The sequence below is a fragment of the Marinobacter persicus genome, assembly GCF_900114155.1.
GTDB lineage: Bacteria > Pseudomonadota > Gammaproteobacteria > Pseudomonadales > Oleiphilaceae > Marinobacter > Marinobacter persicus.
This window is the reverse complement of sequence record NZ_FOSC01000006.1, coordinates 56594-103982: the sequence shown is the minus strand read 5'-3', so window position 1 is coordinate 103982 and position 47389 is coordinate 56594. Positions and strand designations below refer to the sequence as shown.

Genomic DNA, 47389 nt, shown 5'->3' with positions numbered 1-47389 from the left:
CCTGTTCCCCGCGTTCGCGGGGATGAACCGTGAGGATCTTCCGGTCCAGTGCTTCCTCGAGGCTGTTCCCCGCGTTCGCGGGGATGAACCGAAGCAAAAGCCCATTGCCGGATTGAGCACAGCCTGTTCCCCGCGTTCGCGGGGATGAACCGGGCCAATACCACCTTTCAGACCTACGGAAGAACTGTTCCCCGCGTTCGCGGGGATGAACCGCGCTCGCTGGTCGGTGCGTATCCGTTGCTGTACTGTTCCCCGCGTTCGCGGGGATGAACCGTCCTCCTTAAACGTCTCCCAGTCCTCCATACCCTGTTCCCCGCGTTCGCGGGGATGAACTGTTTATCTGAGCGGCTTGCTCTGCGTAGCCTTTCCTTGAGGCACACGCCGCTCTAACCACTGCTTTCGTAAGCCCAACAGCCGTGAGGGTATTAGCGACCTGTATCGGAGCTGTATGTAATGCGTGCGTTCTGATAACTTTTATAGCATCCCTCCTTCAAACCATGGAATGCCATAAAAATAGGGGACACCATGAACTGTCTCTTCTGTAGTCACGGCCAGATGTATCCGGATACAACCACTGTCACCCTGACCCGTGGAGACTATACTGTTAGCATTAATGGCATTCCTGCGCATATCTGTGAGCAGTGCCATGAGTATTATCTCTCCGAAGATGTGGCCGGTAAGGTTTTGGCTATGGCTGATAAAGCATCGAGTAGCATTACTAAACCTGACAGCTCCACCACTAACCAAAATTTCAGTCAGCAATACCTGTGTCACTACCTCTACCCAAATTCCTCTTGGAATGGGTGAGCTTCCACCCAAAATCCCCCTCGCTTCCTTGCCCGCTCAAAAGTAAGTAACTGTTCTGTCAGTAGTTCCCGAAGCTGGCCCGCTCCTTGCTGATATTGGTGCAAGCCGTCTCAAGGCGGTTGCGTTGAGCACCCGACAACCAAAATCACATGGGAGCACACTTCTATGACACTCAAAACCATTGTGGCAGCGGCCGTTGCCTCTACTGTTATCGCCAGCCCGGTGATGGCGCAGGACCGGTCTGACTGGCCGGGCAACTTTACCGTGGGCACTGCCAGCCAGGGCGGTACTTATTTCGCTTACGGTTCCGGCTGGGCCAACTTCATGGCTGAGAACCTGGACATTTCCGGCGGTGCCGAAATCACTGGCGGTCCAATGCAGAATATGGCACTGGTACACACCGGTGACCTCAAGTTTGGTCTGACCACCATGGGCCCGGCCCGTGAGTCGCGCGAGGGCAATAGCCCGCTGGCACCGGGTATGAAGATGGACAATGTGTGTGCCATGTTCCCCATGTACCAGACACCGTTCTCCATTACCGCCCTGAGCAGCTCTGGCATTGAGTCCATTTCCGACATTCCGGATGGCGCCACCATCGGCTTCGGTCCGGCTGGTTCCACCTCCGATACTTACTTCCCGCGCATGATGGAAACCCTGGGTGTGGACTTCGAGCGCCGCAACGGCAGCTGGTCTGATCTGGGTGGTCAGTTGCAGGATGGTCTGATTGATGTGGTGGCCTTCGCTGCCGGTATCCCCATTCCCGCGGTGAGCCAGCTGGAAGTCCAGACCGATGTGAACATCATCGGCATGAACGATGAAGAGGCCGAGAAGGTGATCAATAACTTCCCGGTATCTGAGTTCATTATTCCGGCCAGCACTTACCAGTCACTGGAAGAGCCGTCGCGTGTGGTGTCCATGTGGAACTTCGCCATGGCCAATTGCGACGTCTCTGAAAGTCTGGTTTATGAGATGGTCAAGCTGACCATGGAGAACAACGACAAGATGGTCTCCATTCACAAAGCGGCGACCACGTCTGTTCCGGAAAACTACGACAAGAACACCGTTCTGCCCTGGCATCCGGGCGCAGCGCGCTGGTTCAACGAAAACGGTTACGAAATTCCGGAAGACCAGATCCACAACTGATCATTGTGTGATCGCGTAAAGGAGGCCGCCTGCGGGCGGCCTCTGCACTCCGCCGGTCTGTGCCGGCAGGGCTTTTCCGCTAGCAGGTTGCAACATGTCTACTGAACACGAAATCCAACACGAGCCCCGGGTAACCGAGGACGAAAACCACATCCTGGCCCATGACGTGGATGAAGAGCCGGTCGAGGCCAATCGCCGGTTGTTTGAGGGCTGGCTGTTGAAGCTGGTCACGCTTCTGACCATTGGCTATTCCGTTTTCCACCTTTACACGCTGAACATTGCGCCCCTGGAAACCTGGTCTTTCCGCATTGTGCACGTGGCCGGCGCCTTGATTCTCGGCTTTACGCTGTACGCCGGCGCCCGGTTTGCAACCGCCGAGGAAGGATGGGTGCGGCACCGTTGGACAACCTGGCTCGCGGGCGTTGCGCTTTTTCCAGCCCTTTATGCGCTGTACCAGGGGTTCGCGTTTCTGCAGATGGTCAATGGCGGTGCCATGCGCATTGCCCCGGAGCTGGAAACCTGGCACTACGGCTGGCCGCTGTTGGCTGCCACTACCCTGGGTATTGTGCTGTCCTGGTTCCATCAGCGCGACCGCGCCCGTTTTAGCGTGCCGGATCTGGTGTTGATGGTGTGTTCTGCCGCTGTCGCTTTTTACTTGTTGGTGATTTTTAACACGCCGGTGCGCATGTCTACCGGTACCTCTTTTGCGCCTGTGGGCATTTCCTTTGCGGCCGTGGCCGGCAGCGCGCTGATTCTCGAGATGACTCGCCGGGTGGCGGGCATGTCGCTGGTGGTCATTGCCGTTATCTTTCTGGTGTATGTGTTTGCCGGCCCCTACCTGCCGGGCTTCCTGGGCTATCCGGGGCTGTCGGTGCAGCGTTTCTTCAGCCAGGTGTATACCGATGCCGGTATCCTGGGGCCAACCACGGCGGTGTCCTCTACCTATATTATCCTGTTCATCATTTTTGCGGCTTTCCTGCAGGCCTCGAAGGTGGGTGACTATTTTGTGAACTTCGCCTTTGCCGCCGCCGGTCGTTCCCGTGGTGGTCCGGCCAAGGTGTCGATTTTCGCCTCCGGCCTGATGGGCATGATCAACGGCACCAGTGCCGGTAACGTGGTGTCCACCGGTTCTCTGACCATCCCGCTGATGAAGAAAGTGGGTTACAAGAAAACCTCCGCCGGTGCGGTAGAAGCGGCCGCCTCCACCGGTGGGCAGATTATGCCGCCGATCATGGGTGCCGGCGCCTTCATCATGGCGGAAATCACCGGTATTCCCTATACCGAGATTGCCATTGCCGCGATTATTCCGGCCATCCTGTACTTCGCCTCTGTCTACTTCATGGTGGATTTCGAGGCGGCGAAAACCGGCATGCGCGGTATGCGTGATGACGAGCTGCCCAAGCTCAAGGTTCTGATTAAGCAGGTGTACCTGTTCATTCCCATCATTATCCTGATTGTGGCACTGTTCCAGGGCTATTCAGTGATCCGCGCCGGTACCCTGGCCACCGTGTCTGCCGCTGTGGTGAGCTGGCTGTCGCCCAACAAGATGGGCATTCGTCAGATTTTGCAGGCGTTGGATATTGCCGCCATCATGGCTATCCAGATCATCGTGGTGTGTGCCGCCGCTGGTATCATCGTGGGTGTGATCTCACTCACGGGCGTGGGAGCGCGCTTCTCCGTGCTGCTGCTGGATGTGGCCCAGGCCAGTCATCTGCTGGCGCTGGTGTTCGCCATGTTTATTTCCATTCTGCTGGGCATGGGCATGCCGACAACCGCAGCCTACGCGGTGGCCGCCTCGGTCGTGGCGCCGGGTCTGGTGCAGCTGGGCATTGAGCCGTTGACCGCCCACTTCTTCGTGTTCTACTTTGCGGTGGTCTCTGCCATTACTCCGCCGGTGGCCTTGGCTTCCTATGCGGCGGCGGGTATTTCCGGTGCCAACGCCATGTCCACCTCGGTGGCCTCGTTCCGCATTGGTATCGCGGCGTTCATCGTGCCGTTCATGTTCTTCTACAACAGCGCGCTTTTGATGGAAGGCAGCTGGTTTGAGATTGCACGCGCGCTGGTTACCGCCACTTTCGGTGTCTACCTGCTGTCTGGCGGGGTGATGGGCTGGATGTTTAAGGTGCAGGCCGCCTGGCCGGTACGCATCCTGCTGATCGTTGCCGCGCTGCTGATGATTGAAGGTGGCTTGATCACCGATGGCGCCGGTATTGGCGCCGCTGTGCTGGCCTTCTTGCTCCAGCGTCAGCGCCGGGCAAGGCTGGCGCCCTCGCAAGCCTGATACCTAAGCCCGGGCAGGCCGGCTTGTGTCGGTTTGCCCGGAGCGCTAGGCTAGCGCATTTTCCGGGAACATGTGCGATGTCTTCGAGAATGGTTGCTGTCCTGCTGTTTGTCCTCACCCTGGCGCTGTCCTGGGTGCTGGGCGGTTGGGCAGGCTACTCGCAGGTAGAGCAGGAAACCCTGGAAGAATCCTTCCGGTACCGGCAGCTGGTGGCGAACGAGCTGAACCGGTACCTCCCCATCCCGGAATTGATGGCCGAGCACCCCGTTATGGAGCAGGTGCTGCTGAACCCTGACGATCCCGAGCTGATTCTGGCCGCCAATCAGGAAATGCAGCGAATGGCCACGATTGTCGGCAGTTCCGATGTTTACCTGATGAACGCCCGGGGCCTGACCATTGCCGCCAACAACTATCAGGAGCCGGACAGTTTTGTTGGCCGGCGCTTCGATTTCCGTCCCTATTTCTACGAGGCTATGGCCACCGGCGATTCGGCCCTCTATTTTGCCCTGGGGTTAATGTCGAATGAGCGTGGCCTGTATTTTTCCCACCCGGTGCGTGCCGGAAGCGGCGAACTGGTGGGAGTCATCTCGGTAAAGGTGCTGGTACACGAGCTGGAGTCCCAGTGGCACCGGCCGGCGGCGTTGAGTGACGCGGAAATGGTGGTGCTGGACAACGCCGGTATCAGCTTTCTGGCCAGCCGGGAAGACTGGCTGTACCGGGATTTTTCTGGCGGTCGCAATGGCGCGGTGCCGCTGGAGGCACGCCAGCGCTATCCGGACCGGGAATTGCGGCCCATGGATATTGTGCCTCAGGGCCGCCCCTGGGGGTTGTCCGAAAAATCGGAGAGGATGGCGATTCCCCAGAGCGAGGGGCGTCAACAGAATGATTACCTGAGCATCGAAACCCCGTTGCCAAGGCTGGACTGGACGCTGCGAGTGATGGTGTCCACCGCGCCGGTGCTGGTCTCGCGGGTGGGATTCATGCTGGGCGGCGCGGCGCTGTACGTGGCTGCCTTGCTGGCCTGGCTGTACCTGCGTGAACGTTATCGGCGTGAGGCCGAGCTGGCCTTCCGGGGCGAACAGCTCGAGCAGAGCGTGGCCGAACGTACCCGGGACCTGGAAAGCTCGAACCGCCAGCTGCTGGCGGAAATCGAGGAGAAGGAAAGAGCCCAGCGAGAGCTGAGGGACACCCAGCAGGAGCTGGTGCAGGCTGCCAAGCTGGCCGTGCTGGGACAGATGTCGGCGGGGCTGAACCATGAAATGAACCAGCCACTGACAGCCATTCAGACCTATGCCCGCAACAGCCGGAAATTCCTGGAAAAAGGCGCCACCGACATGGTGGATGCCAACCTGTCGGAAATCGTGCTGCTGTGCGACAAAATGGCTGAGCTGACCCGTCAGTTCAAGGTGTTTGCCCGAAAGTCCGAGGGGCCGCCCACGCTGGTGGACCTGCGTCAGTCCGTGGACGGGGCTCTGAAGATCATTACCGCCCAGAAGAGCAGTGAGGGCATTCGTATTGACTGGCAGCGGCCGGAACAGCCGGTGTGGTGCCACGGTGATCTGATTCGTGTGGAACAGGTGCTGATCAACCTGCTGGCCAATGCTGTGCATGCCCTGGAAGGCCAGCCGGAGCCGGCAATTACCCTGGATATCCGGGCCTGCGACGGCCATTGGCGCTGTTCGGTCCGGGACAATGGCCCGGGGCTGCCGGCTAACACGGAACAGCTGTTCGAGCCGTTTTTCACCACCAAGTCGGTGAAGCAGGGGCTGGGTCTGGGGCTGTCGATTTCCCGGCAGATTGTGGATGCCCTGGGCGGCACCCTGACCGGCCACAACCGTACAGACGGGCCCGGCGCGGAATTCGTACTGACTTTGCCCAAAAAGGAAGCCGAGCAATGACCCAGCCATCGGTAATTTTTGTCGACGACGATGCCCACATTTTGCAGGCGCTGTCCCAAAGCCTGACGCTCGAGGATCTGCCGGTTGCCTGCTATGAAAACGGCGCTTCGGCCCTTAAAGCCGTCACACCGGATTACCCCGGTATTGTGCTGTGCGATTACAACATGCCGGGCATGGATGGCCTGGAGTTGCTGGAGCGGGTTCAGGCGGTGGATGACAGCATTCCGGTGATCATCCTGACCGGGCAGGGCGATATCAGCACGGCGGTGTCGGCCATGCAGAAGGGCGCCTACGATTTCATCGAAAAGCCGTTTGATCATGACGAGCTGATCGAGCTGTTGCGCCACGCCCTGGAAAAGCGCCATCTGGCACTGGAAAACCGGAGGCTGAAAGCCCAATTGCGGCAAATGGCCCGTCCCGGCCCCCGCATTTTTGGGGAATCGCTGCCCATGCAGAAGATGATGGCCACGGTGCATTCGGTGCTGGATATTTCCGCCAACATCCTTCTGCATGGTGAAACCGGCTCGGGCAAGGACGCACTGGCCCGTTACATTCATGAAAGCAGCCCGCGCAGCGCGCACAATTTCGTGGCGATTAATTGCGGCGCGGTGCCGGAAAACCTGATCGAAAGCGAACTGTTCGGCCATGAGCCAGGCGCCTTTACCGGGGCCGAAAAGCGCCGCATCGGCAAAATCGAGCACGCCCACCAAGGCACTTTATTCCTGGACGAAGTGGAAAGCATGCCGCTGTCGTTGCAGATCAAACTGCTGCGGGTACTGGAAGAGCAGAAAGTGGAGCGCCTGGGCAGTAACGAGGTCCGTGAGGTGGACGTGCGCATTATCGCTGCCACCAAGGCCGACCTGAAAAAGCTCAGTGATGAGGGCGAGTTCCGGGCGGACCTGTATTACCGCCTGAACGTGGTAAAAGTGGATATTCCGCCACTTCGTGAACGCAAGGAAGACATTCCTCTGCTGTTCCATCACTTCGTGCTGGTGGCCGCCGCCCGCTATGACCGGGAAAGCGTGCCGCTGGACGCGGCCCAGGCCAGCCTGCTGATGGAGCGCCCCTGGCCGGGCAATGTGCGGGAGCTGCGTAACCTGGCCGAACGCTACGTGCTACTCGGCCCCGCCGCGCTGGAAGAAGGGGGAAGTACCGACTGCGAAAGCATCAACAGCCGCCAGACCCTTTCGGAAATGATGGACAGCTTCGAGCGCTCCGCCATCACCAGCGCCCTCAACGCCTGCCAGGGCAGCATCAAGGACACCATGGTGCAGCTGGGCATTGCCCGCAAGACACTGTACGACAAGATGAAAAAGCATGGGTTGGACAAGGCTCAGTTTAAGGACTGAGCCTGTCCGGAGACATTACCTTACAGGTTGGCTTCGGCATACTCCGCCAGAATCGACCTGGGCACACCCTGCAGGTGAATGTGACCACCGTGCTGGAAGCCTTTGAAGCGTTCGGTCATGTAGGTCAGCCCTGAGCTCAGCGGCCCCAGGTAGGGGGTGTCTATCTGTGCCAGGTTGCCCAGGCAGATCACCTTGGAGCCGGTGCCGGCGCGGGTGATGATGGTTTTCACCTGGTGCGGGGTCAGGTTCTGGCATTCGTCGATAATCAGCAGGGTGTGCTGGAAACTGCGCCCGCGCAGATAGTTCATGGATTTGAAGTGCAGCGGCACCTTGCTGAGGATGTAATCCACGCTGGCGGTCATGTTCTCGTCGTCTTCGTGCAGGGCCTCGAGGTTGTCGACGATGGCACCCAGCCAGGGCTCCATTTTCTCGGATTCGGTGCCCGGCAAAAAGCCGATGTCTTCGTCCAGACCCTGGGTTGAGCGGGTGGCGATGATGCGCTTGTAGGCCTTGCTGGCCACGGTCATTTCGATACAGGCCGCCAGTGCCAGGATGGTCTTGCCCGAGCCGGCGGAGCCGGTCAGGTTGATCAGGTGAATGTCCGGGTCCATCAGCAGGTGCAGAGCCATGGCCTGGTAGATGTCTCGCGGCATCAGGCCCCAGATTTCGGTGTTCATCAGATCGTGCTGGTGCAGGTCCTTGATCACCAGCTGGTCTTCGGATACATCGCTGACCTGGCCAATAAAGCCCTGCTCGTCCAGCACGAATTCGTTGATGTTCAGCTTGGCCAGTTCACCTTCGCGTTTGAGCAGGTGCTCGGTTACGCCCTCGCGCTGCAGGGTTTGCACTTTATCCATGCCGTCCCAGAAAGAGCCCGGGAACTCCTTGTAGCCCTTCGGCAGCAGGTCAATGTCATCCAGCAACTGGTCGTTGTGGTAATCCTGGGCTTCCACGCCAAAGCCACGGGCTTTCAGGCGCATGTTGATGTCTTTACTGACCAGGATGATATCCCGGGACTTGTGCCGGTTCTGCAGGGCCGCCAGGGTGTTGATGATCTTGTTGTCGTTCAGGTGCTCGGGCAGCGAGTGGTTGCCGGTGTGCTCGGTGCTCATGATGATCGACAAGGTGCCCAGCGGTTCGGCTTTCTGGCCCCGCAGAATGGGTACGCCCTTCTCGATTTCCCCCGGCGTGGCGTCACCCAGTAGCCGGTCGATGGTGCGGATGGCCTGGCGGCAGTCGGCGGCCACCGCCTGTTTGCCGGATTTCAGGCTATCGAGTTCTTCCAGTACCGTCATCGGGATGATGACTTCGTGTTCTTCAAAATTCAGGAGGGCGTTCGGGTCGTGGATCAGGACGTTGGTGTCGAGGACATACATCTTACGGCGAGCTTGCGGTGCTCTTGGCATTGGCGGCGCTACCTCTTTCCCTTCGGGCTGTTATTTGAAAGCTTAGCCATTCCCTGGCTCGCGGTCATCCCTGTGGTCACCTTACCGGGTTATTTTTCCGGGAGTGTGACATTCAGCTCCAGTACCGAGCAGTGGTCGTTACGGTCGACATCCACCTGCACCATGTCGTCGCTGATCTGCACGTATTTGCGGATCACCTCCACCAGTTCCTGTTGCAGCTGGGGCAGGTAATCGGGCTGCGCGCGCTGGCCGCGCTCGTGGGCCACGATAATCTGCAGGCGCTCCTTGGCCACGCTGGCGGATTTGGGCTTTTTACTCTTGAAGTAGTTGAGAAAACTCATGCCTCAGCCCCCTTTGAACATGCGGCTGAAGAAGCCTTTCTTCTGGGCAGTCAGGAAACGATGTTCGCGGTCCTCGCCCAGTAGGCGGGCGACCGCGTCTTCGTAAGCCTGGCCGGCGTCGCTGTCTTCCTCCAGAATCACCGGCAGGCCCTGGTTGGAGGCGTTCAGCACCACCTGGCTCTCCGGGATCACGCCCAGCAACGGGATGGCCAGAATTTCTTCCACATCCTGCACCGACAGCATCTCGCCCTTGTCGACCCGCTCCGGGTTGTAGCGGGTCAGCAGCAGGTGCTCTTTCACCGGGTCTTCGCCTTTTTCCGCCCGGCGGGATTTGCTCTGCATGATGCCCAGAATGCGGTCGGAGTCCCGTACCGAAGACACTTCCGGGTTGGTCACCACAATGGCCTCGTCCGCGTGGTACAGGGCCATGAGGGCACCGTGTTCAATGCCGGCCGGTGAGTCACAGACAATGTAATCGAAGGTTTCAGACAGCTCGTTGATCACACGCTCCACACCTTCTTTGGTGAGCGCTTCTTTCTCCCGGGTTTGCGAGGCCGGCAGGATGTAGAGGCCGTCTACCCGCTTGTCCTTGATCAGCGCCTGGTTGAGGGTGGCTTCGCCCTGAATCACGTTGACGAAGTCGTACACTACCCGCCGTTCGCAGTTCATGATCAGGTCCAGATTGCGCAGGCCCACGTCAAAATCCACCACCACGGTTTTGTGACCGTGTTTGGCCAGGCCGGTGCTGATTGAGGCGCTGGTGGTGGTTTTGCCAACGCCGCCTTTACCCGAGGTTACGACAATGATTCTAGCCAAGGTTAAATTCCTGTTTTGCGGTGGGTTCGTCGTATCTTCAGATGTTGTTGGCTGTACAACATCAGGCCTTGTCCAGTGGCGTTACCACCAGCAGGTCATCCTTGAGCTGGATGTGCACGGCGCTTTTCCAGCCGCTTTCCTGAAGATCTTCGGAGATTTTATAGTGTCCGGCAATGGACACAAGCTCTGCTTCCAGTGATTGGCAAAATACCCGCGCGCCTTCACACCCGTGAATGCCCGCCAGCGCCCGCCCACGCAGGGGGCCATAGATGTGAATGCTACCGGCGGCCAGCACTTCGGCTCCGGCCTGCACTGGCGCCAGGATGACCAGATCGCCTTCCGGCGCACTGATCTGCTGGCCCGACCTTACCGGCTGGGTAATCACCTTAACCGGTGCGGGCTGAGCCAGGGTGGGGGCGGCATAGTCATTCTCCGCCTTGACCGGCTCGGGTTTGCTTTCCCGTACGCTTGAACCGGGCAGAATGGCCAGCTCGGCGCCACGGGCCAGCCGACGCTGATCGTCGTTGGCGGCGCGAATGCCAATTACATGAATGTTGTAACGCCGGCAGGTACCGATCATGCTGAAAAAGTCCAGCTCGCTGTCCAGGCCCTGGTACTTCTCCAGGCTGATGACCAGGGGGATATCCTTGAAAAAGCCTGGCGCCTGGCTGATCTTTTCGCGCAGGTTGTTTTCGAATTCCTGGCTGTCGAAATAGTAAAGCTCGAGGGCGGTCAGTGACACGCTGGCGCTTTTCAGCTGGAAGCTCTGGCTGACGCCAGTGGTGGCGGTATCGCTCATGAAATGGTCTTTCCCCTGATCAGGAACCTGATGAAGGCCCGAAAGCCATGAACAGGCGGGCCGGGCGCTGAAACTCCTGACATTTTCGGCATGTTGGCTTAAGATACAAGGCTGTATGCATATACATGTTTATAAAGAACGAGAACCAGGAAGGAAGCCGGCAGGCCTTTCCAAAACCGTGCGGAGCCATGGATGGCGGAGCTCGAGCGTTACAGGGACGTATTCACAGCGTGTTTTGGAAAGGCCTGCCGGCTTGCCGACGTCTGGGTTTTGCGAATGAATACTGGAGAAACCCAGCGCAAAATCATCCACGTAGACTGCGACTGCTTCTACGCCGCCGTGGAAATGCGTGATGATCCCACCCTGCGGGACGTGCCTCTGGCCGTGGGCGGCGCTCAGGGCCGGGGTGTGGTGACCACCTGCAACTACCGGGCGCGGGCGTTTGGTGTGCGTTCGGCCATGCCCGGCAGCGAAGCCCGCCGGCTGTGCCCGGGGCTGGTCACAGTGCCGGCCGATTTTCCCCGTTACCGGGCGGCGTCGCAACAGGTGATGGCCATCCTGCGGGAACTGACCGATCTGGTGGAACCGCTGTCACTCGATGAAGCCTTTCTGGATGTCTCCGAAGTGACCGACCACAAGGGCAGCGCCACGCTCATGGCCCGCTACCTGCGCGAACGCGTCAAGAAAGAGGTAGGCATCACCATTTCTGCCGGCGTGGCACCCAATAAATTCCTCGCCAAGATCGCCAGCGACTGGCAAAAGCCCGACGGGCTGTTTGTGATCACTCCGGAGCAGGTTCCTGATTTCGTGCAGGCCCTGCCGGTGGAAAAACTCTCCGGCGTCGGTCAGGTGACCGCCGGCAAGCTGCATGCGCTAGGGATCAAAACCTGTGGCGACATCCAGGCACTGGGTGCCGAGGTGCTGATTGAGAAGTTCGGCAAACAGGGCTATCGCCTTTATGAAATGGCTCACGGTCGGGATGAGCGGCCGGTGGTGGTTTCCCGCATCGCCAAATCGGTCAGCGTGGAACGCACGTTTTCCCGGGACCTGCCGGACAAAACTGCCTGCCAGAGCGTGATGCCTGATCTGCTCGATGATCTGAACCGCCGCCTGTCCCGCAAGGCGCAGAAAAAACCGATCCACAAGCTGTTCGTGAAAGTCCGTTACAGCGATTTTTCCACCCATACCCTGGAGCGGGTGCGCGAGTCGGTGGCCGAGCCGGCGCTGGCCGATTACCAGCCTTTGCTGGATGAACTGATCACCCGGGAAGACCGCCCGGTGCGGCTGCTTGGCCTGGGCGTGCGGTTTCGCAATGATGAGGCCCCGGTTACCCAGCTGCGATTGTTTGACTGAATAACTGCACCGCAGCCCAGCCCATGCCGCCGCCAATCAGCGCGCCGGCGGCCACATCGGTGGGGTAGTGCAGGCCCAGTACCACCCGGGAGGCGGCCACCGAGAGTGTGAAGGGCAGCACGCCCCAGGCCAGCGCCGGTGAAATGGCAAACAGCATGGTTTGAAAGCAGACGGCATGCAGGGTGTGGCCGGAGGGAAAGCTGTAGCGATCGAGTGGGGGCGTGGCGCAGTTGATGGCCGGGAAGGAGATAAAGGGACGTTCGCGAATCAGGCGGTGTTTCAGGGTTTTGTAGGTGAGGGTGCAGGTGAGGCCGGTGAAGGTCATTAACAGGGCGAAAGCGGGGCCGCGTTCAGGTTCGAGCAGAGGTAACAGCAGGATTACCGCGTACCAGAACCAGCCATCGCCCAGTCGGCTGGCTACCCGGAAGTAACCGCGTATGGGCCGGAACCGCACGCTGCGGTTGATTGCCTGGCACAGGGCAACCTCCTGCTGGTCTGCCCGGTCAAAAAATCGAGACGCTTTGCTCATCGGTGGCATGGTAAGGCCCTTGCTCCGGTTGGTTGAGTACCAGTTGTTCGAATAGCTCCACCTGGCTGGTCCAGGTCAGATCCAGTGCGTCCAGCCGGGCACGGGTGCGCATCCGGCTTAACAGCGAAGGTTGGTCGGCCAGGCGCAGGGCGTTGAGAATAAACGCCTCGTCGTCGGTCAGTGGTGCTTTCTGGCCGTTCTCGTCCTGGCGGATGTGCTCGGCCGCCGCAGCGTCATCAAAGGCCACCACGCCCAGCCCGCTGGCCATGGCTTCCAGCACCACATTGCCAAACGTGTCGGTTTTGCTGGGAAACAGGAATAAATCGGCACTGGCGTAGTGGCGGGCCAGTTCGTCGCCCTGCTGGCTGCCGCAGAACACATAATCCGGGTGGCGGGCCTGAAGGGATTCACGCAGCGGGCCATCGCCCACCAGGATGAAGCGGGCCCGGGGGTGCAGGCAGCGAATGCGCTCGAAACAGGCCACGGCCAGTTTCACATTTTTCTCCGCCGCCAGCCGGCCAACGTAAATGACGGCCAGTTCATTACCGGCCACACCCCAGTGTTCCCGCAGGCTGGCGTTTCGCTTGTGTGGGGTGAACGTCTGGCAGTCCACGCCCCGGCTCCAGAGCCGGGCATTATCAATGCCCATTTGCCGGACTGTGTGTTGCATTTTTCGGGTCGGTACCAGTGTCAGCCGGGTCTGGTTGTGGAACCAGCGGCCGTAGCGGCAGAGCAGCCAGCGTAATGTGCCAAGGCCATAGTAGCTGGAATACTGGTGGAAATTGGTGTGAAATCCGGAACACACGGGAATGCCCAGTTTTTTGGCGGCCCGCACAGCCGCCACGCCCAGCGGCCCCTGGGTGGCTACGTAGATGGCATCCGGACGTTGCTCCTGCCACAGCCGCAGCAAACGTGCCGGCCGGATCAGGCCGAATTGCAGGCCACTGTACCCGGGCAGTGGCAGGCCCCGGGTCCGAAGCTCATCCGTGCACAAACTGGCGGGCAGGCGGTCGGACTGTTCCCCGGCCGGCTGCGGGCGTACCAGTGTTACCCGGTGCCCGCGTTGCATCAGGCCCCGGCAAAGGTGCTTCAGCGTATTGGCAACGCCATTGATTTCCGGCGCAAAGGTCTCGGAAACAATGGTAATGTGTTGGCGTTGCCGTGGGGCTGGCGAATCGGTTGTCACGGAGCTTCCTGCATGGTTTGTGGTCATGCTATGACTATGAGGCGGCGCCGTGACAGCTTGGCGACAGGGTTATGACATTTCTATTACAGTGCTTGGTTTGAGCAAGGGGGTAACATGCAAACGAGGAAACTGGGGAACACCGACATTGATGTCAGCCTGATTGGCCTGGGCACCATGACCTGGGGGCAGCAGAATACCGAACAGGAAGCCAGTGCACAGCTTGATTACGCCGTTGATGCCGGTATCAATTTCATCGACGCGGCGGAAATGTACCCGGTACCGCCGAAAGCCGAGACCCAGGGCCTGACAGAAACCTACCTGGGCAACTGGCTGGCCCGCCGGGGCCGGCGCGATGATCTGGTGATTGCCTCTAAGGTGGCCGGCCCGGGCAACGGCCTGGGCTATCTGCGGGGTGGCCCCAGGTTGACCCGTGAACACATTCGCGAAGCCTGCGAAAACAGCCTCAGGCGCCTGCAAACCGATTACCTGGATCTGTACCAGGTGCACTGGCCGGACCGCAGCGCCAATTTCTTCGGCAAGCTGGGCTATCAGTGTCATCCGGATGAGCAGATGACGCCCATTGAGGAAACCCTGGGCGCTCTGCACGAACTGGTACAGGAGGGCAAAATCCGCCACGTGGGGCTGTCCAATGAGACGCCCTGGGGCACCATGGAATACCTGCGCCTGGCGAGGGAAAACAACTGGCCACGGGTGGTATCCATCCAGAACCCGTACAACCTGCTGAATCGTTCGTTCGAGGTCGGGCTGGCGGAATTTGCCCACCGGGAAGCCACCGGTTTGCTGGCTTATTCACCGCTGGCGTTCGGGATGCTCACCGGCAAGTACCTGGGCGGTAAGTGGCCGGAAAATGCCCGGTTGACACTGTTCGAGCGCTTCAGCCGATACACCGGCGAGCACGCCCTGGAAGCGACCCGCGCCTATGTCGAGCTTGCCCAACAGCACGGCTTGAGTCCGGCACAGCTGGCCCTGGCCTGGGTGAACACTCGCGAGTTTGTTACCAGTAATATCATCGGTGCGACCAGCATCGAGCAGCTCCGGGAGAACATCGGTTCGGTCGATGTGGAGTTGAGCCCCGAGCTGACAGAGGCCATTGAAGCCATTCATGCGGAGTTCACGTATCCCTGCCCGTAAGCCCGGGCTTGCGGGGCGTGGTAAACTGGTGGTTTTCATTCCTCTGACCAAAACATCCGGAAGCATTCATGCAAGCTGAGAACGAGCAATCAACACCACAGGTTTTTACCGTTCACTATGTGCTGAAAAACAAGCTGGGCGAGTTGGTGGACACCTCCGAAGGCAGCGAGCCGCTGCATTTCCTGTACGGCACCCCGGACATTATCGAAGGCATCCAGAAGGCGGTGAAAGACCGCAACGTGGGTGACTGCCTGGAAGTGACCATTCCGCCGGAAATGGCCTATGGCGAGTACCGCGAGGAGCTGGTGCGCAAGGTTCCACGGTCCCTGTTTGAAGGCGTGGAGAATCTCCAGGTCGGCATGAAGTTCCAGACCAATTCCGGCGATGAAACCCAGGTGGTGCAAGTGGTTGGTATCGATGGCAACCTGGTGCGGGTGGATGCCAACCACCCGCTGGCGGGATTTACCCTGTATTTCGACCTGGAAATTGTCGGCCGGCGTGATGCCACCGAAGACGAGATCAGCCAGGGTCGGCCGCTGTTCTGATCCCGCCGGGCCCGGCAGGCAGGTTCGAGCTGACCAGCCGCCGGGCGTGAATGTCTGCCAGCCCGGCATTGAGTGTCTGGTGGATTTGCGCCGTCAGCGCCCGGGCAGGTGTATGACAGTCAACGGGCACCGGTGTGTGAAATATCACCTCGACACAAACCGGTGGCTGTTTGAGTAGTCGCACCAGATGCCGCAGGAAAGTGTCATCGCCAATGAACGGTGCCAGCTCGTCTGGCTGGCCGTTGCGCCGATAACCGATGGAAACCGGCTGAATGGCCGCGCTGGCGTCCCGCGCCGCGTTCAGCAGCCGACCGTAAATGGGCAGGACCGTCAAGCCGCAGCTGGTGGTACCCTCCGGGAAGATCAGTACCGGTTCGGCCTGCTTCAGGTGCGCTGCCATCTCCCGGCGGATATTGCCCGTCTGACCGCCACCGCGTTGAATGAACAGCGTGCCGCCTTCCCGAGCCAGCCATCCGATCAGCGGCCATCGGCTCACATCGGACTTTGACAGGAATCTGGCACCGGTCAGAATCCCCAGCACCGGAATGTCCACCCAGCTGATGTGATTGGCCGCCAGGAGTACCGCCCCCTTGCTTGCCGGTTGGCCGTAGGCGTGAATTTTCCATCCCAGGCAGGCGCTCAACAGGCGAAAGCAGCGGGCTGCCCAGAGTGGGCGGCTCACCGGTACCCGTGCCACCCGGCTGATAATGGCAAGCGTGACAGCAACCCCCGTGGTGATGGCCAGCGCGGCAAGGAAGCCGGTCAGCCGTAAAGACAGTCTCATCCAGGCCAGCATGAAACGCTCCAGGTTATTTCAGAAAATGCCGCGAATAGCGGCCGGCCAGTTGCTTGACTTCCAGCAGTACCAGCAGGTCGGCACAGCGGAATTCCGGGTCCCAGCAGGGCTCGCCACAGACCTTCGCACCCAGGCGCATATAGGCACGAATCAGTGGTGGAGTGGTTTCCTGCCGTGAGCTGTCGGCAACCACCAGGTGCGGCAGGGCGCGGTGCGGCGTCACCCGGAACTCGGGCGTGGCCAGATGGGTCTGTTGCAGGGTGCGGGCAATGCGCCAGGCCCTTGAGCCGCCGTCGGCCATGGAAATGCTGGCGCAGCCCATCAGGTAATCCACCTTATTGCTGGTCAGCCAGGCCGCCAGCTTGGCCCACAGCAGGTTGATGGTGCCGCCATTACGGTAGTCCGGGTGCACGCAGGTGCGGCCCAGCTCGGCCAGGGTGCCGGGTTGCCGCTCCAGTGTGCGGATATCGAATTCCTCTGCGGAGTAGAAACCGCCTGTTTGGCCGCAGGCGCGTTGATGCAGTACACGGGAGGTGGCCACCAGCTCGCCGGTGTCCACATCGGTGACCAGCAGGTGGTCGCAGGCGGCATCAAAGTGATCTGCGTCAATTCCCGGTGTTTTCGCACCCAGGTCACTGCCGTATTCCTCGGAAAAAACCTGATAGCGCAGGCGTTGTGCCGCCTCGATCTGTTCTGGTCGGGTCGCCAGGCCGGCGTGCAGGTTACGGCCGGTGCGTGGCTGTCGCTGTGCGGTTTGTGCGGTCATGACATAGCCTTTGGTTTGCCTGTTTGTCTCCGAGGCTATGAACCTGCCATGACAAACCGGTGACCGGCATGTGACCTGTCTGTGACAGCCTCATAAAATGCCTGAGTGTCACAGGGTGTAACCCCGGGCGGGTTCCATGTATATTTCTGAATAGTATGTATAATTGCTGTAACCAAAGGTTATTTGTACCTTCAGCAACATCTGCAACCGGATAATAAGAAGCTGATATGGAAGGCATGCAACAGACCGGCGAAGGCTGGCGAATTCTGATTGTCGAAGACGACGAGCGGCTCGCGGAACTGACCCGTGAATACCTGGAAAGTAACGGCCTTGAGGTCTCGGTTGAAACCAACGGCAGCGCCGCGGTTGACCGGATTTGCCAGGAGCAGCCGGATCTGGTGGTGCTTGATCTGATGCTGCCCGGTGAAGACGGCCTGTCTATCTGTCGCCGTGTTCGTCCCTTCTACTCCGGTCCGATCATCATGCTGACCGCTCGTACCGACGACCTTGACCAGGTCCTGGGCCTGGAAATGGGCGCGGATGATTACGTGGGCAAACCGGTCCAGCCCAGGGTGTTGCTGGCCCGTATACGGGCGCTGTTGCGCCGGGTGGAGCCACAGCCGGTGGCGCCCGCCCGTGCACCAGAGCCGGAAAGCGACGAGCCGGTGCGCCTGCAATTCAATGACCTGGTGGTGGACCGCACCATGCGTGAAGCCTGGCTGGGCGGGGATAGCGTGGACCTGACCAGCGCAGAGTTTGATCTGCTCTGGTTGCTGGCGAACAACGCAGGCCGGGTGCTCAGCCGGGAAGAAATCTTTACCGCATTGCGGGGCATTGAGTACGACGGCCAGGACCGTTCCATCGATGTCCGGGTTTCACGGATTCGCCCGAAGATCGGTGACGATCCCATCCATCCACGCCGTATTAAAACGGTTCGCAGCAAGGGTTATCTGTTCGTCAAGGAACCCTGATGGCGCGCCAGAGGCTCTGAGCCATGTCTCTGAAGCTGTTCCTCAAAATATACGCTCGCCTGGTTGCCGTTGCTGCGGCAGTGATTGTCCTGTGTTTTGTGCTGTTCTCGACCATGAATCCGGTGCGCGAACGTATCTGGCAGGAGAGCACGGCCGCCCCCCTGATGAAGTGGCTGGCCGCGGTGCCGGCTCCGGCTCGTCAATACCACTGGATGCCTTCAATGTTCGGCCTGCAGACCGCAGCGCCCGGTCGCTTTGACCTTTCCCCGGTGCAGGCCGAACGCCTGAGTTACGGGCAGGTGGTGTTGGAGAAAGGCGCCGCCGGTCATTCATTTTATGTGCTTGCCGGTGACGGCCAGTTGAATCGCTTACGGCTGCAACAGCCCTATCGGGAGCTGGCACGGGCCAGTGCCCTGATTGCCCGTTGGCACCTGGATAACGCAAGCGCTGGCCAGAGGGGAGATCTTGCGGAACATCTCGAACAGTCCCTGAACCTGGCCTTGAGGCCGCTGGAATCGCAGGATCAGTTGCCGGAACAGGCCCTGCTGGACAGTCTGGCCAGCGAGGCGCTGGTGCCTTATCAGCAGTCCGACGGGCGGCAGGCTCTGTTGTTCCGGCTATCCTCCGGCGAGCTTTGGCAGCTGTCCATGCCACCACCTTTCAACGCCTGGGGCTGGCCGGTTCTGCTGGTATTGGGCCTGGTGCTGGGCGGCGTACTGGCACTGTCGTTGTATCTTGGGCTCAGGTTTGTCGACGGGCAGATGCGTAAAGTGGAGTCGGTGGCGGTGCGCATGGCCCGGGGCGAAATGAGCGCCCGTGTCGAGGCAACCGAGGGGTCGGTGGTATCCCGCCTGGCCGCTTCATTTAACAGCATGGCGGAACAGATCCAGCGACTGGTGGGTGTTCAGAGGGAGATGATTCACGCGGTGTCCCATGAGTTGCGCACACCGGTGGCACGGATACGTTTCGGGGTGCAGATGATTGAGTCTGCAAAAAGCCCGGAAATCCTGCACAAGCAGCTGCAGGGTATTGATGGCGACATTGAAGAGCTCGATGCGCTGATTGACGAAATTCTCACCTATGCCCGTCTGGAACAGGGTGGGCCGGTGTTTACCCTGCGCGAGGCCTCGGTGGCGGATATTGCCCGGCAGGTGGTGGATGAGCAGAACCCGCTGCACGGGCCGGTGGACATCACGTTTCACATGGACGAGGCGTCCGAGCCCTGGGCCATGGCGGATGTCGAGCCCCGTTACATTCATCGGGCAATCCAGAATCTGGTGGGTAATGCGGTGCGCCACGCCCGCAGCCAGGTAAGGGTGACCTGCCAGTTTGACGAGGAAAACTGTCGGGTGGATGTGGAGGATGACGGTACGGGTATCCCCGAAGAACACTGGGAAAAGGTGTTCAGTGCCTTCGCCCGACTGGACGATAGCCGGACCCGTACCTCCGGCGGCTATGGGCTGGGGTTATCCATCGTCCGGCGCATTCTATACTGGCACGGCGGGCAGGCGTTTGTCGGGCGCAGCGAGCAACTGGGCGGGGCGCGCTTCAGTCTGGTCTGGCCCAGGGTGCCCCAGGCCGGGGATTAAAGCGCCGTTGCCTCAGGCGGTGCGCTCAAAGGCGATCAGATGATCGGCCTCTACCCGCACCGGTACCTGTTCGCCCAGATGAAAATCCAGGTGACTGCGGAACAGCGCTTCAAACTCGGTCTCCTCCGAGCAGCGGAAACGATACAGGGTTGAGGTGCCGGCAAAGGTCTTTTCCACCACTTTCGGCTGCAGGCTGGAATCCTCGTCGTAAACGATATCGTCCGGACGGATAAGAATGTCCACCAGTGTGCCCGGTTCCCACTTGTAGGCCCGGTTGCCGTGAATAATGCCCAGCTCCGAGTCGATCGTGTCCGGCCCCAGCACCTGGCCGGGAATAAAGCCGCCCTGGCCGACAAAGCTGGCGACAAACCGGTTGGCCGGTTCGTGGTAAAGGTTGTAGGGCACGTCCCACTGCTGGATTTCACCGTCCTTGAGCACGGCCACCTGGTCACACATGGCAAACGCCTCTTGCTGATCGTGGGTGACCAGGATGGCGCTGATGCCCAGGGTTTTCAGGATTTCGCGCACATCCAGACTCAGGCGCCGGCGGAGATCGGTATCCAGGTTGGAGAAGGGCTCGTCCAGCAGGATCAGTGTCGGCTCCGGTGCCAGTGCCCGGGCCAGGGCCACCCGTTGTTGCTGGCCACCGGACAACTGGTGGGGATAGCTGTCGGCCAGATCCTGCAAATGCACAAGATGCAGCAGTTCCGAGACTTTCTGCTGTTTTTCGGACCGGCTGAGGTTCTTCAGGCCAAAGCCCACATTGTCGGCAATGGTCATGTGCGGGAACAGGGCGTAGTCCTGAAAGACCATGCCGATCTTTCGCTTTTCCGGCGCCTGGGAGCGGCCGGGCAGGCTGATGGCCCGGCCCTGAAGCTGGATTTCCCCCTGGTTGATTGGCAAAAAACCGGCCAGTGCCCGGAGGATGGTGCTTTTGCCGCAACCGCTTGGCCCCAGCAGGCAGCCGATATCTCCGTGGCTCAGGGCGAAGGTGGCGTCATGAACCACCGAATCGCCACCGTAACCGCAAGACAGATTGTTAACTTCCAGTAGCCAGTCAGACGCGGGCGCGTTGTAATCCATGGATCAGTCCAGGCGGTTGAGAATAAGGAACTCGAGCAGGGCTTTCTGGGCGTGCAGCCGGTTTTCAGCCTCGTGCCAGACCACCGAACCCGGATGCTCCATCATGTCGAGGGAAATTTCCTCCCCCCGGTGTGCGGGCAGGCAGTGCATGAACAGGGCATCCCTGTCGGCCTTTTCCATCAGCGCCGGGTTGATCTGGTAATCCGCGAACGCCTTTTCCCGGGCTTTTTGTTCATCTTCCTGGCCCATGGAGGCCCAGACGTCCGTGACCAGCAGGTTGGCGCCCCGGGCGGCCTCTTCCGGTGAGCGCATCACGGTAACCCGGTCGCTGAACTGCTCAAGCAGGGCCGCGTCCGGCTCATAGCCTTCGGGGCAGGCCACGTTCAGGTGGAAATCGAATTGCGAGGCGGCGTTGATGTAGGAGTTGCACATGTTGTTGCCGTCGCCCACCCAGGCCACGGTGGCACCTCTGATACTGCCCCGGTGCTCGCGGTAGGTCTGCATGTCGGCCAGCAACTGGCACGGATGGTATTCATCGGTCAGGGCGTTGATAACGGGCTTGCTGGATGCGGCCGCGAAACGTTCGACGGTCTCATGGCCGAAAGTGCGGATCATCACCGCATCCACCATGCTGGAAATCACAATCGCGGAGTCTTCGATGGGCTCGCCGCGGCCCAGCTGGGTGTCCCGCGGGGAGAGAAACATGGCCGAACCGCCCAGTTGGGTCATGCCGGCTTCGAAGGATACCCGGGTGCGGGTGGATGATTTCTCGAAGATCATCGCCAGCACCTTGTTTTTCAGGGAGTCTCTGACATTGCCCGCGCGCCAGTCCCGGCGCAGCTTGCTGGCATGGTCCAGCAAGTCTTCCAGTTCGCTGGTGGTCATGTCGTTGAGTGTCAGAAAGTGTCGTACTGCCATGAAAGGCCCCCTGAAGGAAACTCCGGATAGATTGGATAAACAAGAAAGGGGATCAAGTCTAGCCCTTCGCAATGGTGAAGACAACGCCGTGACGGCCGTGTGGGGCCAGGTGTTTGGTTGCAGCTTGTGCGGGCGTGTACAATGGTCGGCCAAGGCCGGTTTCCGGCGCCCGTTTTTCAGTCAGAGGTGTATGTTCATGGACATCAATGAAAGCATCAAGAGCCAGCTCGAAGAGAACCCGATCATTCTCTACATGAAGGGTACGCCCCAGGCTCCCCAGTGCGGTTTTTCCGCCAAGACCGTCCAGGCCCTGATGGCTTGTGGCGAGCGTTTTGCGTTCGTGAATATTCTGGACAACCAGGAACTGCGTGAAGCCCTGAAAGTCTATTCAAGCTGGCCGACCTATCCGCAGTTGTATATTAACGGTGAGCTGGTGGGTGGCTGTGACATCATTCTGGAAATGTCCGAAAGTGGCGAGCTGGAAAAGATGGTAAAGGAGGCGGCGAAGCAGGCTGAGGCCTGATCACCGCTTTTTTACGGGCCGTGGCTTCAGGCAGTGCTGGTTTTCAGGCTGCCGGCCACGGCGTCCATTGCCCGATCAACCAGCGCCCCCCTTTCCAGCAAGGACAGGCGCCCCTGCCTGAGTTCGTGGGCCAGTGCCGTCCGGGTTTTCTCGATTACCTTCAGTCCCATCCGGTTGACGAATACGCAACAATTGGCTTCTTCAATGATGGCCGACAGCTTGCAGCGGAACCCCGTTCCGTTGACCAGCCGGAATTCCACCCAGTTACCGATCTGTAGCTCATCAATCCGTGCCAGGTGTTCGGCCACCGCGGCGTCAATGTGCTCGTCGGAACTATCCTGGTCGGCTTTTGGGGTGGAGGATGATGGTATTGGCCGCGCCATGACCGGGGCCTGGTCCGGGTTGCGGAAGGCTTCGGCAAGCTGGTTTTTCAGTGACGACATGATGGTGTCGAGTTGTCCGGAGCGGTACGACACTCCCTGCAGGCCGGCGCGCAGGGTTTTCAGCAGTGGTGGCACCAGGCGCACCCAGTGGTCCCGCTCCTGTTCGTCCCGGTGGGGGTTCAGGCACCAGATCAGGTCATCCACCACCTGCACGGTTTCAGGCCAGCGGTGTTCGGTGTCATTACGCAGGTAAGCCAGGAACATGACCCGGCTCCAGCCATGAACCAGCAGATCCTGCACCGCCTCGGGTAACTGCACGGTACTGGTTTTCTCCTTCAACAGCCGGTCCACTTCTTCCTGGGCCTTGCGTGATTTGATCCGCCCGCGTTCGGATTCCCGGGTGCGCTGTTCCACCAGCGCCGCCTTGCGCTCCTCCCGCTCAAGAAACTGTTCGAATTCCTGGTTCAGGGTGTCGAACAGGGCAAGGTCGCCGTCGAAGTCCTCCAGGATGCGCTGGACGGTGGCGTGAATCTGGTTGTAGAGCTTGTCCCGCGCTTTCTCGTCGCTGTGGCTCCAGCCGATGCCGGCACTGGCCAGTGCGTTCAGAAGTTTGCGGGCCGGGTGCCCGGGTTTGGCGAAAAAGCTTTTGTCCTTGATGACGACCTTGAGGATGGGAATCTGCAAGCGGCTGATCAGTACCTGTACCGGTGCGGACAGGTTCCGGTCATCGAGAATAAACTCGAACAGCATGGACACCAGGTTGATCAGGTCTTCGTCCGATCCGCTCAGAGTGGCGGGCTGGCCGTCGTGGTTATGGTGACGGGCCAGCAGGCCTGCAACAATGGCGCGCAGGTCCAGTGCCACCGGTTCACCCACGCTCAGGTCAGGTGTGTCAGAGCCGAACTCAAGGTCTGCCAGGTGGCCGATCAGTTGCTCCAGCTCGCGGGTCGTAACCACCTGGCCGGTGCCACCGGATGGCTGTCCGGCCCCGGTGGGGGTGCGCCTTTGTGCCAGCAAGTGGCGAATCTGCTCGAACAGGGCGCTGCCCTGGTCCGGGTGCTGGCCGGGTTCGCCCGCATCGCTCACGGGGGTGTCGGCGGCAGGTCGTTGACCGTCGCTGCGCCCGGGCAATGACCGGTGTGTCGTGGTCTGACCCCGGTAGCGGAAATCGGGAATGATGCCGGCCTGCACCAGTACCCGGTTGGCTTCGTCCAGCAGCATGCCCAGGTTGGCGACCACGTACCGGTCGAACTGCTTGAGCATCACCAGGCGTTCACGGATGTCTATGTCCAGATCGCCGGTTGCCTCGGCCAGTGCCTGGCATATTGCCGCCGGCGCCATTGGGTTGACCGGTGTTTGTTCGTCGGTGTCCGGGTAAAGTTCGGTAAATCGGGCCTGCAGTTGTACCAGCGCTCCCTGGAAGTGGGCCTCGGCCTTGCTGATCATGGCATTTAGGGCGACCTGTTCTTCCAGGTCTTCGTGGCCAACCAGGGTCAGGTCGTCGGCCGATGGTTTGCCGGCCTTCCGGCTTTTGGTGAGTTCGTCCGGCCGGGGTGGGCGGGCGAACAGGTCGCTGATGGCGTGCTGGAAGCGTCGCTCGATTCCCTTGCGCTTGATGCGAATCTCGCGCATGGCTTCAAAATAGCGATTCTGCTCGTTGTTGCTGCGGGAGTTGTTTGCCAGCTCGAACAGTGAGTCGTCAATGGCGTCCAGCGCGCCCTGCAGCAAATCGCCCAGGCCGGCGCTCACGGTGTCACGAATACGGCCGGCCTCGGCGGGTATCGGGCGAGGCGCTGCGCCGGCACGTTGGCCGCTGACTGTGTGTATGCCGGACGATTCACTCATGGCCGACTCCTTTTGTGCCTCACCCCGATCCGTGTTCGAGCCTGTGTTGCTGGTGCTGTTGGTTTATTGATCAAATCTAGCGTACTTTTGTGCCGATCGCACGTTTCGTTTTCTTCGGGTGCACAATGGCTGCCTTCACCACGTTGTCCTTAATCTGCAGGACTTCGACGCGGTGGCCGGAGACTTTCAGGCACACGTTGGTGTCAGGAATGTTTTCCAGGGTTTCGGTAATCAGCCCGTTCAGGGTTTTCGGGCCGTCCGTAGGCAGTTTCCAGCCCAGAGTCTTGTTGATGGTGCGCACCCCGGTGCTGCCATCAATAATATAGGTGCCGTCATCCTGGGGAATGATATCCGCCGAGGTGGCGGCGTAGTCGGTGGTAAATTCACCCACGATTTCTTCCAGGATGTCCTCCAGGGTTGCCACTCCCAGTACGTCACCGTATTCATCCACCACCACGCCAAACCGCCGTTTGCCTTTCTGGAATTTCAGCAGCTGGGTGTTCAGCGGCGTACCCTCGGGAATGAAGTAGGGTTCCTGGCTCAGGGTCATGATCATGTCTTTGTTGATGTCATCTTCTTTCAGCAGCCGCGCAATGTTGCGCAGGTGCAGAATGCCCTGGATGTTGTTGATGTCGCCGTTGAACACGGGCAGCCGGGTATGCTGGGAGTTTTTCAGCTGGCGCAGGATGGCGTCCGTGTCGTCCTCCAGGTCAATGCCGATCACATCGTTGCGCGGCACCATGATGTCGTTCACGGTCACGTTGTCCAGGTCCAGAATGCTGACCAGCATGTCTTTGTGCTTGGCCGGAATAAGCGCGCCGGCTTCGTTGACCACGGTGCGCAGCTCCTCCCGGCTCAGGTGGTCCTCGGTGGCCCGGGCAGAACTGATTCCCAGCAGTTTCAGGATGGCACCGGTAAACAGGTTTACGGTCCAGACAAGCGGGTAGAGTGCCTTCAGTAGTGGTCCGAGTATGTAGCTGGCAGGAAACGCAATTTTTTCCGGAAACAGCGCGGCGAGTGTTTTCGGCGTCACCTCGGCAAAAATCAGGATCACGATGGTCAGTAACACGGTGGCAACGGCGATGCCGGCATCACCCCAGACACGGATGGCGATTACCGTGGCGATGGATGAGGCAAAGATATTGACGAAGTTGTTACCGATCAGGATAACGCCGATCAGCTGGTCGGTGCGGTTTAGCAGATTCTGGGCCCGGCGTGCGCCTTTATGGCCGGTTTTTGCCATGTGTTTCAGGCGATACCGGTTCAGCGACATCATGCCGGTTTCGGAGCTGGAGAAGAAACCGGAGAGAATGATCAGGCCGATGAGCAGAATGAACAGCGCGGTCAGCGATGTTTCGTTCAAGGGGTGCGTCCTTATGGTGTTGTCAGAAGACCAGTTCCAGCACGAATTTGCTGCCGTAGAAGGCAATCATCAGTAGTGCGCAGCCGGCCAGTGTCCAGTGGCTGGCGGTAACTCCGCGCCAGCCACGGGTGTAACGGCCGACCAGCAAGGCAACGAACACCAGCAGCGACAGCAGGGAAAAGAGAGTCTTGTGCGCCAGATCCTGGGCGAACAGGTCTTCGATGAAGATGGCGCCGGTGACAATGGCCAGCACCAGCAGAACAACGCCCGCCCATACCATTTCAAACAGCACCGACTCCATGGTCTGCAGGGGGGGCAGATTACGCACCAGAATGCTGTTGTGATGATGCTTGAGCTGACGATTGAGCAGTTGCAGAAGAACGGCCTGGATGGCAGCCAGGGTAAACAGGCTGTAGGCGGTAATCGACAGGGCCACGTGGGAAAGCATGCCATAGCTCTGTTCTGATACCACCCGGGAGGGAATGTGGTTTGCCAGGGCGGCAATAATGGCCAGAATGGCGATCGGATAGCCCGCCAGAAAAAGACTGCCAACCGGTTTGGTCAGATTCAGGCCCAGAAGCAGGAAAACGATCAGCCAGGAGGTCAGTACCGCACTTTTGAAGAAACTCAGGTCAAATCCGCCATCCAGATGCACGGTCTGGGCGATCAGCAAACCGTGTGGTACCAGTGCCAGCACGCCGATTAGTGTGGTCAGCGCCAGGTTGGATTCAACACGGCCCCGGAAATGCAGAGCCTGCAGGGCGGTGCCCACGCTGTACAGGAAGAGTGCAGTAACCGCGAGAATCAGCGTTCCCATGAGAGCCTTTTAACGTTGCTGAAAATGAAAGCTGGTACGGATCTGAACAGATTTGACCGGGCAGGTCGTTTCAGAGGCACCGTAGTCTGGTTATAATGTCCCGATTATGCAACAGGAATCAAGCGGCCAACACCCGCCGCCTGGTTTGTGTAAACCATTTCTCCGGGGTACGGAAGAGAAACATGTTTGAGAATCTCCAGGACCGGCTATCCGGTAGCTTGCGCAAGATCTCCGGTCAGGCGAAGCTGACTGACGACAATATCAAGGACACCTTGCGCGAAGTGCGCATGGCGCTTCTTGAAGCAGATGTCGCCCTGCCGGTGGTCAAGGAATTCATTGCCGGCGTGCGTAAGCGCGCCATTGGCCAGGAAGTCCAGCGGAGCCTGACGCCCGGCCAGGTGTTTATCAAGGTCGTCCAGCAGGAGCTGGAACGGGTGATGGGCGAGGGCAACGAGTCCCTTAACCTGGCGACCCGCCCGCCGGCGGTCATCATGATGGCCGGTTTGCAGGGTGCCGGTAAGACCACCACCGTGGCCAAGTTGTCGCGTTTCCTGAAGGAGCGCGAGAAAAAATCGGTCATGGTGGTCAGTGCGGACGTGTATCGCCCGGCGGCGATTCGCCAGCTGGAAACCCTGGCCAGCGACGTCGGTGTGGAGTTTTTCCCGAGTACCGCCGAGCAGGATCCGGTTGATATCGCCAATGGCGCCATCGAGGCGGCCCGGCGCAAGCACGTGGATGTGGTTATCCTCGATACCGCCGGTCGTCTGCATATAGATGAAGACATGATGGGTGAGATCGGCCGGCTGCATAAGGCGGTGAATCCGGTCGAAACCCTGTTCGTGGTTGATGCCATGACCGGTCAGGATGCCGCCAATACCGCCAAGGCCTTTAACGATGCCCTGCCGCTGACCGGTGTGGTGCTGACCAAGACCGATGGCGACGCCCGTGGCGGTGCCGCACTGTCGGTTCGCCACATTACCGGCAAACCGATCAAGTTTCTGGGTATTGGCGAGAAAAGTGACGCGTTGGAGCCGTTCCATCCGGACCGGGTGGCTTCCCGTATTCTGGGCATGGGCGATGTGCTCTCCCTGATCGAGGAAGCCGAGCGCAAGCTGGACCATAAAAAGGCACAGAAGCTCACCAAAAAGATCAAGAAGGGCAAGGGCTTTGACCTGGAAGACTTCCGCGACCAGCTTCAGCAGATGAAGAAGATGGGCGGTATTGGCGGCATGCTCGACAAGCTGCCCGGCGGCATGGGGCAGATGGCCCAGGCTGCGCAGGCGCAGGTTAACGACAAGTCGGTGGGCCAGATGGAGGCGATTATCTGCTCCATGACGCCGAAAGAGCGCCGCTACCCGGATACCATCAACAATTCCCGCAAGCGCCGCATTGCCGCTGGCTCTGGTACTCAGATTCAGGACATCAATCGTCTGCTCAAGCAGCACAAGCAGATGGCCAAGATGATGAAGAAGTTTGGCAAGAAAGGTGGCATGGCCAATATGATGCGCGGCATGGGTGGTATGATGCCTCCCGGCGGCGGAGGTGGAAGGCCGCCGTTCGGCCGTTAGTAAAAAGCCTTATGTGGAAATTCAGAGAGCAGGGGTTTTCCCTGTTTTCATTGGCGCGTTTTTGACATAGAATAGCGCCCCTTTCGAGTATGGGTCTTCCCGTCAGCGCCAAATCAAGCGCCGGGAAACGTACAAAGTTCGCACAACAGAACAGGATATTGGTCGAAATGGTAACAATCCGTTTGGCTCGTGGTGGCTCCAAGAAGCGCCCGTTCTACCATCTGACAGTGACAGACAGCCGCAACGCCCGTAATGGTCGTTTCATTGAGCGCGTTGGTTTCTTCAACCCGGTTGCCCGTGGTCAGGAAGAAGCTCTGCGTGTTAATCGCGAGCGCGTTGACTACTGGCTGAGCAAAGGCGCCCAGACCAGTGAGCGTGTTGCCCAGCTGCTGAAGTCGGCTGAGTAATCGCAACTGTAGTTTGAAACCGGAGTGGCAGGCATGACACAGCATTCGCAGGAAACTGTGATCGGCCAGGTTACTTCGGTATTCGGGGTCAAGGGATGGTTGAAAATCTATTCCTATACAGACCCCAGAGACGGAATACTGAACTACCGTGACTGGACGCTTGTACTCGACGGCAAGCGTATTCCGGTCAAGCTGGAAGGCGGTCGTCGCCAGGGGCAGGGCATTGTTGTCAAGCTCAAGGGTATAGATGACCGGGACCTGGCGCGCTCTTACGGGGGTGCTGAAATCCGGGTTCCCACCAGCGAGCTGCCGGAATTGCCGGAAGGCGAGTTCTACTGGCATCAGCTGGAAGGCCTGAGTGTGGTCACGGTAGAGGGTGAGTGCCTTGGCAAAGTGCATCACCTGATGGAAACAGGCGCAAACGATGTGTTGGTGGTGCGTGCCACGGCCGATTCCATCGACCAGCGCGAACGGCTGATTCCCTATCTGCCGGATCAGGTTGTTACCGGAGTTGATCTGCAGTCTTCACAGATGGTGGTGGACTGGGATCCGGAGTTCTGATCGGTGTGGATTGGCGCAGTCAGTCTGTTTCCGGACATGTTTTCAGCGGTGACGGAGTACGGGATAACCGGCAGGGCCGTGCGTGAAGGTCTGGTGACCTTCCAGGCGTGGAACCCGCGGGATTTTACCCATGACCGTCATCGCACGGTTGATGACCGGCCCTACGGTGGCGGCCCTGGCATGCTGATGAAAATCCAGCCTCTGCGGGATGCCATTCATGCGGCCCGGGCATCGGCACCCGGCAAGGCCTGTGTGGTCTATATGTCGCCGCAGGGCGAAAAGCTTGATCAGTCGGTGGTGGAGTCTCTTGCTGCTGAAGAATCGCTGATTCTGCTTGCCGGTCGTTATGAAGGTGTCGACGAGCGCCTGATAACGGCAGAAGTCGACCGGGAAGTGTCGCTGGGGGATTTTGTGCTTTCCGGTGGCGAACTGGCGGCGATGACCGTGATCGACGCGGTTACACGCCTTATCCCCGGAGCGCTGGGCCACGCCCAGTCAGCGGAACAGGATTCTTTTGCTGACGGGCTGCTGGATTGCCCGCACTACACCCGGCCCGAGGTTTACGAAGGTCAGGCGGTGCCGGAAGTTCTTCTGGGCGGGCACCACGAGCAGATCCGGCTCTGGCGATTGAAAGAATCGCTGAGGCGAACCCGGGAGCGGCGCCCCGACTTGCTCGAACAGCGGGAGCTGACCGGGGAAGAGCGTCGGTTACTGGAAGAAATTATCAACGAACCGGGTGCCACTGAATCATCAGGGCATTGAAAGATTGGGTATCAGGAGCATTTACGATGAGCGGCAAGAACAACATCATCAGTCAAATTGAAGCAGAACAGATGACCAAGGAAATCCCTGCGTTCGCGCCGGGTGACACCGTGGTTGTTCAGGTTCGTGTAACTGAAGGCAACCGTGAGCGCCTGCAGGCGTTCGAAGGCGTTGTCATCGGCAAGCGCAACCGTGGCATGAACTCTTCCTTCACTGTTCGTAAGGTGTCTTACGGCGTGGGTGTTGAGCGTACTTTCCAGACCTACTCCAAGCTGATCGACAGTGTCAGCGTGAAGCGTCGTGGTGACGTTCGCCAGGCCAAGCTGTACTACCTGCGTGACCTGTCTGGTAAGGCGGCTCGCATCAAGGAAAAGCTTAACTGAGTTCGGCCTGGCCGGAATCAGTCTCGAAAAAAGCAGCCTCGCGGGGCTGCTTTTTTTGTTTGTGTCTGGAGGGCATGGAGTGAGCGAAGACGAGAACGCCAGCCTCATTGATCAATTCTGCGAGGCGCTCTGGCTCGAAGACGGCCTGGGTGAGCAAACCCGTCAGGCTTACGCCAGTGATCTGGCAGGCCTGGCGAGGTGGCTGTCCGGCCAGCCTGGCCAGCCCTCGTTGAAGACGGCTCGCCGGACCGATCTTCTGGCCTGGCTCTCCGCCGCCCTGGCGGAGGGCATAAAAGCCAGCACCGCCGCGCGCCGGCTGTCCGGCATTCGTCGGTTCTACCGGTTTTTGCTGCGCGAAGGCGTATTGACCGAAGATCCTACATTGCGCATCGACAGTCCCCATTTGCCCCGCCGGCTGCCAGACACGTTGACCGAAGCCGATGTGGAAGCCTTGCTGGCAGAGCCCGACCCGGCTGTTCCACTTGAGTTGCGGGACAAGGCGATGCTTGAGATTCTTTACGGCTGTGGACTCCGGGTGTCGGAGCTGACCGGATTGGCGGTGGATCAGGTCAATCTTCGCCAGGGCGTGGTGCGTATCCAGGGCAAGGGCGGCAAGGAGCGGCTGGTGCCGCTGGGGGAAGAGGCCATGGACTGGCTAATCGATTACATGAGACAGGCCCGGGCGGAACTCCTGCGCGGCCGTCCGGGCGATGCTCTGTTTCCCGGTAATCGCGGCACGGCAATGACCCGCCAGGCCTTCTGGTACCGTGTTCGCCACTACGCCGGCCGTGCGGGGATTCACAAACACCTTTCCCCGCACACGCTGCGCCACGCCTTTGCCACGCACCTGCTCAATCATGGCGCGGATTTGCGAGTGGTGCAGATGCTGCTTGGCCACTCGGACCTGTCCACCACGCAGATTTATACCCATGTGGCACGGCAACGCCTGCAGGAACTGCACAAGGCGCATCATCCGCGCGGCTGACCACCCGATGCCGGTGCCAAAGTGAACTTTACCGGCTGCCGGGTGTCGCATGTGAACGTTGTTGGCAGATGCCGGGTCTTTTACCGAACAGAAGGGAAAAACATGAAATCCAGAGCAATCCTAGTCATGGCCGGTCTGGTCCTGTCTTCGGCTTTGTCCATGCCGGTCGCCAGTGGTGAAAAAGAAGACGCCATCGCCAGCAAGCTGGCAGATGCCGTACCCGGCCTGAAGGTGACTTCCGTGCAGCCCTCGGAGGCGCCCGGACTCTACCGGGTGCAGGCCACCAACGGCCAGACGGTCTATGCCACCGAGAATGGCCGTTACCTGCTGACGGGCGACATGCTGGAGATCACTGATAACGGCATTGCCAATGTCAGCGAACGTGAGCGTGCCGGCCAGCGTCGTGAGGCCATGGCCGCGTACAGCGACGGTGGCGTGATCAGCTATCCCGCAAGCGGCGAGGAAAAGGCGGTCATCGATGTGTTTACCGATATCGACTGTCCCTACTGTCGCAAGCTTCATGACGAAGTTCCCCAGTTGAACGATTATGGCATTACCGTGAATTATTACGCCTTTCCCCGTTCCGGGCCGGATACGCCTTCCTGGGAAAAATATGAGTCGGTGTGGTGCGCGGATGATCAGCAGGCCGCCATGGATGCTGCCAAGGGAGGTCGCTCTGTTGACAGTAAAACCTGCGAGAATCCGGTTGAGGCCCAGTATCGGCTGGGTTCGGAAGTGGGGGTGACCGGCACACCGGCCATCGTGCTGGAGGATGGCAACATGGTGCGCGGTTACGTTCCGGCCAACAATCTGGCCGAAGGTCTGGGCCTGCTTTAACAACGTGGTTTGCTGACAGCGATTCGTGTCGGTTTCGGGGCTTATTCCGGGGGCTCTGAACCGGTATACTGTGGCTTTTAAAATTGCAATCCATCAGCACCCCATCGGGATCAGAGGTGAGAGCTTGAAAGACGTTAATGTCGGAATTTGCGGACTGGGAACCGTTGGCGGCGGTACATTCAATGTCCTGACTCGCAACGCAGCGCTTATTGCGGGCCGGGCCGGCTGCAATATCCGGATTACCCGGGTAGCCAGTCGTCGTAGTCGTGATGACCTTGCACTGGGCAGCATTCCGTTCAGTACCGACATTTTCGATGTGGTAAATGACCCCGATATCGACATCGTGGTGGAGCTGATTGGCGGCTACGAGGCCGCCAAGGAACTGGTTCTGGCTGCCATTGCCAATGGCAAGCATGTGGTGACCGCCAACAAGGCGCTGATTGCCGTACATGGCAACGAGATTTTCGACGCGGCCGAGAAGGCCGGTGTGGTGGTTGCCTATGAGGCCGGTGTCGCCGGTGGCATTCCGGTGATCAAGGCCGTGCGTGAAGGCCTGGCCGCCAACCGCATCGACACCATCGCCGGCATCATCAATGGCACCGGTAACTACATCCTGACCGAAATGCGTGCCGGTCGTGACTTCGCCGAAGTACTCAAAGAAGCCCAGGACCTGGGTTACGCCGAAGCCGATCCGACCTTTGACGTTGAAGGCATTGACGCCGCCCACAAGCTGACGATTCTGGCCTCTTCGGGCCTCGGTGTCCCGTTGCAGTTCGAGAAAGCCTACACCGAAGGCATTTCCTCGCTGACCCCCTACGACATCGCCCACGCCGAGTTGCTGGGCTACCGGGTCAAACACCTTGGTATTGCCCGCCGCCGTGAGGATGGCATTGAGCTGCGTGTTCACCCGACCCTGGTGCCCAGGAGCCACCTGATTGCCCAGGTGGATGGCGTTCTGAACGCGGTTATGGTCGACGGCGACGCGGTCGGCCAGACCATGTATTACGGCCCCGGGGCCGGTGATGAAGCCACTGCCTCTGCGGTAATTGCCGATATTGTCGATGTCGCACGCTCGGTGGCAGCCGGCAGCAAACAGCGTGTGCCATACCTGGGCTTCAGCCCGGAGGCGCTGGAAGATCTGCCGGTGCTGCCGATGGAAGATATCCAGTCCGCCTACTACCTGCGCATCCAGGCGCTGGATCGCCCGGGTGTACTGGCCAAGATTGCGGCTATTCTCAGCGAGCATGGCATCAACATTGAGTCGATCATGCAGAAGGAATCCGAATTCAAGGATGGCCGCATTCCGGTGATCATCCTCACCCACACGGTGCAGGAACGCCAGATGAACCTGGCCATCGAGGAAATGGAAGCCCTGGCCGACATCGCCGACAAAGTTATTCGCATCCGCGCTGAAAACTTCAATTAACAGGTACGCACGTGAGATACATCAGTACACGGGGCCAGGCCCCCAGTTTGGGTTTTGAAGACGTTCTGCTGACCGGCCTGGCCAGCGATGGCGGGCTGTACGTGCCCGAATCCCTGCCGCATTTCAGCCTGGAAGAAATCCGCAGCTGGCGCGGGCTGTCCTACGCCGATCTGGCGTTTAACGTGATGTACCCGTTCGTGGAAGAGGCTATTCCCGAAGATGATTTCCGGGAAATGCTGAAAGACACCTACGGCGTGTTCGCCCACAAGGCGGTGGCCCCGCTGGTGCAGCTGGACACCAATGAATGGGTGATGGAGCTGTTCCGTGGCCCCACGCTGGCGTTCAAGGATTTCGCCCTGCAACTGCTCGGCCGCCTGCTGGACTACGTGCTGGAAAAGCGTAAGCAGCACGTGGTGATCATGGGCGCCACCTCCGGCGATACCGGTTCGGCCGCCATCGAGGGCTGCCGCCGGTGCGAGCACGTGGACATCTTTATCCTGCACCCGTACCAGCGCGTCTCGGAAGTGCAGCGCCGGCAGATGACCACCGTGGCCGGTGACAACATTCACAACATCGCCGTGAAGGGCAACTTCGACGACTGCCAGCGCATGGTCAAGGAAAGCTTTGGCGACCAGAGCTTCCTGGGTGGCAAGACCCAACTGGCGGCGGTGAACTCCATCAACTGGGCCCGGATCATGGCCCAGATCGTGTACTACTTCCAGGCGTCCCTGTCGCTGGGCGGACCGGACCGGAGTATGGCGTTCTCCGTGCCCACCGGTAACTTCGGCGACATCTTTGCCGGTTACCTGGCCAAAAAGATGGGCCTGCCCATCAGCCAGCTGGTGATCGCCACCAACAAGAATGACATCCTGCACCGGTTCATGAGCGGCAACAAGTACGAGCAGCACCAGCTCGAACACACCCTGTCGCCGAGCATGGACATCATGGTGTCCAGCAACTTCGAACGCCTGCTGTTCGACCTGCACGGTCGCGACGGGGCAGCGGTTAAAGAGCTGCTGGAAAACGCCAGCAAGGGACCGGTGAGCATCGCCGACTACCGCTGGAAGAGCGCCCGCAAACTGTTCGACAGTGACGCCGTGGACGACAAGGGTACCTGCGATACCATCCGAGAAGTGTTCGACCAGAACGAATACCTGCTCGATCCGCACACCGCCATTGGCGTGCGTGCCGCCCGCAACTGCCGCCGTGACGCCTCCGTGCCCATGATCACCCTGGGCACCGCCCATCCGGCCAAGTTCCCGGACGCGGTGGCCGAATCCGGCGTGAGCGTGAAGCCCGAGCTGCCCGTGCACATGGCCGATCTGTTCGAGCGCGAAGAGCGTTATACCGTTCTGGATAACAACCTCTCCGAAGTGCAGGGCTTCATCTCAAAGCACTGGAAGAACGCCTGACGGCATGACTCCAAAAAAGATCCTGCGTCGCCCCCGGCCGCCTGAGCAGGCCGGCTGGGGGCAAAACCTGCCTCCCATCCTTCGCCGCCTGTACGCCGCCCGTGGTGTGCAGTCGGACGAACAGCTGCAATACACCCTGAAATACCTGGCCTCGCCCATGGAGCTGCGTGGTATCGATCGCGCCGTGGAACTGCTGGCCAACGCCATCGCTGAAAAACAACGGGTGATGGTGCTGGGCGATTTCGACGCCGATGGCGCCACCAGCACCGCCGTGGCCATGCTGGGGCTGTCCATGCTGGGCATTGAGGCCATCGACTTCCGCGTGCCCAGCCGCTTTGCCGATGGCTATGGCCTGACGCCGGGCATCATCCACCGGTTGCGGGAAGAGGGCGAGCTGCCGGACCTGCTGGTGACCGTCGACAACGGCATCTCGGCCATCGAAGGGGTGCGAGTGGCCCGTGAACTGGGCGTGAAAGTGGTCATCACCGACCACCACCTGGCGGGCGACGAGCTGCCGGACGCCGACGCCATCGTGAACCCCAACCAGCCCGGCTGCCCGTTTCTGAGCAAGAACGCCGCCGGGGTGGGTGTGATGTTCTACGTACTCACCGCCCTGCGCAAATACCTGCGGGATCACAACCGGCTGCCTTCGCCCGAACCCAACCTGGGCAATCTGCTGGATCTGGTGGCCCTGGGCACCGTGGCCGACGTGGTGCCGCTGGACCACAACAACCGCATCTTCGTGGAGCAGGGCATCCGCCGCATTCGCAAGGGCGAAGCCCGACCCGGTATCCTGGCCCTGCTGGAAGTGGCTGGCCGTGACTACACCGAAATCAGTGCCACCGACCTGGGCTTTGTGGTGGGCCCACGCCTGAACGCCGCCGGCCGGCTGGATGACATGAGCATCGGCATCGCCTGCCTGCTGGCCGACAGCCGCGACGAAGCCCAGCGCCTGGCCCGGGAGCTGGACAACTTCAACCGCGAACGGCGCAGCATCGAGAAAGAAATGAAAACCCAGGCCCAGGACCTGCTGGCCTCCATGTCCCTGGACCTCGACGGCCTGCCCTGGGGCCTGGCCCTGTTCGACGACGACTGGCACCAGGGCGTGATCGGCATTCTGGCAGCAAGAATCCGCGAACAGACCCACCGGCCCACCATCGCCTTCGCCCCGGACGACGACGGCGAACACCTCAAAGGCTCCGCCCGCTCCATCCCCGGACTGCACATCCGCGATGCCCTGGCCGTGGTGGACGCCAAAAACCCCGGCCTGATGAAAAAATACGGAGGCCACGCCATGGCAGCCGGCATGACCATCGCCCGGACGGACCTCGAGCGTTTCAGCAACGCCTTCGACCAGGCCGTGCGTAACACCTTGCAACCGGAAGACTTGGAAGCCGCCATCACCACCGACGGCCCCCTGGCCCCGGAAGAACTCAACCTCGACACCGCCTACCTGCTCAAACGCGCCGGCCCCTGGGGGCAGCACTTCCCCGAGCCGGTGTTCGATGGTAACTTCCGCGTGGTCAGCCAGCGCATCGTCGGCGAAAACCACCTGAAATTGGTGCTCCAACCGTTTGAGGGCGGCGGCATCATCGACGGCATCGCCTTCAACACCGGGCCGGAAGTGCCGGACTTTACCCGCAGTGGGGCGCGGGTGGTGTACAAGCCGGATGCGAATACCTTTCGTGGGCGGACCAACCTGCAATTGCTGGTGGATTATCTGGAGCCGCTGGACTGATTTTTTTTGGCCACGAAATCCGCGAAAGAACACGAAATAGAAAGAAAAGATAAAGACGGTTTTTGCCACGGAAGACACGGAATAACACGGAAAATAAAGATGAAAGGCCACGGACAATGACGGGCTAAATGCAGAAGCGTTTTGCACCATGGTCCGGGCACCGGGTGAGGGTAGTACTTTCCGGGAGTATCGAAAACAGGGATGTTTTCGTTAAGCGTACAGGGATGTATTCACAGCGTCTCCCGGAAAGTACTACCCTCGCTCGGTGCTTTCACCCAAGTAGAGACAGCTGATTTAACCGCCAAATTCCGGTAGAATCCGCCCCCTGATTTCATCGCATCATTTCCCAACGCGAGAAGAGATTCCATGGAAGTTAATCCCATAGTGACGAAGATTAAAGAACTTCGCGAGCGCACCGAAGCGCTGAGGGGGTATCTTTGACTACGATCGCCGTAGTGAAAGACTGACCGAAGTCGAACGCGAGCTCGAACAGCCCACCGTCTGGGACAACCCCGACCGGGCCCAGGCGCTGGGCAAAGAACGCTCCGATCTTGATTTGATCGTTCGCACCATCGACAACCTCACTAACGGCCTGAGCGACGCCGAAAGCCTGCTCGACATGGCCGTGGAGGAAGAGGACGAAGGCACCGTCGAAGACATCGAAGGCGACCTGGCCGCGATGGACAAAGAGCTGGAAAAACTCGAATTCCGCCGCATGTTCTCCGGCGAAATGGACGCCAACAACGCCTACCTGGACATCCAGGCCGGCTCCGGTGGCACCGAAGCCCAGGACTGGGCGAACATGCTGCTGCGCATGTACCTGCGCTGGGCCGAACGTCGTGGCTTCAAGGCCGAGATCGTCGAATTGCAGGAAGGGGAAGTGGCCGGCATCAAGAGTGCCACCATCCACATCCAGGGCGAATATGCCTATGGCTGGCTGCGTACCGAAACCGGCGTGCATCGCCTTGTGCGTAAATCGCCGTTCGACTCCGGCAACCGCAGGCACACCTCGTTCTCTTCCGTGTTCGTATCACCAGAAGTGGACGACAGCTTCGAAATCGAGATCAACCCGGCCGACCTGCGGGTGGATGTGTACCGTGCCTCCGGCGCCGGTGGTCAGCACGTTAACCGGACCGAATCCGCCGTGCGACTGACCCACAACCCGACCGGCATCGTCGTGGCCTGTCAGGCTGGCCGAAGCCAGCACCAGAACAAAGACCAGGCCATGAAACAGCTGAAAGCCAAGCTGTTCGAGCGCGAGATGCAGGAACGCAACGCCGAGAAACAGAAACAGGAAGACGCTAAATCCGACATCGGCTGGGGCAGCCAGATCCGCTCCTACGTGCTGGATGACAGCCGCATCAAGGATCTGCGCACCAAGGTCGAGACCAGCAACACCCAGACAGTGTTGGATGGTGACATCGACAAGTTTATTGAAGCCAGTCTGAAGATGGCGCTGTAAGCGGCGCCATTCAACCATCACGGACAACCCCGACTTCTTTAGTGAGCCAACATGACTGAACAGACCCAGAACGCCGCACAGCACGAGGACAACAAGCTGATTGCCGAGCGCCGCGCCAAACTGGCCGCCATGCGTGAGCAGGGCAATTCGTTCCCGAACGACTTCCGCCGGGATGCCACCGCTGCCGAGCTGCAGGAAAAATACGGTGATAAATCGAAGGAAGAGCTGGCGGAAATGGGCATCCAGGTGGCCATTGCCGGTCGCATGATGCTCGACCGCAAGGCGTTCAAGGTGGTTCAGGACATGACCGGCCGCATCCAGATTTACGCCTCCAAGGACGTCCAGAAAGACACCAAGCACTGGGACCTGGGCGACATTGTGGGCGTACGGGGCACCCTGTCCAAGTCTGGCAAGGGCGATCTGTATGTGACCATGGACGAATACGTGCTGCTCACCAAGTCCCTGCGCCCGCTGCCCGAGAAACACAAGGGCCTGACCGACACCGAGGCGCGCTATCGCCACCGGTACGTCGACCTGATGATGAACGAGGACAGCCGTCGGGTGTTCTACGCCCGTTCCAAGATCATCAACGTGATGCGTCAGTACTTCACCGAGCGGGATTACATGGAAGTGGAAACCCCCATGCTGCAGGTGATCCCGGGCGGCGCCACCGCGCGTCCGTTCATCACCCATCACAACGCGCTGGGCATCGACATGTACCTGCGTATCGCGCCCGAGCTGTTCCTCAAGCGCCTGGTGGTGGGCGGCTTTGAGCGGGTGTTCGAGATCAACCGCAACTTCCGTAACGAGGGGTTGTCCACCCGCCACAACCCCGAGTTCACCATGGTGGAGTTCTACCAGGCGTTTGCCGACTACAACGACCTGATGGACCTGACCGAGGACATGCTGCGCACGATCACCGAGCAGGTGCTGGGCACCACCACGGTGACCAACACCAGGGTACTGAAAGACGGCACCGAAGAAACCGTGGAATACGATTTCGGCAAGCCGTTCGAACGCCTGACGGTGGTGGACGCCATCCTGCGCCACAACCCGGAAGTCACCCGCGAACAGCTGGCGTACAAAGCCCAGGCGACCGAGCTGGCGAAGCAGCTGGGCATCCAGGTGAAGGGCATCTGGGGACTGGGCAAGATTCAGGTGGAAATCTTCGAGGAGACCGCCGAACATCGCCTGATGCAGCCCACCTTCATTACCGATTACCCGAAGGAAGTGTCGCCGCTGGCGCGCTGTAAAGACAGCGATCCGTTTGTCACCGAACGTTTCGAGCTGTTCGTCGGCGGCCGCGAAATCGCCAACGGCTTCTCGGAGCTGAACGACGCCGAAGACCAGGCCGAGCGGTTCCGCGCCCAGGTGGCCGAGAAGGACGCCGGCGATGACGAGGCCATGTTCTACGACGAAGACTACGTGATGGCGCTGGAATACGGCCTGCCGCCGACCGCTGGCGAAGGCATCGGCATTGACCGTCTGGCCATGCTGCTGACCGATTCCCCGTCCATCCGTGACGTGATCCTGTTCCCGGCCATGCGCCCGGAGCACAAGCCCGATCAGGGCGCCTCCCAGGAGTAAGTCAGTCGATCCGGGGCCTGTTGGCCCCGTTTTTTTGTCAGGAGCGTCGTTTATGGCACCCGTTGATATTCTCGCCAATCAGTTGAAGCCGGGCACTGGCTGGGATGAGTATCTGGCCGGAGAATTCCGGCAATCGTATATGCACCAGCTGGCGCAGTTCCTCGCCAACGAGGAAGCCGCCGGAAAAGTCCTGTTCCCGCCCAGCCAGCTGTGCTTCAACGCCCTGAACAGCACGCCGCTGGACGATGTCTCCGTGGTGATCCTCGGCCAGGATCCCTATCACGGCCCCGGCCAGGCCCATGGTCTGTGCTTTTCCGTGCGTCCGGACGTACCGCCGCCACCCTCGCTGGTGAATATCTTCAAGGAAATCGAGAGCGACCTGGGGCTTGCCCCGCCGGATCACGGTTGCCTGCAGCCCTGGGCGGAGCAGGGTGTGCTGTTGCTCAACAGTGTGTTGACGGTGGAGCAGGGCAATGCGGGCGCCCACCAGAACAGGGGTTGGGAAAACTTTACTGACCAGGTGATTGCGACAATTAACCGGGAAAGGGAAAACGTGGTGTTTCTGCTCTGGGGTGGGTATGCCCGCAAGAAGGGTAAGCACATTGATCGTCAGAGGCATCTGGTACTCGAGGGCCCGCACCCCTCACCGCTGAGCGCCTATCGTGGATTTTTCGGGTGCCGGCATTTCTCCCGGGCGAATGCATTCCTGCAGGAGCGTGGGCAACGCCCGGTGAACTGGGCGTTGCCATCAAAGGCTGAACTGCTGGCGCGCTATACCCGGAAGTGACCTGTCCCTTCCGGGAGCTGACCAGCGAGCCGCCGGCGGGGGGTAGCTCTACTTCAGCAGCGCCATGGCCGCTTCCATCTGGGCGTTGAGGTCTTCCTCTTCGCTCATGTCCGTTTCCGGATCCAGACCCAGGCGCTGGAAGGCAGAGACTTTGCTGAGGTCCATCTCGTTCCACGGGTGGTCGGTGCCGGAAATAATCTGCAGGTTGGCGATCATGACCAGGTCGGCGTAATCGGCGCTGGGCACTTCCCGGGCGAAGTTGGCGTATTCCATCGGCACATTCTGGAGCTCTTTCGGGAAGTCCCATTTCTTCAGAATCAGGGTGCCGATTTTCGGGTGTAGCTCGTCGATCACCTTGTCCAGCATGATGCTGCTGATCTGCAGATCCTGGTCTTCCACGTAGCGCAGAATGGGCAGAACGCCAATCAGGTGCACCAGGCCGGCCAGGGTTGCCTGGTCGGCCTTCAGGCCGGTGTAGTGTTGGGCCAGTACGTGGCAGATGCCGGCCACTTCAGTGCTGACCTGCCAGGTATGGCGCAGACGCCGGTCGATCATGTCGGAGGTGGCCTGGAACATCTGCTCCATGGCCAGGCCCATGGCCAGGTTGCTGGTGTAAGCCATGCCCAGCCGGCTGACCGCCATGTTCAGGTTTTCGATGCTGCGGGTGCCACGGAACAGCGGGCTGTTGCATACGCGGATGATCCGGGCAGACAGGGCCGTGTCGTTACTGATCACCTTGACCAGATCGGCAATGGCGGAGTCTTCGGCTTCGGCAATTTCGCGGACTTTCAGGGCCACTTCCGGCAGGGTTGGCAGCACCAGCTTGTCGTTGTCGATGGCCTGGGTCAGGTCCGACTTAATGGTTTCAATAATGTTTGCCATGATCTATTACATTCCGCTTGTCTGGAGGGCGTCCGGGCGGAAGCCCTCTGAAATGGCTATCTACTTTATTTTATAGCAAATTTCAGAAGTTTGTGCTGCTCAATCAGGTGTTTTCCGGCTCCGGCGTGTCGCGTTCGGGTACCGGGTAGGGCAGATCAACCACCGTCAATGTTGCCGATTCGTCCTCTGCCAGTTGCAGGGGCTTGTTGGCGGCGTCGTGGCGCAGCACGGCCAGCAGGGTGCCCTGAGTGGCTCCGGTCATGACGGCGTTGACCACATCGCCAATGGCTTTGCCGTCCGCCATCAGTTTGCTGCCCGGTGCCGGCGCCGTGTCGGTGCCGGCGAAATCCAGCCGGAACAGACTTTTCTTCAGTTGTCCGAGAAAATGCATGCGGGCAATCACTTCCTGGCCGGTGTAGCAGCCCTTTTTGAAGTGGATGCCCTGCAGGTGTTGCAGGTTCAGCATCTGTGGCACATAGGCTTCCGTTGTGGCCCCTGTCAGCCAGGGCACGCCGGCGGCAATGCTGGCGGCCTGCCATTGCTCGGCGGTGAGTTCCGGCAGCTCCGCCAGGCCGGCCGGTTTGTCACCGGTTTGCCAGAACTCAAAGCGGGGGTTCCCGCCTGGAAGATCCTCCACGCGCACGAGAAAACCCTGGTCAGTCCTGGTCACCTGGCCGGGAGCTTCGAGCGAGCGGGCCGGTTCACCGGCCACCGCAATGGCCGCCTGTTCGCCAATCAGCCCCAGAATACGGGCCTGTGGCTGAGCCTCCATGGTCGTGCCCCGGAACAGCATCAGATATTTCTTAAGTTGGCCGAGAGCGGCGTCGGCCAGCTCATCCTCAACATCCATCAGCAGGTCGTCACCGTCACGGACAAAACGGGTCAGCAGATAAGCCCGACCTTTTGGCGTGCAGGCGGCAGCCCGCAACGACTGTTCGGAGGTGATTTCGTCGACATTCTGGCTGAACTGGCCCTGTACAAATTTGTCCGTGCCCGCGCCGCTGATGCGCACGACACGTTTTTCGGCAAGGGGAAGGTAACCGGCCAGATTTTCCGGGGCCCGGTCGTGATTGTTGATGCTCATGGTGTTCTCCGGTCAGGTTCGGTGAACGTCAGCGCGGGTTGCGGTGTTGGCCGGCTCTCAGCCACATTCTCAGGCGGCGGCAGTCATTCGCTGGCGCATTGGCCGGCAGCATACCCGGTTTGCTGATAATCAGGGTAGACAGTTTACCGAAGGTGGTGCCGGGTACCCTGAATTTCAAGGCCATCAGGGACGGGCCCAGGCTGCTGGCGGAGTCCACGGCGACCGGCAGTTCGGTGCCATCGGCGAGCACGCAGTGAAGTCCCCGGTTGTCGGTTTTCAGTGCGGTGACACTGCGCGGGCCCTGTAACAGGCCGTGGCGCCGGTAGGCTTGCCAGCCGCCCCAGGCCAGCACGGGCAGTGCCCATAACAGGGCTGATGCCGCTGATAGGCCGGCTGTCATGGCAAACATGGCCAGCAGCGCCCAGGGCAGGGCGCCGAGCAGGCCGGCCGTGGCCGAGGGAGTCAGAGCCAGTTCAAGCTGGCTGGACACGCTGGAGGATGATGTCGACGATGCGTTGCAGGTCCGGGTCTTCCGGCCGACTTTGTTGCATGAACCAGCCGAACATATCCGCGTCCTCGCAGTTGATCAGCTTCTGATAACGGGCCTGATCGGCCGGGTCCAGGTCCCGGTAGGCTTCTTCCAGGAACGGAATCAACAGGTTGTCCAGTTCCAGCATGCCCCGGCGGCTGTGCCACCACAGGCGGTGGAATTCGGTGTTGGCGTTGGTGTCAGTGGTTTCGGACATAATGGCTTCCGTTTTCAGGCTCAATGGCGCCCCGTTACGGGGACAGGGTTCGATAGGTGGTCGGCACCAGTACGGTGTCCTTGCTGTCATGGTTCAGGCCCGGGTAATCCAGGGTGTAGTGCAACCCCCGGCTTTCCTTGCGTTGCAGGGCGGAGCATATGATCAGATCAGATACCGTGACCAGGTTACGCAGCTCGATCAGGTCATTGCTGACCCGGTAGTTGCTGTAGAACTCGTTGATCTCGCTGTGCAGCAGATCAACCCGGTGTTTGGCCCGCTGCAGCCGTTTGGTGGTGCGTACAATCCCGACATAATCCCACATGAAGTGGCGCAGTTCATCCCAGTTGTGTGAGATGACAACATCTTCGTCGCTGTCCCTGACCTGGCTTTCGTCCCAGTCCGGGGCCTCGGGCGGGGCCGGAATATCGGCTTCCCGGCGGGTGATGTCGGCCGCCGCAGCTCTGCCATACACCAGGCATTCGAGCAGGGAGTTGCTGGCCATGCGGTTGGCCCCGTGCAGCCCGGTGAAAGCCGCTTCACCCACCACGTACAACTGGTTCACATCGGTGCGGGCGCGCTCGTCACTGATAATGCCGCCGCAGGTGTAATGGGCGGCTGGCACCACCGGGATCGGGTCTTTGGTGATATCAATGCCGAAACCCAGGCACTTCTCGTAGATGGTCGGGAAGTGGTGCTTTACAAAATCCGCCGGTTTGTGGCTGATGTCCAGATACAGGTTGTCGGCCCCCAGGCGCTTCATTTCGTGGTCGATGGCGCGGGCGACGATATCCCTGGGGGCCAGCTCGGCCCGGGGATCAAAGCGGTCCATGAAGCGGCTGCCATCGGGCAGTTTGAGTACACCCCCTTCTCCACGCACCGCCTCGGTAATCAGGAAAGATTTGGCGTGCGGGTGGTACAGACAGGTGGGATGGAACTGGTTGAACTCCATGTTGGCCACCCTGCAACCGGCCCGCCAGGCCATGGCTATGCCGTCACCGGAAGCGCCATCGGGGTTGGTTGTATAGCGGTAGGCCTTGGACGCCCCGCCGGTGGCCACCACCGTGAAGCGTGCCCGGTAAAGCTCTACGTGGTTGTCTTCCAGATTCAGTACGTAGGCACCCACACACCGGTTGCCGGGCAGCGACAGCTTGCGGTTGGTGATCAGATCCACCGCCACACGGCCGGATTTCAGCTCAATGTTGGGTCTGGCCTCGGCCTGGCTGGCCAGTGTGGTGGATACGGCCCGGCCAGTGGCGTCTGCGGAATGGATGATGCGCCGGTGGCTATGGCCGCCCTCGCGGGTAAGGTGGTAATGTTGCTGGTCTTCCTCCCGGGTGAAGTCCACCCCGGAATCGATCAGCCAGTCAATGCTTTCCTTGCCGTGTTCCACGGTAAAACGCACGGCATCTTCATGGCACAGACCGCCGCCGGCTTTCAGGGTGTCCTGAATGTGGTCTTCCACCGAATCGGTGGCGTCCATCACGGCAGCAATGCCGCCCTGGGCCCAGAGTGTGGCGCCGGAGCTGATATCGGCCTTGCTGACCACGCACACGCGCAAGTGTTCGGGCAGATTGAGGGCCACCGTCAGGCCGGCGGCGCCGCTGCCGATGATCAGGACATCGTATTCGTAGGATTGTGGCATTGGGTCGTTATCGCGGGCCATAATGTGAGCCTGTATTGAACTAAACTTTGCGCCCGCTGTCTATTTGGCCTGACGGTTGTTGCCGGACAGTGTGGTCCGGCCAGGAACCTGGATTCAGGAACGATTACCGGAAGACAGCGATGGCGCAGGCGAATTCGAGCAAAAAAGGGCCGGTTACGGCCACAACTCCGGGACACCGTGTTGCTTCGTCCATGACTCCTGACAACAACCGCCATTCGGGTGAGCAGACTGACAGCCAGACCGACTTGCAGCTGGTGCGCAAAATACGCAACGGTGACCGGGCGGCGTTTGATCTGCTGGTGGTGAAATATCAATCCCGTGTGGCGTCCATTATCAGCCGGTACGTGTATGACCCGCAGGAGGTCATGGACCTGACCCAGGATACCTTCGTCAAGGCATATCGGGCGATCGAGCGTTTCCGGGGTGACAGCGCCTTCTATACCTGGCTTTACCGGATTGCCGTCAACACCGCCAAGAATTATCTGGAAGCCCGCGGGCGTCGGCCCCAGGGGTCGGCGGACGCCGCCGATGCCGAGAATTTCGATGATGGCGGGCGTTTGCGGGATGTGGCATCGCCGGAAAAGCTGTTGCAGCGGGAACAACTGCAAAAGGCCCTGAATACCGCCATTGCCGGCTTGCCGGAAGAATTACGCTCGGCCTTTCTGTTGCGGGAATACGACGGCCTGAGCTACGAGGACATTGCCAGGATTCTGGAGTGTCCGATAGGCACGGTCCGGTCCCGGATTTTCCGGGCCCGTGACGCGGTGGCCCGGCACCTCGGGCCACTGCTCAATCATTCATCGACGTAAGTGAGGTTGCATCCGATGGACGAGCGTCTCAGAGAAACCCTGTCCGCCATGATGGACGACGAAGCCGACGAGCTGTCGGTGCGTCGGCTGCTGTCTCATGGTGACCAGGAAGACGTCCGTGGCCAGTGGCAGCGCTGGCAGCAGATTCGCGACCTGATGCACGAGAATCATGGGCCCGTTGCCGGTGCGGATGTCGCATCCCGGGTGCGGGCGCAACTCGACGGCCGGGAAGTGCCGTCGGTACCTGCGGCGGTATCGCCAACCTCTCGTCGCTGGCACTGGCCGGTCGCTGCGATGGTCGCCCTGGCGCTGGTGATAGGCTTTGGTGCCGGCACCGGCTGGCAGGGTGGCGAGCCCGCGGCCGGTGCTGAAGGCCTGGCGGCCGGCTCCAGTGAGCCGGCGCCGGCACAGGTACTGCCGAGCGCCATTCAGGAGGTGACCCTGCAGGGCCTGGATGAAGAACAGCGTCGACAGATGCGCCAGTACATGCTCGAGCATGCCCAGCATAACAGCGTGGGTGCCGGCCGGGGTTCGGTGGGCTACGCTCGCATGGTCAGCGCGAACAGTGGTTATTAAATGGCCGGGGTTACTGCTGTGGTTCCGAGTGTGAATCATCCGGCTGCCGGAAAACGGCTGTGTGTGGCTTTGCTGATGATGGCGCTGGCAGTGCTGATTCCGTTTTCGGCCCAGGCCCGAGACGATGGCCAGCCGGACGGGACCGTAAAGAGTGCCGGTGAATGGCTGGAGAAGCTTGGCCCCGCCCTGAACATGACCTCCTATCGTGGCGTATTTGTGTACGCCCGGGGCGATCAGGTGCATTCGATGCGTATTGCCCATCGCTATCGGGACGGCCAGGTGGAGGAGCGTCTGGTGCTGCAGGATGGGGGTAGCGGCGAGATCGTCCGCAAGGGCATGGACGTGGTGTGCGTCCTGCCCGACCAGGGTCGCATCCGGCTCGACGATGTTATTCCCTCCGGCCCCTTCGCCGAGGCTTTCTCGGCGCAGCTGGCTCCCATGGTGCAGTGGTATACCCCGGAACTTCTGGGGGAAGACCGGGTGGCCGGTTACGACGCCGTGAAAATTGCCCTGCGGGCCAAAGATGAACACCGTCACAGCCACCGTTTGTGGCTGGAGAAAAACACCGGTCTGCTGGTGAAAAGTCATGTTCGCGCGCCGGATGGCGAAGTGCTGGAGCAGTTCCAGTTCACCAGTCTGGAGATAGCGGACAATCTTCCGGACGAAGAGTTTGAAATCCAGACCCGGGGGCGGGAGATTGCCCGCACCCTGGGGGCTCCGCGCAGTGCCGAATCCCCGGCCAATCGCACCAGTGGCTGGACCCTGGACTGGCGGCCGGACGGCTTTGTGCCCGCGGCGGCGCCCCGTTCCGGGCGTGGCCAGGTGGTGGCGTTCTCTGACGGGTTGGCGGCGTTCTCGGTATTCGTCGAGCCGGTCGGCAACCTGAAAATGCCCACCGGCGCCTCGCGGATTGGCGCAACCACCATTTACATGCGCCAGATTGATGTGCAGAACCGGCCGTTCCTGATTGCCGTGGTGGGCGAGATTCCCCCACAGACGGCCCGCCAGCTGGCCGATTCTGTGGTGATTGACGATGCACGGGCCGTGGAGTTGTC

45 protein-coding genes and 1 CRISPR repeat array (1 of these 46 only partly in view) are annotated in these 47389 nt (G+C 60.1%); of the genes, 27 read left to right on the top strand and 18 right to left on the bottom strand.

What is annotated here, in order from left to right; all coding sequences use genetic code 11:
- Nucleotide 1: 1 nt before the first annotated feature.
- Nucleotides 2-335: direct repeats of the CRISPR family, unit length 29 nt; unit sequence CTGTTCCCCGCGTTCGCGGGGATGAACCG.
- A gap of 190 nt (nucleotides 336-525) precedes the next feature.
- From BMZ63_RS07975 to BMZ63_RS07955, 5 genes are all read left to right on the top strand, one after another.
- On the top strand, nucleotides 526-807 hold the full coding sequence (locus BMZ63_RS07975; RefSeq protein WP_091704077.1) for a type II toxin-antitoxin system MqsA family antitoxin: 282 nt from the start codon (nucleotides 526-528) through the stop codon (nucleotides 805-807).
- Between the two features lie 165 nt (nucleotides 808-972).
- A complete protein-coding gene (locus BMZ63_RS07970) occupies nucleotides 973-1950 on the top strand; it encodes a TAXI family TRAP transporter solute-binding subunit (RefSeq protein WP_091704075.1) in 978 nt (325 codons plus the stop codon).
- A 94-nt stretch (nucleotides 1951-2044) separates the two neighbouring features.
- Complete coding sequence (locus BMZ63_RS07965; RefSeq protein WP_091704072.1) at nucleotides 2045-4231, top strand: TRAP transporter permease; 2187 nt, start codon at nucleotides 2045-2047, stop codon at nucleotides 4229-4231.
- A 77-nt stretch (nucleotides 4232-4308) separates the two neighbouring features.
- Nucleotides 4309-6129, top strand: a complete 1821-nt coding sequence (locus tag BMZ63_RS07960; RefSeq protein ID WP_091704070.1) for a sensor histidine kinase — start codon at nucleotides 4309-4311, stop codon at nucleotides 6127-6129.
- Complete coding sequence (locus BMZ63_RS07955; protein WP_091704067.1) at nucleotides 6126-7478, top strand: sigma-54-dependent transcriptional regulator; 1353 nt, start codon at nucleotides 6126-6128, stop codon at nucleotides 7476-7478. Before BMZ63_RS07960 ends, BMZ63_RS07955 begins: the two co-directional genes overlap by 4 nt.
- A 20-nt stretch (nucleotides 7479-7498) precedes the next feature.
- Here the strand turns inward: BMZ63_RS07955 and BMZ63_RS07950 are convergent, their stop codons facing one another.
- The 4 genes from BMZ63_RS07950 to minC form a co-directional block, all read right to left on the bottom strand.
- A complete protein-coding gene (locus BMZ63_RS07950) occupies nucleotides 7499-8884 on the bottom strand; it encodes a PhoH family protein (RefSeq protein WP_227663439.1) in 1386 nt (461 codons plus the stop codon).
- Nucleotides 8885-8973: 89 nt separating this feature from the next.
- Nucleotides 8974-9225: a cell division topological specificity factor MinE gene (minE, locus tag BMZ63_RS07945; RefSeq protein WP_091704062.1), complete on the bottom strand. Its 252-nt coding sequence runs from the start codon at nucleotides 9223-9225 to the stop codon at nucleotides 8974-8976.
- A 3-nt stretch (nucleotides 9226-9228) separates the two neighbouring features.
- Nucleotides 9229-10041, bottom strand: a complete 813-nt coding sequence (gene minD, locus BMZ63_RS07940; RefSeq protein WP_091704059.1) for a septum site-determining protein MinD — start codon at nucleotides 10039-10041, stop codon at nucleotides 9229-9231.
- A 61-nt stretch (nucleotides 10042-10102) separates the two neighbouring features.
- Nucleotides 10103-10840, bottom strand: a complete 738-nt coding sequence (gene minC / locus BMZ63_RS07935) for a septum site-determining protein MinC (RefSeq protein WP_091704057.1) — start codon at nucleotides 10838-10840, stop codon at nucleotides 10103-10105.
- Nucleotides 10841-11116: 276 nt separating this feature from the next.
- Here minC and dinB point away from each other — a divergent pair, with 276 nt between their 5' ends.
- A complete protein-coding gene (gene dinB, locus BMZ63_RS07930; RefSeq protein WP_091704054.1) occupies nucleotides 11117-12193 on the top strand; it encodes a DNA polymerase IV in 1077 nt (358 codons plus the stop codon).
- Here the strand turns inward: dinB and BMZ63_RS07925 are convergent.
- Together BMZ63_RS07925 and BMZ63_RS07920 are read right to left on the bottom strand one after the other, a co-directional pair.
- Nucleotides 12168-12731, bottom strand: a complete 564-nt coding sequence (locus BMZ63_RS07925; protein ID WP_091704051.1) for a phosphatase PAP2 family protein — start codon at nucleotides 12729-12731, stop codon at nucleotides 12168-12170. The two genes, dinB and BMZ63_RS07925, sit on opposite strands and share 26 nt — an antisense overlap.
- Nucleotides 12697-13935 carry a glycosyltransferase family 4 protein gene (locus BMZ63_RS07920; RefSeq protein WP_091704048.1) on the bottom strand — a complete coding sequence of 413 codons (1239 nt, stop codon included), beginning with the start codon at nucleotides 13933-13935 and terminating at the stop codon, nucleotides 12697-12699. Before BMZ63_RS07920 ends, BMZ63_RS07925 begins: the two co-directional genes overlap by 35 nt.
- An 87-nt stretch (nucleotides 13936-14022) precedes the next feature.
- On the opposite strand from BMZ63_RS07920, the gene BMZ63_RS07915 reads away from it, so the two are divergent.
- The gene (locus BMZ63_RS07915) at nucleotides 14023-15060 is read left to right on the top strand and encodes an NADP(H)-dependent aldo-keto reductase (protein ID WP_091704045.1); all 1038 of its coding nucleotides are present in this window, start codon (nucleotides 14023-14025) and stop codon (nucleotides 15058-15060) included.
- A 68-nt stretch (nucleotides 15061-15128) separates the two neighbouring features.
- Complete coding sequence (locus tag BMZ63_RS07910; RefSeq protein ID WP_091704042.1) at nucleotides 15129-15605, top strand: FKBP-type peptidyl-prolyl cis-trans isomerase; 477 nt, start codon at nucleotides 15129-15131, stop codon at nucleotides 15603-15605.
- Here the strand turns inward: BMZ63_RS07910 and BMZ63_RS07905 are convergent.
- Both BMZ63_RS07905 and BMZ63_RS07900 read right to left on the bottom strand, forming a co-directional pair.
- Nucleotides 15580-16401 (bottom strand): lysophospholipid acyltransferase family protein, encoded by an 822-nt coding sequence (locus BMZ63_RS07905; protein ID WP_177187049.1) that lies wholly within the window; start codon nucleotides 16399-16401, stop codon nucleotides 15580-15582. The two genes, BMZ63_RS07910 and BMZ63_RS07905, sit on opposite strands and share 26 nt — an antisense overlap.
- Nucleotides 16402-16414: 13 nt before the next feature.
- Nucleotides 16415-17167 (bottom strand): GNAT family N-acetyltransferase, encoded by a 753-nt coding sequence (locus BMZ63_RS07900; RefSeq protein WP_091704039.1) that lies wholly within the window; start codon nucleotides 17165-17167, stop codon nucleotides 16415-16417.
- A 236-nt stretch (nucleotides 17168-17403) separates the two neighbouring features.
- On the opposite strand from BMZ63_RS07900, the gene BMZ63_RS07895 reads away from it, so the two are divergent.
- Together BMZ63_RS07895 and BMZ63_RS07890 are read left to right on the top strand one after the other, a co-directional pair.
- Complete coding sequence (locus BMZ63_RS07895) at nucleotides 17404-18138, top strand: response regulator (protein ID WP_091704405.1); 735 nt, start codon at nucleotides 17404-17406, stop codon at nucleotides 18136-18138.
- A 23-nt stretch (nucleotides 18139-18161) separates the two neighbouring features.
- A complete protein-coding gene (locus tag BMZ63_RS07890) occupies nucleotides 18162-19727 on the top strand; it encodes an ATP-binding protein (RefSeq protein ID WP_091704036.1) in 1566 nt (521 codons plus the stop codon).
- 12 nt (nucleotides 19728-19739) lie between these two features.
- Here the strand turns inward: BMZ63_RS07890 and BMZ63_RS07885 are convergent, their stop codons facing one another.
- Entirely contained in the window at nucleotides 19740-20810 is a 1071-nt protein-coding gene (locus BMZ63_RS07885; protein WP_091704034.1) for an ABC transporter ATP-binding protein, read from the bottom strand.
- A 3-nt stretch (nucleotides 20811-20813) separates the two neighbouring features.
- Entirely contained in the window at nucleotides 20814-21728 is a 915-nt protein-coding gene (gene argF / locus BMZ63_RS07880; RefSeq protein ID WP_091704031.1) for an ornithine carbamoyltransferase, read from the bottom strand.
- Between the two features lie 196 nt (nucleotides 21729-21924).
- Here argF and grxD point away from each other — a divergent pair, with 196 nt between their 5' ends.
- Nucleotides 21925-22251: a Grx4 family monothiol glutaredoxin gene (gene grxD / locus BMZ63_RS07875; protein ID WP_091704402.1), complete on the top strand. Its 327-nt coding sequence runs from the start codon at nucleotides 21925-21927 to the stop codon at nucleotides 22249-22251.
- 26 nt (nucleotides 22252-22277) lie between these two features.
- Here the strand turns inward: grxD and BMZ63_RS07870 are convergent, their stop codons facing one another.
- The 3 genes from BMZ63_RS07870 to BMZ63_RS07860 form a co-directional block, all read right to left on the bottom strand.
- Complete coding sequence (locus BMZ63_RS07870; RefSeq protein WP_091704028.1) at nucleotides 22278-24479, bottom strand: DUF1631 domain-containing protein; 2202 nt, start codon at nucleotides 24477-24479, stop codon at nucleotides 22278-22280.
- Nucleotides 24480-24555: 76 nt separating this feature from the next.
- A complete protein-coding gene (locus tag BMZ63_RS07865; protein WP_091704026.1) occupies nucleotides 24556-25842 on the bottom strand; it encodes an HlyC/CorC family transporter in 1287 nt (428 codons plus the stop codon).
- A gap of 22 nt (nucleotides 25843-25864) precedes the next feature.
- Nucleotides 25865-26659 (bottom strand): cytochrome C assembly family protein, encoded by a 795-nt coding sequence (locus BMZ63_RS07860; RefSeq protein WP_091704023.1) that lies wholly within the window; start codon nucleotides 26657-26659, stop codon nucleotides 25865-25867.
- Nucleotides 26660-26841: 182 nt separating this feature from the next.
- Between BMZ63_RS07860 and ffh the strand changes: the two genes are divergently transcribed.
- From ffh to ung, 13 genes are all read left to right on the top strand, one after another.
- Complete coding sequence (gene ffh / locus BMZ63_RS07855) at nucleotides 26842-28227, top strand: signal recognition particle protein (protein ID WP_091704020.1); 1386 nt, start codon at nucleotides 26842-26844, stop codon at nucleotides 28225-28227.
- Nucleotides 28228-28394: 167 nt separating this feature from the next.
- A complete protein-coding gene (gene rpsP, locus BMZ63_RS07850; protein ID WP_091704017.1) occupies nucleotides 28395-28634 on the top strand; it encodes a 30S ribosomal protein S16 in 240 nt (79 codons plus the stop codon).
- Between the two features lie 33 nt (nucleotides 28635-28667).
- Nucleotides 28668-29195, top strand: a complete 528-nt coding sequence (gene rimM, locus BMZ63_RS07845; protein ID WP_091704015.1) for a ribosome maturation factor RimM — start codon at nucleotides 28668-28670, stop codon at nucleotides 29193-29195.
- Between the two features lie 3 nt (nucleotides 29196-29198).
- The gene (gene trmD / locus BMZ63_RS07840; RefSeq protein WP_091704012.1) at nucleotides 29199-29957 is read left to right on the top strand and encodes a tRNA (guanosine(37)-N1)-methyltransferase TrmD; all 759 of its coding nucleotides are present in this window, start codon (nucleotides 29199-29201) and stop codon (nucleotides 29955-29957) included.
- 26 nt (nucleotides 29958-29983) lie between these two features.
- Nucleotides 29984-30340, top strand: a complete 357-nt coding sequence (gene rplS / locus BMZ63_RS07835) for a 50S ribosomal protein L19 (protein WP_091704009.1) — start codon at nucleotides 29984-29986, stop codon at nucleotides 30338-30340.
- Between the two features lie 79 nt (nucleotides 30341-30419).
- Nucleotides 30420-31325: a site-specific tyrosine recombinase XerD gene (gene xerD / locus BMZ63_RS07830; protein ID WP_091704006.1), complete on the top strand. Its 906-nt coding sequence runs from the start codon at nucleotides 30420-30422 to the stop codon at nucleotides 31323-31325.
- 126 nt (nucleotides 31326-31451) lie between these two features.
- Nucleotides 31452-32162 carry a DsbC family protein gene (locus BMZ63_RS07825; protein WP_373296663.1) on the top strand — a complete coding sequence of 237 codons (711 nt, stop codon included), beginning with the start codon at nucleotides 31452-31454 and terminating at the stop codon, nucleotides 32160-32162.
- Nucleotides 32163-32286: 124 nt separating this feature from the next.
- Entirely contained in the window at nucleotides 32287-33588 is a 1302-nt protein-coding gene (locus tag BMZ63_RS07820; protein ID WP_091704001.1) for a homoserine dehydrogenase, read from the top strand.
- Nucleotides 33589-33599: 11 nt separating this feature from the next.
- Nucleotides 33600-35000 (top strand): threonine synthase, encoded by a 1401-nt coding sequence (thrC, locus tag BMZ63_RS07815; protein WP_091703998.1) that lies wholly within the window; start codon nucleotides 33600-33602, stop codon nucleotides 34998-35000.
- Nucleotides 35001-35004: 4 nt separating this feature from the next.
- Nucleotides 35005-36738, top strand: coding sequence for a single-stranded-DNA-specific exonuclease RecJ (gene recJ, locus BMZ63_RS07810; protein ID WP_091703995.1), 1734 nt, complete (start codon nucleotides 35005-35007; stop codon nucleotides 36736-36738).
- A gap of 366 nt (nucleotides 36739-37104) precedes the next feature.
- Nucleotides 37105-38200 (top strand): peptide chain release factor 2 gene (gene prfB / locus BMZ63_RS07805; protein ID WP_143072203.1). Its coding sequence is split into 2 segments (ribosomal slippage): nucleotides 37105-37176 and nucleotides 37178-38200, totalling 1095 coding nucleotides; the frame shifts between segments, so codons are not numbered across the junction.
- Between the two features lie 51 nt (nucleotides 38201-38251).
- Nucleotides 38252-39787: a lysine--tRNA ligase gene (gene lysS / locus BMZ63_RS07800; protein WP_091703990.1), complete on the top strand. Its 1536-nt coding sequence runs from the start codon at nucleotides 38252-38254 to the stop codon at nucleotides 39785-39787.
- Between the two features lie 52 nt (nucleotides 39788-39839).
- Nucleotides 39840-40574: a uracil-DNA glycosylase gene (gene ung, locus BMZ63_RS07795; RefSeq protein ID WP_091703987.1), complete on the top strand. Its 735-nt coding sequence runs from the start codon at nucleotides 39840-39842 to the stop codon at nucleotides 40572-40574.
- A gap of 48 nt (nucleotides 40575-40622) precedes the next feature.
- Here ung and BMZ63_RS07790 read toward each other — a convergent pair whose 3' ends face one another.
- The 5 genes from BMZ63_RS07790 to nadB all read right to left on the bottom strand — a co-directional run bounded on the left by BMZ63_RS07790 (nucleotide 40623) and on the right by nadB (nucleotide 44928).
- Complete coding sequence (locus BMZ63_RS07790) at nucleotides 40623-41456, bottom strand: HDOD domain-containing protein (protein ID WP_091703984.1); 834 nt, start codon at nucleotides 41454-41456, stop codon at nucleotides 40623-40625.
- Nucleotides 41457-41559: 103 nt separating this feature from the next.
- On the bottom strand, nucleotides 41560-42540 hold the full coding sequence (ygfZ, locus tag BMZ63_RS07785) for a CAF17-like 4Fe-4S cluster assembly/insertion protein YgfZ (RefSeq protein WP_091703981.1): 981 nt from the start codon (nucleotides 42538-42540) through the stop codon (nucleotides 41560-41562).
- Between the two features lie 28 nt (nucleotides 42541-42568).
- Nucleotides 42569-43030 (bottom strand): hypothetical protein, encoded by a 462-nt coding sequence (locus tag BMZ63_RS07780; RefSeq protein ID WP_091703978.1) that lies wholly within the window; start codon nucleotides 43028-43030, stop codon nucleotides 42569-42571.
- A complete protein-coding gene (locus tag BMZ63_RS07775) occupies nucleotides 43014-43286 on the bottom strand; it encodes an FAD assembly factor SdhE (RefSeq protein ID WP_091704399.1) in 273 nt (90 codons plus the stop codon). The genes BMZ63_RS07780 and BMZ63_RS07775 overlap by 17 nt, the downstream gene beginning before the upstream one ends.
- A 34-nt stretch (nucleotides 43287-43320) precedes the next feature.
- Nucleotides 43321-44928, bottom strand: coding sequence for an L-aspartate oxidase (gene nadB / locus BMZ63_RS07770; protein ID WP_177187051.1), 1608 nt, complete (start codon nucleotides 44926-44928; stop codon nucleotides 43321-43323).
- A 212-nt stretch (nucleotides 44929-45140) separates the two neighbouring features.
- Here nadB and rpoE point away from each other — a divergent pair, with 212 nt between their 5' ends.
- The 3 genes from rpoE to BMZ63_RS07755 all read left to right on the top strand — a co-directional run.
- Nucleotides 45141-45758, top strand: coding sequence for an RNA polymerase sigma factor RpoE (rpoE, locus tag BMZ63_RS07765; protein ID WP_091704396.1), 618 nt, complete (start codon nucleotides 45141-45143; stop codon nucleotides 45756-45758).
- A 15-nt stretch (nucleotides 45759-45773) separates the two neighbouring features.
- Nucleotides 45774-46334, top strand: coding sequence for a sigma-E factor negative regulatory protein (locus BMZ63_RS07760; RefSeq protein WP_091703972.1), 561 nt, complete (start codon nucleotides 45774-45776; stop codon nucleotides 46332-46334).
- A 63-nt stretch (nucleotides 46335-46397) separates the two neighbouring features.
- Nucleotides 46398-47389, top strand: partial view of a MucB/RseB C-terminal domain-containing protein gene (locus BMZ63_RS07755; protein WP_227663441.1) — the 5' portion only. The gene runs 16 nt beyond the window's last position; the window shows 992 of its 1008 coding nt (coding positions 1-992); its start codon is at nucleotides 46398-46400; its stop codon lies beyond the right edge, outside the window.

Coding starts and splice junctions, on each gene's coding strand:
- BMZ63_RS07975 (WP_091704077.1), top strand. CDS start 526: ATGAACTGTCTCTTCTGTAGTCACGGCCAGATGTATCCGGATACAACC.
- BMZ63_RS07970 (WP_091704075.1), top strand. CDS start 973: ATGACACTCAAAACCATTGTGGCAGCGGCCGTTGCCTCTACTGTTATC.
- BMZ63_RS07965 (WP_091704072.1), top strand. CDS start 2,045: ATGTCTACTGAACACGAAATCCAACACGAGCCCCGGGTAACCGAGGAC.
- BMZ63_RS07960 (WP_091704070.1), top strand. CDS start 4,309: ATGTCTTCGAGAATGGTTGCTGTCCTGCTGTTTGTCCTCACCCTGGCG.
- BMZ63_RS07955 (WP_091704067.1), top strand. CDS start 6,126: ATGACCCAGCCATCGGTAATTTTTGTCGACGACGATGCCCACATTTTG.
- BMZ63_RS07950 (WP_227663439.1), bottom strand. CDS start 8,884: ATGCCAAGAGCACCGCAAGCTCGCCGTAAGATGTATGTCCTCGACACC.
- minE (WP_091704062.1), bottom strand. CDS start 9,225: ATGAGTTTTCTCAACTACTTCAAGAGTAAAAAGCCCAAATCCGCCAGC.
- minC (WP_091704057.1), bottom strand. CDS start 10,840: ATGAGCGATACCGCCACCACTGGCGTCAGCCAGAGCTTCCAGCTGAAA.
- dinB (WP_091704054.1), top strand. CDS start 11,117: ATGAATACTGGAGAAACCCAGCGCAAAATCATCCACGTAGACTGCGAC.
- BMZ63_RS07925 (WP_091704051.1), bottom strand. CDS start 12,731: ATGCCACCGATGAGCAAAGCGTCTCGATTTTTTGACCGGGCAGACCAG.
- BMZ63_RS07920 (WP_091704048.1), bottom strand. CDS start 13,935: ATGACCACAAACCATGCAGGAAGCTCCGTGACAACCGATTCGCCAGCC.
- BMZ63_RS07915 (WP_091704045.1), top strand. CDS start 14,023: ATGCAAACGAGGAAACTGGGGAACACCGACATTGATGTCAGCCTGATT.
- BMZ63_RS07910 (WP_091704042.1), top strand. CDS start 15,129: ATGCAAGCTGAGAACGAGCAATCAACACCACAGGTTTTTACCGTTCAC.
- BMZ63_RS07905 (WP_177187049.1), bottom strand. CDS start 16,401: ATGCTGGCCTGGATGAGACTGTCTTTACGGCTGACCGGCTTCCTTGCC.
- BMZ63_RS07900 (WP_091704039.1), bottom strand. CDS start 17,167: ATGACCGCACAAACCGCACAGCGACAGCCACGCACCGGCCGTAACCTG.
- BMZ63_RS07895 (WP_091704405.1), top strand. CDS start 17,404: ATGCAACAGACCGGCGAAGGCTGGCGAATTCTGATTGTCGAAGACGAC.
- BMZ63_RS07890 (WP_091704036.1), top strand. CDS start 18,162: ATGTCTCTGAAGCTGTTCCTCAAAATATACGCTCGCCTGGTTGCCGTT.
- BMZ63_RS07885 (WP_091704034.1), bottom strand. CDS start 20,810: ATGGATTACAACGCGCCCGCGTCTGACTGGCTACTGGAAGTTAACAAT.
- argF (WP_091704031.1), bottom strand. CDS start 21,728: ATGGCAGTACGACACTTTCTGACACTCAACGACATGACCACCAGCGAA.
- grxD (WP_091704402.1), top strand. CDS start 21,925: ATGGACATCAATGAAAGCATCAAGAGCCAGCTCGAAGAGAACCCGATC.
- BMZ63_RS07870 (WP_091704028.1), bottom strand. CDS start 24,479: ATGAGTGAATCGTCCGGCATACACACAGTCAGCGGCCAACGTGCCGGC.
- BMZ63_RS07860 (WP_091704023.1), bottom strand. CDS start 26,659: ATGGGAACGCTGATTCTCGCGGTTACTGCACTCTTCCTGTACAGCGTG.
- ffh (WP_091704020.1), top strand. CDS start 26,842: ATGTTTGAGAATCTCCAGGACCGGCTATCCGGTAGCTTGCGCAAGATC.
- rpsP (WP_091704017.1), top strand. CDS start 28,395: ATGGTAACAATCCGTTTGGCTCGTGGTGGCTCCAAGAAGCGCCCGTTC.
- rimM (WP_091704015.1), top strand. CDS start 28,668: ATGACACAGCATTCGCAGGAAACTGTGATCGGCCAGGTTACTTCGGTA.
- rplS (WP_091704009.1), top strand. CDS start 29,984: ATGAGCGGCAAGAACAACATCATCAGTCAAATTGAAGCAGAACAGATG.
- BMZ63_RS07825 (WP_373296663.1), top strand. CDS start 31,452: ATGGCCGGTCTGGTCCTGTCTTCGGCTTTGTCCATGCCGGTCGCCAGT.
- recJ (WP_091703995.1), top strand. CDS start 35,005: ATGACTCCAAAAAAGATCCTGCGTCGCCCCCGGCCGCCTGAGCAGGCC.
- lysS (WP_091703990.1), top strand. CDS start 38,252: ATGACTGAACAGACCCAGAACGCCGCACAGCACGAGGACAACAAGCTG.
- ung (WP_091703987.1), top strand. CDS start 39,840: ATGGCACCCGTTGATATTCTCGCCAATCAGTTGAAGCCGGGCACTGGC.
- BMZ63_RS07790 (WP_091703984.1), bottom strand. CDS start 41,456: ATGGCAAACATTATTGAAACCATTAAGTCGGACCTGACCCAGGCCATC.
- ygfZ (WP_091703981.1), bottom strand. CDS start 42,540: ATGAGCATCAACAATCACGACCGGGCCCCGGAAAATCTGGCCGGTTAC.
- BMZ63_RS07775 (WP_091704399.1), bottom strand. CDS start 43,286: ATGTCCGAAACCACTGACACCAACGCCAACACCGAATTCCACCGCCTG.
- nadB (WP_177187051.1), bottom strand. CDS start 44,928: ATGCCACAATCCTACGAATACGATGTCCTGATCATCGGCAGCGGCGCC.
- rpoE (WP_091704396.1), top strand. CDS start 45,141: ATGACTCCTGACAACAACCGCCATTCGGGTGAGCAGACTGACAGCCAG.
- BMZ63_RS07760 (WP_091703972.1), top strand. CDS start 45,774: ATGGACGAGCGTCTCAGAGAAACCCTGTCCGCCATGATGGACGACGAA.